At 49.5% G+C, this 56,606-nt stretch carries 58 protein-coding genes and 1 other RNA gene (2 of these 59 running past the window's edge); 42 read left to right on the top strand and 17 right to left on the bottom strand.

From position 1 onward, the window contains the following. Positions 1–583, top strand: partial view of a cobalamin biosynthesis protein gene (locus ACSHWX_RS03250; protein WP_435666751.1) — the 3' end only. 1,208 nt of this gene lie to the left of the window's left edge; 583 of the gene's 1,791 nt are visible here — the last part of the coding sequence; its start codon lies beyond the left edge, outside the window; its stop codon occupies positions 581–583. Next, positions 580–1,371 carry a precorrin-4 C(11)-methyltransferase gene (gene cobM / locus ACSHWX_RS03245; RefSeq protein WP_435666750.1) on the top strand — a complete coding sequence of 264 codons (792 nt, stop codon included), beginning with the start codon at positions 580–582 and terminating at the stop codon, positions 1,369–1,371. The genes ACSHWX_RS03250 and cobM overlap by 4 nt, the downstream gene beginning before the upstream one ends. On the opposite strand, the gene ACSHWX_RS03240 is transcribed toward cobM, so the two are convergent. After that, the gene (locus tag ACSHWX_RS03240; protein WP_435666749.1) at positions 1,350–2,090 is read right to left on the bottom strand and encodes a cobalt-precorrin-6A reductase; all 741 of its coding nucleotides are present in this window, start codon (positions 2,088–2,090) and stop codon (positions 1,350–1,352) included. The two genes, cobM and ACSHWX_RS03240, sit on opposite strands and share 22 nt — an antisense overlap. A gap of 21 nt (positions 2,091–2,111) precedes the next feature. Then, a complete protein-coding gene (locus tag ACSHWX_RS03235) occupies positions 2,112–3,203 on the bottom strand; it encodes a cobalt-precorrin-5B (C(1))-methyltransferase (RefSeq protein WP_435666748.1) in 1,092 nt (363 codons plus the stop codon). A gap of 134 nt (positions 3,204–3,337) precedes the next feature. Between ACSHWX_RS03235 and cobA the strand changes: the two genes are divergently transcribed. From cobA to cbiB, 4 genes are read left to right on the top strand one after another with little or no spacing between them, the layout of a single operon-like run. After that, positions 3,338–4,129, top strand: coding sequence for a uroporphyrinogen-III C-methyltransferase (cobA, locus tag ACSHWX_RS03230; protein ID WP_435666805.1), 792 nt, complete (start codon positions 3,338–3,340; stop codon positions 4,127–4,129). After that, a complete protein-coding gene (locus ACSHWX_RS03225) occupies positions 4,122–5,414 on the top strand; it encodes a cobyrinate a,c-diamide synthase (protein WP_435666747.1) in 1,293 nt (430 codons plus the stop codon). The genes cobA and ACSHWX_RS03225 overlap by 8 nt, the downstream gene beginning before the upstream one ends. 5 nt (positions 5,415–5,419) lie before the next feature. Beyond that, positions 5,420–6,892, top strand: coding sequence for a cobyric acid synthase (locus ACSHWX_RS03220; RefSeq protein ID WP_435666746.1), 1,473 nt, complete (start codon positions 5,420–5,422; stop codon positions 6,890–6,892). Continuing rightward, on the top strand, positions 6,893–7,852 hold the full coding sequence (cbiB, locus tag ACSHWX_RS03215; RefSeq protein ID WP_435666745.1) for an adenosylcobinamide-phosphate synthase CbiB: 960 nt from the start codon (positions 6,893–6,895) through the stop codon (positions 7,850–7,852). On the opposite strand, the gene cobU is transcribed toward cbiB, so the two are convergent. After that, entirely contained in the window at positions 7,849–8,367 is a 519-nt protein-coding gene (cobU, locus tag ACSHWX_RS03210) for a bifunctional adenosylcobinamide kinase/adenosylcobinamide-phosphate guanylyltransferase (RefSeq protein ID WP_435666744.1), read from the bottom strand. The genes cbiB and cobU overlap by 4 nt on opposite strands. Beyond that, positions 8,364–8,750, bottom strand: a complete 387-nt coding sequence (locus tag ACSHWX_RS03205; protein WP_435666743.1) for a DUF1636 family protein — start codon at positions 8,748–8,750, stop codon at positions 8,364–8,366. The genes cobU and ACSHWX_RS03205 overlap by 4 nt, the downstream gene beginning before the upstream one ends. Before the next feature lie 178 nt (positions 8,751–8,928). Here ACSHWX_RS03205 and ACSHWX_RS03200 point away from each other — a divergent pair, with 178 nt between their 5' ends. The 4 genes from ACSHWX_RS03200 to edd are packed head-to-tail and all read left to right on the top strand — an operon-like array spanning position 8,929 to position 13,866. After that, positions 8,929–9,819: a BadF/BadG/BcrA/BcrD ATPase family protein gene (locus ACSHWX_RS03200; protein WP_435666742.1), complete on the top strand. Its 891-nt coding sequence runs from the start codon at positions 8,929–8,931 to the stop codon at positions 9,817–9,819. A 10-nt stretch (positions 9,820–9,829) separates the two neighbouring features. After that, on the top strand, positions 9,830–11,323 hold the full coding sequence (gene zwf, locus ACSHWX_RS03195) for a glucose-6-phosphate dehydrogenase (RefSeq protein ID WP_435666741.1): 1,494 nt from the start codon (positions 9,830–9,832) through the stop codon (positions 11,321–11,323). Further along, entirely contained in the window at positions 11,304–12,008 is a 705-nt protein-coding gene (gene pgl / locus ACSHWX_RS03190) for a 6-phosphogluconolactonase (RefSeq protein ID WP_435666740.1), read from the top strand. The genes zwf and pgl overlap by 20 nt, the downstream gene beginning before the upstream one ends. A gap of 34 nt (positions 12,009–12,042) precedes the next feature. Continuing rightward, positions 12,043–13,866 (top strand): phosphogluconate dehydratase, encoded by a 1,824-nt coding sequence (gene edd / locus ACSHWX_RS03185; protein ID WP_435666739.1) that lies wholly within the window; start codon positions 12,043–12,045, stop codon positions 13,864–13,866. Positions 13,867–13,912: 46 nt separating this feature from the next. Here edd and ACSHWX_RS03180 read toward each other — a convergent pair whose 3' ends face one another. The 5 genes from ACSHWX_RS03180 to ACSHWX_RS03160 are packed head-to-tail and all read right to left on the bottom strand — an operon-like array spanning position 13,913 to position 18,917. Further along, a complete protein-coding gene (locus ACSHWX_RS03180) occupies positions 13,913–14,680 on the bottom strand; it encodes a class I SAM-dependent methyltransferase (protein WP_435666738.1) in 768 nt (255 codons plus the stop codon). Positions 14,681–14,686: 6 nt separating this feature from the next. Beyond that, positions 14,687–15,253 carry a chloramphenicol phosphotransferase CPT family protein gene (locus ACSHWX_RS03175; RefSeq protein ID WP_435666737.1) on the bottom strand — a complete coding sequence of 189 codons (567 nt, stop codon included), beginning with the start codon at positions 15,251–15,253 and terminating at the stop codon, positions 14,687–14,689. A gap of 20 nt (positions 15,254–15,273) precedes the next feature. After that, positions 15,274–16,743 carry a hypothetical protein gene (locus ACSHWX_RS03170; RefSeq protein WP_435666736.1) on the bottom strand — a complete coding sequence of 490 codons (1,470 nt, stop codon included), beginning with the start codon at positions 16,741–16,743 and terminating at the stop codon, positions 15,274–15,276. Further along, positions 16,737–17,675, bottom strand: a complete 939-nt coding sequence (locus ACSHWX_RS03165) for a DUF6384 family protein (protein ID WP_435666735.1) — start codon at positions 17,673–17,675, stop codon at positions 16,737–16,739. Before ACSHWX_RS03165 ends, ACSHWX_RS03170 begins: the two co-directional genes overlap by 7 nt. 57 nt (positions 17,676–17,732) lie before the next feature. Next, a complete protein-coding gene (locus ACSHWX_RS03160) occupies positions 17,733–18,917 on the bottom strand; it encodes a cell surface protein (RefSeq protein WP_435666734.1) in 1,185 nt (394 codons plus the stop codon). Between the two features lie 146 nt (positions 18,918–19,063). Between ACSHWX_RS03160 and ACSHWX_RS03155 the strand changes: the two genes are divergently transcribed. From ACSHWX_RS03155 to ACSHWX_RS03075, 17 genes are all read left to right on the top strand, one after another. Further along, positions 19,064–19,531, top strand: coding sequence for a CoxG family protein (locus tag ACSHWX_RS03155; RefSeq protein WP_435666733.1), 468 nt, complete (start codon positions 19,064–19,066; stop codon positions 19,529–19,531). 129 nt (positions 19,532–19,660) lie between these two features. Further along, positions 19,661–20,890 carry an ABC transporter substrate-binding protein gene (locus tag ACSHWX_RS03150; RefSeq protein WP_435666732.1) on the top strand — a complete coding sequence of 410 codons (1,230 nt, stop codon included), beginning with the start codon at positions 19,661–19,663 and terminating at the stop codon, positions 20,888–20,890. Positions 20,891–20,903: 13 nt separating this feature from the next. Further along, positions 20,904–22,613 (top strand): ABC transporter permease, encoded by a 1,710-nt coding sequence (locus ACSHWX_RS03145; protein ID WP_435666731.1) that lies wholly within the window; start codon positions 20,904–20,906, stop codon positions 22,611–22,613. A 6-nt stretch (positions 22,614–22,619) separates the two neighbouring features. After that, positions 22,620–23,261, top strand: a complete 642-nt coding sequence (locus tag ACSHWX_RS03140) for an ATP-binding cassette domain-containing protein (RefSeq protein ID WP_435666730.1) — start codon at positions 22,620–22,622, stop codon at positions 23,259–23,261. A gap of 240 nt (positions 23,262–23,501) precedes the next feature. Continuing rightward, positions 23,502–24,518, top strand: coding sequence for a BMP family lipoprotein (locus ACSHWX_RS03135; protein WP_435666729.1), 1,017 nt, complete (start codon positions 23,502–23,504; stop codon positions 24,516–24,518). Between the two features lie 26 nt (positions 24,519–24,544). Continuing rightward, on the top strand, positions 24,545–26,119 hold the full coding sequence (locus ACSHWX_RS03130; RefSeq protein WP_435666728.1) for an ABC transporter ATP-binding protein: 1,575 nt from the start codon (positions 24,545–24,547) through the stop codon (positions 26,117–26,119). 14 nt (positions 26,120–26,133) lie between these two features. Continuing rightward, positions 26,134–27,252 carry an ABC transporter permease gene (locus tag ACSHWX_RS03125; protein ID WP_435666727.1) on the top strand — a complete coding sequence of 373 codons (1,119 nt, stop codon included), beginning with the start codon at positions 26,134–26,136 and terminating at the stop codon, positions 27,250–27,252. Positions 27,253–27,254: 2 nt separating this feature from the next. Next, a complete protein-coding gene (locus ACSHWX_RS03120) occupies positions 27,255–28,223 on the top strand; it encodes an ABC transporter permease (RefSeq protein WP_435666726.1) in 969 nt (322 codons plus the stop codon). Further along, positions 28,224–28,634 (top strand): cytidine deaminase, encoded by a 411-nt coding sequence (locus tag ACSHWX_RS03115; protein WP_435666725.1) that lies wholly within the window; start codon positions 28,224–28,226, stop codon positions 28,632–28,634. Then, the gene (locus ACSHWX_RS03110) at positions 28,631–29,434 is read left to right on the top strand and encodes a purine-nucleoside phosphorylase (protein ID WP_435666724.1); all 804 of its coding nucleotides are present in this window, start codon (positions 28,631–28,633) and stop codon (positions 29,432–29,434) included. The genes ACSHWX_RS03115 and ACSHWX_RS03110 overlap by 4 nt, the downstream gene beginning before the upstream one ends. Continuing rightward, a complete protein-coding gene (gene deoC / locus ACSHWX_RS03105) occupies positions 29,431–30,420 on the top strand; it encodes a deoxyribose-phosphate aldolase (RefSeq protein WP_435666723.1) in 990 nt (329 codons plus the stop codon). Before ACSHWX_RS03110 ends, deoC begins: the two co-directional genes overlap by 4 nt. A 4-nt stretch (positions 30,421–30,424) precedes the next feature. Further along, complete coding sequence (locus ACSHWX_RS03100) at positions 30,425–32,794, top strand: aldehyde dehydrogenase family protein (protein ID WP_435666722.1); 2,370 nt, start codon at positions 30,425–30,427, stop codon at positions 32,792–32,794. Between the two features lie 15 nt (positions 32,795–32,809). After that, positions 32,810–33,100, top strand: coding sequence for a DUF6958 family protein (locus ACSHWX_RS03095; RefSeq protein WP_435666721.1), 291 nt, complete (start codon positions 32,810–32,812; stop codon positions 33,098–33,100). Positions 33,101–33,114: 14 nt separating this feature from the next. Next, a complete protein-coding gene (gene deoA, locus ACSHWX_RS03090; protein ID WP_435666720.1) occupies positions 33,115–34,431 on the top strand; it encodes a thymidine phosphorylase in 1,317 nt (438 codons plus the stop codon). 37 nt (positions 34,432–34,468) lie between these two features. Continuing rightward, a complete protein-coding gene (locus tag ACSHWX_RS03085; RefSeq protein WP_435666719.1) occupies positions 34,469–35,686 on the top strand; it encodes a phosphopentomutase in 1,218 nt (405 codons plus the stop codon). A 34-nt stretch (positions 35,687–35,720) separates the two neighbouring features. Beyond that, positions 35,721–36,350, top strand: a complete 630-nt coding sequence (gene upp / locus ACSHWX_RS03080; RefSeq protein ID WP_435666718.1) for a uracil phosphoribosyltransferase — start codon at positions 35,721–35,723, stop codon at positions 36,348–36,350. A gap of 14 nt (positions 36,351–36,364) precedes the next feature. Further along, on the top strand, positions 36,365–36,790 hold the full coding sequence (locus tag ACSHWX_RS03075) for a lipocalin-like domain-containing protein (RefSeq protein WP_435666717.1): 426 nt from the start codon (positions 36,365–36,367) through the stop codon (positions 36,788–36,790). On the opposite strand, the gene ACSHWX_RS03070 is transcribed toward ACSHWX_RS03075, so the two are convergent. The 4 genes from ACSHWX_RS03070 to ACSHWX_RS03055 form a co-directional block, all read right to left on the bottom strand. Beyond that, positions 36,779–37,405 (bottom strand): HAD family hydrolase, encoded by a 627-nt coding sequence (locus ACSHWX_RS03070; protein ID WP_435666716.1) that lies wholly within the window; start codon positions 37,403–37,405, stop codon positions 36,779–36,781. The two genes, ACSHWX_RS03075 and ACSHWX_RS03070, sit on opposite strands and share 12 nt — an antisense overlap. A gap of 44 nt (positions 37,406–37,449) precedes the next feature. Beyond that, positions 37,450–38,022 carry a TadE/TadG family type IV pilus assembly protein gene (locus ACSHWX_RS03065; RefSeq protein ID WP_435666715.1) on the bottom strand — a complete coding sequence of 191 codons (573 nt, stop codon included), beginning with the start codon at positions 38,020–38,022 and terminating at the stop codon, positions 37,450–37,452. After that, a complete protein-coding gene (locus ACSHWX_RS03060; RefSeq protein ID WP_435666714.1) occupies positions 38,019–38,510 on the bottom strand; it encodes a TadE/TadG family type IV pilus assembly protein in 492 nt (163 codons plus the stop codon). The genes ACSHWX_RS03065 and ACSHWX_RS03060 overlap by 4 nt, the downstream gene beginning before the upstream one ends. 142 nt (positions 38,511–38,652) lie before the next feature. Continuing rightward, positions 38,653–39,117: a pilus assembly protein N-terminal domain-containing protein gene (locus ACSHWX_RS03055; RefSeq protein ID WP_435666713.1), complete on the bottom strand. Its 465-nt coding sequence runs from the start codon at positions 39,115–39,117 to the stop codon at positions 38,653–38,655. Positions 39,118–39,441: 324 nt separating this feature from the next. On the opposite strand from ACSHWX_RS03055, the gene ACSHWX_RS03050 reads away from it, so the two are divergent. The 8 genes from ACSHWX_RS03050 to ACSHWX_RS03015 all read left to right on the top strand — a co-directional run bounded on the left by ACSHWX_RS03050 (position 39,442) and on the right by ACSHWX_RS03015 (position 47,573). Further along, complete coding sequence (locus tag ACSHWX_RS03050; protein ID WP_435666712.1) at positions 39,442–39,612, top strand: Flp family type IVb pilin; 171 nt, start codon at positions 39,442–39,444, stop codon at positions 39,610–39,612. A gap of 148 nt (positions 39,613–39,760) precedes the next feature. Next, positions 39,761–40,267 (top strand): A24 family peptidase, encoded by a 507-nt coding sequence (locus ACSHWX_RS03045; protein ID WP_435666711.1) that lies wholly within the window; start codon positions 39,761–39,763, stop codon positions 40,265–40,267. 156 nt (positions 40,268–40,423) lie between these two features. Next, positions 40,424–41,344 carry a Flp pilus assembly protein CpaB gene (cpaB, locus tag ACSHWX_RS03040; protein ID WP_435666710.1) on the top strand — a complete coding sequence of 307 codons (921 nt, stop codon included), beginning with the start codon at positions 40,424–40,426 and terminating at the stop codon, positions 41,342–41,344. Positions 41,345–41,355: 11 nt separating this feature from the next. Next, on the top strand, positions 41,356–42,783 hold the full coding sequence (locus ACSHWX_RS03035; protein WP_435666709.1) for a type II and III secretion system protein family protein: 1,428 nt from the start codon (positions 41,356–41,358) through the stop codon (positions 42,781–42,783). 30 nt (positions 42,784–42,813) lie between these two features. Further along, on the top strand, positions 42,814–44,073 hold the full coding sequence (locus tag ACSHWX_RS03030; RefSeq protein ID WP_435666708.1) for an AAA family ATPase: 1,260 nt from the start codon (positions 42,814–42,816) through the stop codon (positions 44,071–44,073). A 24-nt stretch (positions 44,074–44,097) separates the two neighbouring features. Beyond that, a complete protein-coding gene (locus ACSHWX_RS03025) occupies positions 44,098–45,597 on the top strand; it encodes a CpaF family protein (protein WP_435666707.1) in 1,500 nt (499 codons plus the stop codon). A 3-nt stretch (positions 45,598–45,600) separates the two neighbouring features. Beyond that, complete coding sequence (locus tag ACSHWX_RS03020) at positions 45,601–46,581, top strand: type II secretion system F family protein (protein WP_435666706.1); 981 nt, start codon at positions 45,601–45,603, stop codon at positions 46,579–46,581. A 26-nt stretch (positions 46,582–46,607) separates the two neighbouring features. Beyond that, positions 46,608–47,573, top strand: coding sequence for a type II secretion system F family protein (locus ACSHWX_RS03015; RefSeq protein WP_435666705.1), 966 nt, complete (start codon positions 46,608–46,610; stop codon positions 47,571–47,573). A 126-nt stretch (positions 47,574–47,699) separates the two neighbouring features. Here the strand turns inward: ACSHWX_RS03015 and ACSHWX_RS03010 are convergent, their stop codons facing one another. Next, the gene (locus tag ACSHWX_RS03010; protein WP_435666704.1) at positions 47,700–48,479 is read right to left on the bottom strand and encodes a tetratricopeptide repeat protein; all 780 of its coding nucleotides are present in this window, start codon (positions 48,477–48,479) and stop codon (positions 47,700–47,702) included. Between the two features lie 167 nt (positions 48,480–48,646). Between ACSHWX_RS03010 and ACSHWX_RS03005 the strand changes: the two genes are divergently transcribed. Further along, the gene (locus tag ACSHWX_RS03005) at positions 48,647–49,990 is read left to right on the top strand and encodes a leucyl aminopeptidase family protein (protein ID WP_435666703.1); all 1,344 of its coding nucleotides are present in this window, start codon (positions 48,647–48,649) and stop codon (positions 49,988–49,990) included. 24 nt (positions 49,991–50,014) lie between these two features. Here ACSHWX_RS03005 and ACSHWX_RS03000 read toward each other — a convergent pair whose 3' ends face one another. Beyond that, positions 50,015–50,959 (bottom strand): 2-hydroxyacid dehydrogenase, encoded by a 945-nt coding sequence (locus ACSHWX_RS03000; RefSeq protein WP_435666702.1) that lies wholly within the window; start codon positions 50,957–50,959, stop codon positions 50,015–50,017. 87 nt (positions 50,960–51,046) lie between these two features. Next, positions 51,047–51,598, bottom strand: coding sequence for a c-type cytochrome (locus ACSHWX_RS02995; protein ID WP_435666701.1), 552 nt, complete (start codon positions 51,596–51,598; stop codon positions 51,047–51,049). Positions 51,599–51,911: 313 nt separating this feature from the next. On the opposite strand from ACSHWX_RS02995, the gene ACSHWX_RS02990 reads away from it, so the two are divergent. The 6 genes from ACSHWX_RS02990 (at position 51,912) to ACSHWX_RS02965 (ending at position 56,128) form a co-directional block, all read left to right on the top strand. Next, positions 51,912–52,736 carry a prephenate dehydratase gene (locus ACSHWX_RS02990; RefSeq protein ID WP_435666700.1) on the top strand — a complete coding sequence of 275 codons (825 nt, stop codon included), beginning with the start codon at positions 51,912–51,914 and terminating at the stop codon, positions 52,734–52,736. Between the two features lie 95 nt (positions 52,737–52,831). After that, positions 52,832–52,929, top strand: an RNA gene (gene ffs / locus ACSHWX_RS02985) — signal recognition particle sRNA small type. Between the two features lie 47 nt (positions 52,930–52,976). Further along, entirely contained in the window at positions 52,977–54,764 is a 1,788-nt protein-coding gene (locus ACSHWX_RS02980) for a DNA polymerase III subunit gamma/tau (protein WP_435666699.1), read from the top strand. Next, complete coding sequence (locus tag ACSHWX_RS02975; protein ID WP_435666698.1) at positions 54,761–55,084, top strand: YbaB/EbfC family nucleoid-associated protein; 324 nt, start codon at positions 54,761–54,763, stop codon at positions 55,082–55,084. The genes ACSHWX_RS02980 and ACSHWX_RS02975 overlap by 4 nt, the downstream gene beginning before the upstream one ends. Positions 55,085–55,103: 19 nt before the next feature. Beyond that, positions 55,104–55,712, top strand: coding sequence for a recombination mediator RecR (recR, locus tag ACSHWX_RS02970; RefSeq protein ID WP_435666697.1), 609 nt, complete (start codon positions 55,104–55,106; stop codon positions 55,710–55,712). A 20-nt stretch (positions 55,713–55,732) separates the two neighbouring features. Continuing rightward, the gene (locus ACSHWX_RS02965) at positions 55,733–56,128 is read left to right on the top strand and encodes a nuclear transport factor 2 family protein (protein WP_435666696.1); all 396 of its coding nucleotides are present in this window, start codon (positions 55,733–55,735) and stop codon (positions 56,126–56,128) included. 13 nt (positions 56,129–56,141) lie between these two features. On the opposite strand, the gene ACSHWX_RS02960 is transcribed toward ACSHWX_RS02965, so the two are convergent. Continuing rightward, positions 56,142–56,606, bottom strand: the 3' portion of a protein-coding gene (locus ACSHWX_RS02960; RefSeq protein ID WP_435666695.1) for a LysE family translocator. It continues 144 nt past the right edge of the window; only the last 465 of its 609 coding nucleotides appear in the window; the start codon falls outside the window, past its right edge; it ends in the stop codon at positions 56,142–56,144.

The raw sequence follows: 56,606 nt of genomic DNA, 5'->3' as shown, positions 1-56,606 counted from the left end.
CAAACAGGTTTCACTGGTCTGTTCGGGCGACGCGAACATATTTGCCATGGGCGCGCTGATTTATGAACTGCTAGCAGCCACGGGTGACCGAGCGATTTCGGATGCGGCGAAACGGGTGACGATTGAAACCTGTCCAGGCATCTCTGCATTCCAAGCAGCGGCAGCGAAATCGGGTGCACTAATTGGCCATGATTTCTGTTGCATTTCATTGTCTGACCTGTTGACCCCACGCGAAGATATTATGAAACGATTGGATGCGGCTGCAGCTGGGGATTTTGTCACGGCGTTTTACAATCCACGTTCTATGCGCCGCACCGATTTGATTGAGATCGCTAAGGACAAATTCTTGGCTCATCGCCCTGCAAACACCCCAGTAGTGATTGCTTCAAACTTGGGACGCCCAGCGGAGAAAGTGCGCGTGGTGGAACTAAGGGCCTTCAATCCCGAAGAGATCGATATGCTCACCATCGTGATGTTCGGATCGTCTCAATCGAAAAGTTTTAAACGTGGTTCAGGCGAAAATGTCGCCTACACCCCGCGCGGCTATGCGAAGAAAGCCGCCAAATTGGAAGAAGCATCATGACTGTTTATTTTATAGGCGCGGGCCCCGGTGCCGCTGACCTCATCACAGTGCGTGGTCTTAGGTTGATCGAACGTTGCCAGACTTGCCTTTATGCAGGATCTCTAGTGCCTGCAGAAATTGTTGAAGCAGCACCTGATACTGCGTTGGTAAAAGACACCGCACCGATGAATTTGGGTGAGATTATCGATGATATGAAGGCCGCTCATGATCGGGGTGAAGATGTGTCGCGCGTTCATTCTGGCGACCCTTCGATTTACGGGGCTGTGGCCGAGCAAATGCGCAGGCTAGACGTTCTTGAAATTCCCTATGAGGTAGTGCCCGGCGTACCTGCTTTTGCGGGCGCAGCGGCGAAACTACAAACCGAATTAACACTGCCCGAAATTGCGCAAACCATCATTATCACGCGCACTTCCGGCAAAGCGTCTTCCATGCCAGAGCATGAAACGCTTGAAGTGCTCGGCCAATCACGCGCCACATTGGCAATCCATCTATCGATCCGAAATTTGAAATATGTCGAAGAAACGCTGACCCCATTTTACGGTGCTGACTGTCCTGTAGTGGTCGCTTATCGCGCAACTTGGCCAGATGAAAAATTCATCAAGACGTCACTTAAAGATATGCGAGCTGATGTTCGGGCAGAAAAGATCACGCGCACGGCGTTGATTTTTGTCGGTAAAGTTTTCGGCCAAAAAGAGTTTCGTGATAGCGAGCTTTATAGTGCTGATTTCGCCCATGTGTTGCGCAATAAAGGCAAAAAGAAAAAACGTCAGGCAATGGAAGCGGAATGATCGCCAAGATATTGCAGCGCGGCCTCAACCGAATAGACTTCAACCGCTTCGGGAAGCGCGGGGCGTTCAATCATGATCACGCTTGCGCCGACCATGCGCGCGGCTTCCAGCTTAGCAGCGGTTTGATCGCCCCCAGCATTTTTGGTCACCAAATGGGTGATTTCGTGGGTGCGCATAAACGCCAATTCATCCGACAGGCGAAATGGCGGGCGCTCCAAAATCACATTGACATGAGCCGGCAAAATCACTTCGGGATGCTCGATGGCGCGAATGAAAATCGTGCAGTCTGTGCGCAGAACGAACGGTTCGATATGCTGGCGTCCAACGGTCACCAAAACATGGGAACCTGCGCCCAGTCGATCAGCAGCAGCTTGAATATTGGGCACATGATGCCAATTGTCAGCGGCCCCGGCTTGCCAAGCTTCCCGCGTCAAACGCAGCATTGGCGCATTCAATTGCGCACACGCTTTTACGGCATTGGCCGACATTTGCGCGGCAAATGGGTGGGTGGCGTCCACGACCATTTCAAAACCGTTGCGCGAAATGTAATCTGCAAGACCGTCAACGCCGCCAAATCCGCCGGTGTGGATATGCCCATTTGGCAATCTGGGTTTGCGGGTGCGACCGGCCAAAGAGGTGGTGACCTGATGGCCTTGTCGAACCAACGCATCAGCCAAATCAATCGCTTCACCGGTGCCGCCAAAGATCAAAATTCTCATGCGCTTATCTCCCGTTTACGATTAATGTTGAGCGATTATAACGCCCTTTCGGTCAACCACCAAAACACTTGTTTTGATCGTGGTTCCGTTCAAGGTTTTTCGTACTTTATCATTCGCCAACTGTGCCACACGGTTAGCAATGTCAATTCCGTCATCCTGACACAGTTCCAAAACATGTTTCGCCGTTTGGGCTTTAGTGATTTGTGCGCCAAGATTTTCCGACGCACCCAGCAGTTTGGCTTCTTCTGCCAACCAGTTGAAATCAACTTGGGAGCGGCCTGAATGCAAATCCAAATTTCCCTGCGCCAGTTTTACGAGCTTTGCAAAACCGCCAGCAATGGTCAGGTTGGGCACTGGGTGTTTTTTGAGATATTTCAGCAAGCCGCCAACAAAATCACCCATATCCAAATAAGCCTCAATAGGCAGATTGAGATGCGCTTGCGCCGCTTTTTCGGACGTGTCTCCGGTGGAACCGACAACATGGGTAAGCCCGATGGCGTTGGCCACGTCGATACCACGGTGAATGGAGTGGATCCAGGCCGCGCAGGAATAGGGGATCACAATACCCGTGGTGCCCAAAATCGAAATACCGCCCAAAATGCCAAGACGTGGGTTCCACGTTTTTTGAGCCATTTCCTCGCCGGCGGGCACAGAAATCGTGATTTCAATATCCGGCGCAATGTCGAACCTTTTGCAGATTTCAGCGACATGTTCGCTCATCATTTTGCGGGGCACGGGATTAATCGCGGGCTCGCCCGGGGGCAATGGCAAACCCGGTTTGGTGAAAGTGCCAACACCAATTCCAGCTTTGAAAATGATGCCGGAACCTTTGGCCGCTCGGCGAACGGTCGAGATAATCATCGCGCCATGGGTAACGTCTGGGTCGTCGCCTGCATCTTTGACAATCCCGCATCGAGCGAAATCTTGATCCAACTCTTCAACGGCCAACGCAAAACTAGGTGTTTGACCACCGGGCAACGTGACAATCGCGAAGTGTGGGAATTCACCACTCAAAAGCGCTTCAAGGGCTGCGCTGGTTGCAGCGGTTGCACAGGCACCCGTCGTCCAGCCACGGCGCAATTGATCAGGTTGTTTTTCATGGTCAGCACTCATATCAATAATCTATATAGCGCCAAGCCCCTATTTAGCGATAGGTATTTAGCGCAAAGAAAGAACTTTCAATGAGCCTTTGGAACAGCATTAAAAATCTATTTGCCGCAGATGAGCCAAAAGGCCATTTTGCGCGCATGGATAATGCACAGTTCCCGCCATTTGAGCCGGGTTCCGTTTGGCTTGTTGGCGCTGGTCCGGGGGCTGCAGGCCTGATTTCCATGTTGGGATATTATGCGCTGGGCGAAGCAGATATCATTGTTTATGACGCTTTGGTGGGTAAAGAGCTGCTCAAATATGCAAACCCAAAGGCCCAATGCATTTATGCCGGTAAGCGCGGCGGCAAACCTTCGCCCAAGCAAAAAGACATTTCTTTGAGCCTGATCGATTGGGCAAAAGAGGGCAAAAAAGTTTTGCGTCTAAAGGGCGGCGACCCGTTTGTTTTCGGCCGTGGCGGTGAGGAAAGTGAAACCCTTGCTAAAGCCGGCGTTAAGTTCCGCATCGTGCCGGGTATTACTTCAGGCATAGGCGGGTTGGCATATGCGGGCATTCCTGTCACCCATCGTGACACCAATCAGGCGGTGATTTTCCTCACCGGTCACGATGAAACGGGGGCTGTGCCCCAAGCTGTGGATTGGAATGCGATTGCCACCGCAGCGCCAGTTATCGTTATGTTTATGGCGGTGAAACATCTTGGTTCAATTTCGCAAAAACTGGTGAGCGCGGGCCGCAAACCAAGCGATCCGCTAGCGATCCTTTCTAACACGACATTGCCTGAACAATCCGTGTTGACAACAACATTGGAAAAGGCTGGTGATCTAGTGGAGATGGGGAACGTTCCAACCCCTGCCATCGTGGTGGTTGGAGATGTGGTCAATTACCGGGAAATTTTGAACTGGTATCAGCCATCGGAGAACCGTCTTGGCTAACGGACTGATCATCGCGGCACCAAGTTCTGGTTCAGGCAAAACCCTCATCACAATGGGTCTACTAGGTGCATTAAAAAATCGCGGCGTATCGGTCGCATCTGCCAAAACTGGGCCCGATTATATTGATGCGTCATTTCATGGGCTGGCCACAGGTAAAACGGCGAAAAACCTAGACCCATGGGCGATGTCATCAAGCCAACTTCGCGCTCGCGCGGCAGAGGCTGCAACCGAATGTGATTTACTGCTGATCGAAGGGGTGATGGGCCTATTTGACGGCGCGGTAAGCGGCGACGGTTCAACCGCCGATCTCGCCGCAACACTAAACTTGCCTGTGATTTTGGTTGTTGATGTTGGATCAATGGCGCAATCAATCGCTGCACTTGTACATGGGTTTTCAACCCTACGCGCTGACATCGATGTTGCGGGGGTCATCTTAAATCGTGTTGCGAGTGAACGTCACGAGCAAATGCTAAAATCAGCATTGAAGCCGTTGGACATCACCTATCTTGGTGCGCTTGGCCGTGATGATGAACTCAGCATTCCATCGCGACATTTAGGCCTTACCCTGCCGCATGATTTTCATGCTGCCCAAGCTGTCGCTATTGCATCGATCGATCGGATTGAAAAGCAAATCGATCTTGATGCGTTGCAATCTTTGGCTAGGCCGATTGCAGCGTCTGATGCGATGCATCCACTCGTGCCGTTAGGGCAAAAAATAGCAATTGCGAAAGACGAAGCATTTGCCTTTATCTACCCGCATATTGTCAATGATTGGCGTGCCAATGGGGCTGAACTCACGTTCTTTTCTCCCCTAGCGGATGGCGGTCCAGCAAATGATGCAGACGCCGTTTTTCTACCGGGTGGGTATCCAGAATTACACGGTGAAAAATTGGCAAATGCCAGCAATTTTTCAACAATGATGGGGAATGCGGCGGGGCGTGGATGTTTGATTTATGGCGAATGCGGCGGCTATATGGTGTTGGGGCAAGCGCTGACCAGCAAGGCTGGCGATACGTTCAAAATGCTCGGGCTTTTGCCTCACAGCTCAGCGATTGACCGACCTCGACGCCAACTTGGTTATCGGCAGCTCACCCACAACAGTCCGCTGCCTTGGCCTAAAAATCTGCGTGGACACGAGTTTCATTATTCCTCCCAGTCGGGGGACGCAGCTAAGCATTTGTTTGATGCGACTGACGCCCAGGGTGAAAACCTAAAGACTATGGGTTGCGTTAGCCAGAACATTATGGGCTCTTACGCTCATATCATTGATCAAGCGGCGGAATAAAAACGATGACCAAAGCGCTGATGATTATGGGCACTGGGTCAGACGTTGGCAAAAGCCTCGTCACTGCAGGCCTTTGCCGCGCTTTCACCAATCGAGGGCTGACCGTTCGTCCGTTCAAGCCGCAAAATATGTCAAACAACGCTGCGGTGACGGCTGACGGTGGTGAAATCGGCCGGGCACAAGCCTTGCAAGCCCGAGCCTGTAGAACCGAGCCCGCAACTGCGATGAACCCGGTTTTGTTGAAACCAGAACAGGAAACCGGTGCGCAAGTGGTGGTGCGGGGCAAGCGGGTCGCGTCGATGACCGCTCGTGAGTATTTCAAAAAACGCAGCGAGTATTTGCCGCAAACTGTTGAAGCGTTTCGCGAATTGGAAGACCAAGCCGATCTAATTTTCGTTGAGGGCGCTGGCAGCGCTTCTGAGATCAACTTGCGTAGTTCCGATATCGCCAATTTTGGCTTCGCGCGGGCATTGAACCTGCCCGTGATGTTGGTTGGCGATATCCATCGGGGTGGGGTGATCGCATCTATTATTGGAACGTTAGAGGTTATCGACCCAGCTGACAAAGCCTTGTTGGTCGGGTCCCTGATCAATCGTTTTCATGGTGATCCTGGTCTGTTTGAAGATGGTAAGAGTTTCATCCAAACACGTTCCAAACTGCCATGTTGGGGCCCGTTACCGGATTATCCTGATGCGCGGCTGTTGCCACCCGAGGATGTTTTGGCGCTGGATCACCCGACTGACCTGGCGTCGGATGGCTTTAAAATTGTTGTGCCGCGCTTACCGCGAATCGCAAACTTTGACGATCTTGATCCGTTGCGGCAGGAACAGGGCGTGAGTGTTCACATCATCGAGCCGGGTAATCCGCTGCCAACAGATGCTGACCTGATTATCTTGCCCGGCTCAAAGTCGACAATATCTGATTTGGCGTTTTTGATTGACCAAGGTTGGGACATTGATATCAAAGCCCATGTGCGCCAAGGAAAATCAGTTTTGGGGATCTGTGGTGGATATCAAATGCTTGGTGAAACGCTATCTGACCCGAACGGGATTGAGGGCGCGCCAAGTAAGTTAAATGGTTTGGGCCTGTTGCGTGTAGAAACAGTGCTTTCAGAGCAAAAACAGTTGCGACTTGAAAAGGCGTCTTATGGTACATCTTCCGTTCCATTGACGGGCTATCATATGCATATGGGTGAAACGGTAGGCGATGACACCAAATCGCCTTTCGCCAATGTTGGTGACCAACCTGAAGGTGCGGTTTCAGCGGATGGCTTGGTGATGGGCACCTACCTGCACGGGCTATTTGGCGCGGATCAATTTAGGCGTGCATTTTTAAAAGAACTAGGTGCTAAATCAGCGCAAACGCTTGAATATGAGCGTCGAATTGACCAGATACTGGACGGGTTCGCGGCGCATCTTGAAAAGCATGTGGATTTGGATGCCATTGCCTACATCATGAGAAAAGCGACAGGAAAATAAATGTTGAGTGTGATTTTGGTTTTTGCAGCGACGCTGTTCGAGCGGTTCGTTGGTTATCCCCGTCCGTTGCTGAACGCTGTTGGCCATCCAGTAATGTGGATGGGTAAACTCATTGATATTTTGGAAAAACGCGGCAATGATCCACTTCTTTCGCAAGAACGACGCCGCCGCAACGGCTATGTGATGCTCGCCATTCTCATTGCCGTCACCCTTGTGATCACTGTTTTTATCTCGGCTTTATTGCCTTCTGGACCGCTTGGTTGGGCCGTTAAAATTTTCCTCGCCAGTACGCTTATTGCGCAAAAAGAACTTGGCCGTGCTGTTGGCGCAGTTGCAGAAGGTTTGCGCAGTTCGCTTTCTGAAGGGCGTGAGGCCGTTTCACACATTGTTGGGCGCGATGCGAAAGAACTTGGTGAAGATGGGGTCGCAAGAGGTGCAATTGAAAGCCTTGCGGAAAACACGTCGGACGGCATTATCGCGCCGATTTTCTATCTCTTCTTTTTTGGGTTGCCAGGGATCGCCGTTTACAAGGCGATCAACACCGCAGATTCAATGGTCGGCCATAAGAATGAGCGGTTCTCAGCGTTTGGTTTTGCCAGCGCTAAGCTTGATGATTTTGCAAATTTTCTTCCAGCCCGCCTAAGCGCCTTCTTGTTCGCAGCGACGGCAAGGTTTTCCAAACAGATGGATAGTGACGCAGCATGGCGCAGTGTCAAACGAGATGCAAAACATCATCGTTCGCCAAATGCAGGTTGGCCGGAGGCAGCGCTAGCGGGCGCTATTGGCGTGAAACTAGGTGGTGTACGCAATTACGACGGCGAAACGGTTGAACTGGCGACGATGGGTGAGGGCAAAGAAGTGCTTGAAGCCGATGACATCGACCGAGCGCTAAAACTTTACGGCCATATGCTGACCCTCACACTGGCACTATTATTGGGCCTAGCCATGATATTTGGCTAGCCTTTTAGGCGCTGGGGTATCCCGGCGGTTACGAAGGTCACCATTTCACAAATCTGGGCAAGTTTTTGATGGCTTGTGCCCGCATGATCGCGAAATTCGCGCGCCATTGCATTGTCGGGCACAATACCTTGGCCAACTTCGTTCGAAACCAAAACAACACGTAAATTGGCATTTGTTTCAAGCCAATGAACAAGCGCATCCACGCTTTCCCCGGGTTCCATTTCCGCCATCATTAAGTTTGTGATCCAAAGCGTTAGGCAATCCACCAACACCAGGTCGAGCTTTTTACGACGCGCCTCTTCTAAACTCGAAATTAGATTTATCGGCGCTTCAATGGTTTTGAATTTTGATGAACGGGATTTTTGGTGCGCGTTAATGCGCGCCCTCATTTCGTCATCCCACGCGCGCCCAGTGGCGATATAGGCAACCTTTTTGCCTTCATTCAAAACCAACTCTTCTGCAAAACGTGTCTTACCCGATTTCGCGCCGCCTAAAACAAGATGGTGACCGTTCATTGTTTATTGCCTTTATCATTTTTCGGAATGCGTGCGATGAAATGACCGCGCATCCCTTGAGGCCACTCGATAAACGGAACATTGCCGTCACTCGTTTTGGCATGGGCCGCGCACCAGTCTAAAACCGCATCGGCGTCACTATCCTCGGGCGCGAAATAACCTCCAAGATAGCCAGTACGCACTTTGTCTTCTAGCAAGATGGCGCATGAATGTTTGCAAGCCCATAAACATTCGTGCCCGACAATTTCCAAACGCTGTCCGCGTTCGTTTCGCTTTTGGATCAACTTGTCGCGCAAAATCTCACCGCCTGTTTCGCCGTTTTGATTAAATGCGCTTTCTTTGGAAAACTTGCAGGTGGTGCAAATGGTTAGTTTTTGGGTCAAATTCTACTCGGTGCGTTAGGCGGTGATAAGAGCGGCTGAAACTGCGTCGAAACGGGAAAAAACGCAAGAGGCTGACTTTTTGTTGCAAAAGGCGCGAATAATACTTTCGTCTAAGATGATTTGCCATTATGTATCGCACCATGTCTTCTCACCCGCGCACAATTTAGGAGAGCGCCAGGTGCTAAACCAAAAAAATGGGCAAAACTATTACCTCGGAATTGACGGCGGCGGCACAAATTGTCGCGCCAGACTTGCCAATGAAAACCTTGAAACAATTGCAGAAGCAAAAGGCGGTCCAGCCAACACCACCATTGGTGATGGCTCACAAGCCTATGGCTCTATAATTGAAGTTGGTCGAAAAGTGTTTGAGATTGCAGGGCTTGGCGAAGCCGAGATGGGCAAAACAATTGCCTGTTTGGGTCTTGCTGGTGCGCATTTAGAATCGTCACGGCGCGATTTTGCTGCCCGCACCTATCCCTTTGCCCAAACATTGGTACACAACGATGTTGAGACCGCACGCGAAGGCGCACATCTTGGCCACGACGGTGCCGTGCTTATTGTTGGCACTGGGTCTGCAGGTTTAGCCAAAGTGGATGGAAATCTTCACCCGGTCGGCGGATGGGGGTTTCACATTTCAGACATGGCTTCGGGCGCGATTTTGGGGCGAGCATTGGCGCGCCGCTCGATTGAGGCTCTGGACGGGTTGGTTTCAGGATCACCACTTACGGATGCGATCGCGAAAGAACTTGGCGGTGGTTGCGATGAGATTATGGCTTGGTCATTCAAAGCATGGCCAAAGGATTTCGCAAGTTTGGTGCCGTTATTCATGGAATTCTATGAAAAAGGCGATCCGATCGCGGATGAAATGATGGCGTTTGAGTTTGATCAAATCGACCAGTTTGCAAATTGGTTTAAAGCGCGTGGCGCGAAAAAGTTGGCTATAGTTGGCGGTTTTGGCGTGCGATTGCTGCCACTTCTTAAAGAACGCCATCCCAATTTCATTTTGGGCGCGAGAGCGGACGCACAGCACGGGGCGCTTTTGATGGCAAAAGCCGCCCAACAAAGCTAGGAGGCAAGATATGTCGAGCCGAATTATTCCAGTAAAGCCCTTTGACTATGTGGTGTTTGGTGCAACTGGTGATTTATCACAACGCAAACTCATTCCAGCTTTGTATCATCGGTTTATCGATGGCCAATTTGATGCCAATTCGCGCATTATTGGTGTTTCTCGGACCAAGATGTCAGATGACGAATTTCGGGCATTCGCTAAAGATGCAGTACATCAATTTGTGCAAAGCGATGCGGTCGATGAAGAACAGCTTGAAATTTTTACATCTTGCTTTTCTTACATTGCCAATGATGTCACCGACAAAAAAGGTTGGGCCAAACTAGATGCAGCGCTGCGAAACGATCCAGAAATTGTCCGCGCGTTCTATCTAGCCGTTGCGCCGTTCCTGTTCGAGCCAATTTGTGATTATTTGGCGACGCGAAATTACTGGACGCCAGATGCTCGGGTTGTATTGGAGAAACCGCTTGGTCGGGATTTAGAGTCTTCAATCGATATCAACGATACTGTCGCTAAGGTTTTCAGCGAAGAACAAGTTTATCGGATTGACCACTATTTGGGCAAAGAGACGGTGCAAAATCTTTTGGCATTGCGGTTTGCCAACACGCTTTTTGAGCCAATTTGGAACTCAACCCACATTGACCATGTTCAAATTACAGTTGCTGAGAGCGTTGGTTCTGGTGGACGTAGTTACTATGAAAAATCAGGTGCGCTGCGCGATATGGTGCAAAACCATATGCTGCAGCTTTTGTGCCTGGTGGCGATGGAGCCACCTGCTTCTGACGAAGCGAATGCACTACGTGATGAAAAGCTGAAGGTCTTACGTGCGCTTAAACCGATCACTGGCGACGCGGTTGATAAGATGACCGTGCGCGGCCAGTATCGGGGCGTTTCTTCGGAAGAAACCAAAGTGCCTGGGTATCTTGAAGAGCTGGGTGAAGATACAACGTCCAACACTGAAACTTTTGTCGCGATTAAAGCAGAAGTTGAAAACTGGCGTTGGAATGGCGTGCCGTTCTATATGCGCACCGGCAAACGCATGGCGACACGCGCCTCTGAAATTGTAATTCAGTTCCGCGAGATTCCACACTCGATGTTCTCGCGATCTGAAGGTGTGCCAAAAGCAAACCGCCTTGTATTGCGACTGCAACCAGATGAGGGCGTAAAAATGTTCCTCATGATTAAAGATCCCGGTCCCGGCGGCATGCGTTTACGCCAAGTGCCACTTAACTTAAGCTTTGCGGACACATTTGTGCAACGCACACCCGAAGCTTATGAGCGTTTGCTGATGGACGTGGTGCGTGGGAACCAAACATTGTTCATGCGCCGTGACGAACTGGAAGCCGCGTGGGCTTGGATCGATCCAATCCGTGAGGCATGGGACAATGATGTTTCACCATTGCACACATATACAGCCGGTACGTGGGGGCCCACCAGTTCAATTGCCCTTATTGAGCGTGATGGCCGCACATGGCACGAGGAAGCAGATGACCCCAAAGCCCTCTAAATCAGACTTTGCAAACAAAGACATATTGGCTGCCGCGCTAGCAAACGATGTTGCGGCAGCGCTTTCGTCTGCAATTGCAAAAAATGGCAAAGCAAGTCTTTTGGTTTCTGGTGGTTCTACGCCGAAATTGCTGTTTCAACATCTTGGCCGCACAGAACTTGATTGGTCGAAAGTGTTTGTGTCGCTTGTTGATGAACGTTGGGTTTCGCCAACTTCAGATCGATCAAACGCCAAATTGGTGGAACAAAACCTGTTGCAAGGCGCGGGCAAAACAGCGCATTTTGAGCCATTATTTGTTGAAGGCAAATCTGCGGATGATGGCATCCCCGAACTCAGCGCAAAATTTGCCGATATGGCGCAGCCCATCTCAGTTGTGATTTTGGGCATGGGGACCGATGGTCACACGGCGAGTTTCTTCCCCGGTGGTGACAATCTTGATGCAGCGATAGACATGAATTCAAGCGCGATGTTTTGTTCCATGCGCGCTGCGGGCGCTGGCGAAGAACGTATCACATTTACGCTACCGGCCTTGCTGAACACAGATTTTTTGGCGCTTCATATCGAAGGCGATGCAAAAGCTGACGTTTTTGAAAACGCCCTTGGCGACGGCGCGGTTGACGACATGCCCGTTAGAGCTGTCTTGCGCCAAAACCAAACACCCTTGAATGTTTATTGGTGCCCATAGAAGCGCACCGCAATCAAATAGATGGAGATGACCAATGAACGTGAATAGCCGGATCAAGGACGTCACCGACCGTATAATCAAACGTAGCGAAAAAACACGCCGCATTTATCTTGATCGCATGGATGCGCAAGTTAAACGTGGTGTTCACCGTTCGGCCCTTTCTTGTGGCAATCTCGCGCACGGCTTTGCCGCTTGCGCCCCAGAGGACAAAGAAAAGCTTTCAGACGGGATTACCCCAAACATTGGCATCATCACATCCTACAATGATATGTTGTCGGCCCATCAGCCCTACTATGACTATCCTGATGTGATTAAAGCGGCTGCCCGTGAAGCTGGCGCAACAGCACAAGTGGCTAGCGGTGTGCCGTCGATGTGTGACGGGGTGACCCAAGGCCAGCCGGGCATGGATCTGTCGCTGTTTTCACGCGATGTAATCGCCATGTCTGCGGCAATCGGTTTGAGCCACAACATGTTCGATGCGGCAATGTTTTTGGGTATTTGCGATAAGATCGTACCCGGATTGGTGATCGCGGCGCTTACATTTGGCCATATCCCAGCGGTGTTTGTCCCAGCAGGGCCAATGCCATCCGGCCTACCAAACGACGAAAAAGCGCGTATTCGCCAACTTTATGCTGAAGGTAAAATCGGTCGGGATGAGTTGCTTCAAGCTGAAAGCGATAGCTACCATTCGCCCGGCACTTGTACATTTTATGGCACCGCCAACACTAACCAAATGCTTATGGAAATAATGGGTCTGCACATTCCGGGTTCAAGCTTTGTCAACCCGGGCACGCCTTTGCGCGCAGCGCTAACCAAAGAAGCAACGCGACGGGCATTGGCGATCACGGCACTGGGCAACGAGTTTACACCTGTAGGGCAAGTGATCGACGAAAAAGCAATCGTGAACGGCATGATCGGCTTACACGCGACGGGCGGTTCGACCAACCACACTATCCATTTGATCGCCATGGCTGCAGCCGCTGGCATTCAAATTACGTGGGAAGACATGTCCGACCTTTCCGATTGTACACCATTGCTAGCGCGAGTTTATCCAAACGGTATGGCAGATGTAAACCATTTCCACGCTGCTGGTGGTATGGGCTTTATGATTGACCAATTGCTCAATGATGGCGCGTTGCACAATGACGTGAAAACCATCTGGGGTTCGAATTTGCATGTTTACGCACAAGAGCCAAAATTGGACGGCGAGAAAATCCGGTTTGAAGATGCACCAAAGACGTCTGGCAACGACAAAGTTCTAGCGCCAGCTTCAGCGCCATTTGTTGAAACTGGTGGTCTTAAATTGTTAAACGGGAACCTTGGCCAGTCGGTGATCAAGGTTTCTGCGGTAAAACCAGAACATCGAATTGTTGAAGCCCCCGCGCGCGTTTTTCATTCGCAGGATCAAATGCAAGAGGCCTTCAAAAAAGGTGAACTGGAAGGCGATATGGTCGCCGTGGTGCGCTTCTCTGGACCTAAAGCCATTGGGATGCCGGAATTGCACAAACTGACCCCACCGCTGGGGATTTTACAAGGTCGTGGCTATAAAGTTGCATTGGTGACCGACGGGCGCATGTCCGGCGCATCCGGCAAAATTCCAGCCGCAATTCACTTAACACCAGAAGCTGTAGACGGTGGCCCAATCGCTAGAATCAAAGATGGCGATATGCTTCGATTAGATGCAGAAGCTGGCACTTTGGAAGTATTAGTCGACGCTAAAGAATTTGATGCGCGACCATTGACGACGCAAGACCTTAGCGCTTCGCATCACGGGTTAGGGCGTGAATTGTTCTCCGGTATGCGCGCCATGGTCGGCTCGGCCGACAAAGGTGCTAGCGCGTTGGGCGAACTCGTTTAAAAAACGCCTTCATAAGAGATTGGGTTTGGGTGAGTTTGACTTAGTGTCAAATTTTCCCACACCAAAAACACTCGGTGACATAAGGGAACGAGATTTCTCGTTTCCTTTTTAGCGCAAGATGGCTGGTGATGAGCTCATCTATTTGCTTTCGAATTGATGCGCGCGTTTCTTTATCTTGCGCCGCAATAAAACTGACCGACATGAACCTGTTCATAATAACGTCTTCGGGATCGCCAACTTGCTCGTGGGCAAAACTGGCTTCCTGTAGCTCCCCAAAACCGTCGCATGGAAATACGGTTTTCCAATCGCCTTTATAATAACGTGGCGCATCGCCCTCATATGGCGTGACGATTTTTGTTAGTGCGGAGACCCAGTCGAGCTTTTCATTGCGAACATTCCAGACGAGCCCCAGCCGTCCATTTGGCTTTAAGACACGATGGAGCTCGGTCATTGTTTCGGGTGTAGAGAACCAATGGAATGACTGGGCGCAGATCACAAAATCAACAGACGCATCATCAAGTGGGATTTGTGTTGAAGTGCCTTCAAATGTTTTGACGTTGGGCAAAACCTTTGCGAGCTGCCCACGCATCTCGGCGACGGGTTCGACGGCAATCACATTGTCGCAAATCTCAACAAGCCGTTTTGTAAACTTGCCAGTGCCAGCCCCCAAATCAAGCACTGTGCTGTTCCGCTCGATGCCAAGTTCTTCGCGCAGCCAGTTTAGGATTTTGGGAGAATAGTCCGGTCGTCCACGTTGATACCTGTCTGCTGCTGACTGATATCCGGTCGCCGCGCTTTTGTGGACTTTTGTCATGGTAGTTTACCGTTTCATGGGGTCAAAAATTGACGGAACTTGGCGTTCACGCCACTTTTGCAACAATCGCTTTGCATTCTCATCGACACCTAAGTTTGTATCAATTTCAAGATGATAGGTGAGGCCCTCGTGAATGTTCTCAAAGTCCTTCGCAGCGCTGCCGATTTCACGGTTTCCCCGTGCCATTTCTCTTTTGCGAAGCTCGTCTAAGGGACAATGGATGCCCACGAAAAAGACATCAAATGGCTCGAATAGGACAGTTAACTCCTCAATCCATCCTTTTGTATCTAAGATATGTTCAAGGATTAAATTGTTGCCTGCTCGTGCATATGCCGCGAGCGAGTTGTGATAGCCGTTAAAGAAGTTCTTGCGCATCAACGACCAGTTAAAGTCGCCGTTTGCGATACGTTCACTTGGCAAAACGCCGGCGTCGCGCAGGTGATCAATTGAAATATGCCAAAATGGTTCTTCAATGATCGACTGCAGTTGGCGGGCAAGTGTTGATTTACCACTACTAGACGCCCCATGCAGAAAGATAATTTTGCCAAGTTTTTCGGCAGTAGGGAGTGTCATATTCAGTTACCAAATTTTCTTTAAAATTTGCCGCCAGTTTTAAAGTTTCCGTGCCGGCGGGTGCCTTTTGTGCCTTTGCGCGAAGAACCGCGTGGGCGCGAAAAGTCGCTGCTTGGCGTGCCGAATGAACCAAAGTCTAGATTTCCTTTGCTCCAAGGACCGGACTTAGATCGTCTAGATCTAGGCGTGCGGGCGCTGCTTGAACCACGTTGGGCGTCTTGCCATTGGCCCCAATAGCCCGAAGCCGTAATCGCGCCCTTTAGGAATTCACCCAACAAGTCTTCGACCAAATTGTCATCAAATTTCATGCGCGGGTCGTCAAAGTTTGATTTTTTGAACTCCCACTCAATATCTTCCAACTCACGACGGCGCGACGCAAGGGTCTTCAAGCGACCTTTTGATTCTCCGATGTCATTTTCTTGTTCGACAATTTCTTCGCGAACGGCATCGATCTTGCGCACGATTAAATCATCTTCTCTGGATGAAGTCTGTCGCGCCGCTGCGTAAAGCTCTGCCAGTGTTTCGCGCTGAAGTCCGTCGGTCAATGTCTCTACGGCTTCTTTGTATGCTCCATCACTGCCGTCTGATAGTTTGGACTGCTTGCGCGCAAGTTCGTCGCGTTCATCCTCAAGCCGTACCTGGGCTTCATCGATGGAAGAGATTTCCGCAGCCGCTTTTTCCGAGTTCAAACGATAGGTTTTGCCCCCAGCAGCATCAAAAGCTTTGTCTTCAAGCTTTTTAAGTTTTTGGTGTTCTGTATCCGCAGCCTCCAGAAGTCTTTCTGCGTGTTCACGCAAACGCATCGGGATTTCGTTGAGCATTGCAAAATTTGGTTTTACAGCATGATAGCGCACCATGTTGGCGATCATTTTGTCGAAAAACCGAACCAAATTGTTGGCGCTGTAAGAGCTCGTATTATAGCCCCTTTCCCACAAATACATGAAAAGCGGGTCTTCTCGATAGGGTAGGCCCTTTTCTTCTCTGTCGGCCTCTGCGGTTTCGGTTTTCTTTAAAGCATGCTCGGCAATATTTTTTGCTTCGTCAGATTTTGCCAACTGGACCTTATATTTTTCATCAGATTTTAGGCCGCGAAAAACCTCGCCGCTCAAATCATCAAGCTCAGCCTCGGCTTTCTTATAAACAGCTTGTGCGTCGTCGCGTTTGGCCGAAATATTTTTGATCTCATCATCAATGTCGTCCAAGCGTTGGCCAATATCATTGTTTTGGCTTTCATGCTTTTCAAGGATGGAGCGTGCTTGTTTCTCCGCGCGAGATAACTCGCCGGTAACTTCAGTTTTGCGAGCTGGGTCAAGGCGCAATTCAGCCAGCGCTATAAACTGCTCGGCTTCAACTTCACGCAAACGCCCAATGCGAGAGGACGCGTCAGCAGAAAGTCGCGACAATTGTTTTTCTTCGCGCCGAATTTCGTCCAAAGCGCGATCAAGTGAACGCAAGGCCTCAGGGCCGGAAACTTTTTTTCTTCTTACCATTGCGTTATCTCACCGCCTAAAACCGAGATGACATAGTCGACATCTGTATACCCAAACTGTTTAAGGCCCAAAATGTTGTTTTGAATGATGCCATCGTCAAGCTTGTCGTCGCGCACGCCGTTGAAAACGACCTCGCTCACCCGCACGCCCCATTGGTCAACCTCTTCGGTTTCCCCAGTTTCTTCATTTACAATATTTCGTGTTTGTACTGAGCCATCCGAGCCAATCGCCTCGACAACGATATAGTAATTGCGGACATCCTGATTGACTTCTGGATAGGTCCAAACGCCGGTATCAGCACCTTCTCGATTGACAATTTGCAATCTATATTCGGCTTGCAGCTGAGCTAGAGTGCTGGTCATGTCTTCGATGGCTTGTTCGGCGCGCGCTTTGTCTGAAGCAGCGGCGGCGGCTTTACCGCGCTCTAGAGTTTCTTGCGCGGAGATAACCGCACTTTCAACTTTTGAAACGGACTTGATTTGAGCCAGGAGCGCATCCATTTGGGCAGGAAGTTCGACCTGAACCTGCTCGATTTCCGCCGCAGATTGTCCCGCAACAAACGGTTTATAAACGAAATTATAGCCCGTAAAGACAATAATCACGGCAAGGGCAATGCTTAAAAAGTTCTTGCCCCAACGTCCGCGCGAAACATACAGGCGGGCCAGCCAATAACCCAATCCACCGGACGGTGGAGAATAGGCGAACCGCGCTTCATTGAGCGCGGCCACACCTTCTTGCAATATGCGATCTGGCACGTCGATGCCTTGCTGACGATAAACCTCACGCAGCCGTTCAGTGAGGGCGCTAGCACGATCTTCTTCGCTCAATTCACGAGCGACAAGTTTTTCGCTATGGCGTAGTGTGTCCACCACATCCATTGCCAACATCACCTCATCAAGCGGCGCTGCTTTATTTGCTTTGGTTTTATTCATTCAGCTCAACTCACCATGCGTTGGTAAAAACACGCCAGATGCTTTTTTCGGTTTTGATTAGCTTTTTTGCTCAAGCATAACTGTATTACCTTCGGCAGCCAGTTTCGCCAAGCGTTGCTTACCGTCTTCTACAGAATCGCGAATTTCGGCTGAATTTTTGGTCGCCTGTTCGCGCATTTCATTGATGATGGTACGTGACTTTTCTTGGAAATTAACAACACTATCCACAAGCTTTGTCACGGCATCAGCACGAATGGTTGGGCCGTAACCTGCCCGCAATGCTTCTTCTTGCACGGTGTCACCAATTTCCGCCAATGTCTCAAGGCTTTTAGACATGCCCTCTTTCATCGCATTCAACGTTTCAGTGCTTTCATGCAAACCAAATAGGCCAGTAAATGACGCGCTTAGGGCGGTCAAAACTGTTTCGTTGGTGGAGAAGAACGAGATAGATTGCTGATAAACACGCTCTTTAGCGTTTGTTGTTTGCATCAAACGCGCCATCACAACTTCTGATGTGTTGTAGGAAATGGTCAGGTTGTCAGAAAGATCTTTTGCAATTTGATAACGGCGTTCTTCGTTTTGCATTTCGCGCAAGCGCTCATCGCGGGCCATTTCGAGACGTGCCCGGTCAGCTGGGGTACCATCAGTAAAATCTTCGAGAACTTTGGTCGCTGCGGATAGTGCATTTTTGCATTCTTCAAGCTTTAACTCGGCTTTTTCAAATACTTCAAGCGCCATCACTTCGGATTGCTTCAACGCGCCACGGAAGTCCCGATAGGCTTCCAAAATAGTGTGCTCGCGGTCAATTTGGTCTTTGGTGTCAGCCGTCACTTCCAAAAAGATTTGGCGAATTTTGTCGAAGCGGGTTGGAATATCACCACGCGTGACTTTCATCCAAACGTTAGAGGCGCGCTCAAGCATATCAAGCTTGCCGTCTTCTAACTGATCAACCATGCCTTTGGCATCGTCGCGAATTGAATCAAATCCATTGGTGATGTCTTCATATCGTGCGCCAATGCTCATGGCTGCAATTTGAGTGCGAACGACTTCGTTGAAGATGCTGGCTTGGTTTAGCGTGCGACCAATCAGGATCACGCGAGTTTCATCCAACTCTGTGATTTGCTCTAGAAGAGCCGTGATTGGCGCTTCATCTGTATTTTCGGGCCACAAGCCCATTTCGCGAATTGCGCCCATTGCTTTATCCAAATATTGCAATGGTTTTTCTGCAAGTTCATTTGACATGATGTTACTTCCCAACAAGTTTGTGGCCTTACGCCTTGTAAAATTAATGCCCTCAAAGCTTTTTACAGCTAACAATTGACAGCTTGCAACCATGTTACCATGTGTTGGAGATATTGTGTCATAATGGCCAGAGGTAAAGGGCTTTCATGAAATTTGTTGGACATTACATCATTTCTGCACACAAACAGGAAGTTTGGGAGGCACTGAACGACACAGAAGTCCTCAAAGCGTGCATTCCAGGCTGTGATCGAATTGAATGGGTTGGCGAAGATGCTTTAGAGGCAACGATTAAAGTCAATCTGGGCCTGTTTAAGCCCAAACTTGTTGGGGATTTAATGCTGTCCAATATCAAGCCGGCGAAAAGCTACACGCTTTCGGGGCAGGGTCGTGGTGGCATATTGGGCTTGGCCAAAGGGTTTGCTGACATCGAACTTGACGATCATGAAGAGGGATCTACATTGAAGTTTTCCGCCTTTGGCGAAATGTCAGGTTCGGTTGAAAAAATAGGCTCAAAACTAGTGAGCGGCGCGGCCCAAGGGGTTATTGATCGTTTCTTTGAAAGATTTGCGGAACAATTTGGCGCAACCGCTGTGCCTTTTCATTCTGTCGAATAATAACGGTTTGGACCCAAACAAAGTTTCACCTTTTGCTCTCACATTGCTATAACGCCAAAGTGTGTTGCACTTGTTCGCACCCAAATGCTTTTGTGCAGCAAAACAGACAAACATTGTTGAGGGCTTATCTTGAAAACGCTTGTAAAAAATGTGGCTGCTTTGGGCATTGCCGCAACGTCATTGTTCATTGGGACAGGCTATGCGCAAGAGCTTGATCCGGCTGACTGGCAATCAGTTACCAAGGCTGCTGAGGGTCAAACAGTTTATTTCAACGCATGGGGCGGTGCGCCCAACATCAACGCGTATATCGCTTGGGTTGGTGATGAAGTTAAGTCCAAATATGGCGTGACCCTGAACCACGTAAAGTTAGATGACACTTCAAGCGCTGTGAACCGCGTGGTCACGGAAAAAGCCGCCGGACGCGATGAAGGTGGATCGGTCGATCTTATTTGGATCAACGGCGAGAACTTTGCTTCAATGAAGCGCCAAGGTCTGCTTGTTAGCGACAATTGGGCAGAAAAACTGCCAAACTACAAATATGTGGATGTGAAGGGTAAGCCAACACTGACTTACGATTTCACAGTGCCCGTGGATGGTCAGGAAAGCCCTTGGGGCATGGCACAGCTCACCTTTTATTACGACAGCGCCTGGATGGAAACACCGCCATCCAACTTGGAAGACTTGGCCATTTGGGTTGAAGCTAACCCGGGTCGTTTCACCTATGCCGCTCCACCAAACTTCATCGGTACGACATTCCTAAAGCAGGTGCTTTATGGCGTTGTTGCAGACCAATCTATCTTGCGAACACCAGCTGACGAAGCGGATTTTGACGCTGTAACAGCACCGCTCTGGGCGTATTTGGACCGGCTTAAACCAAATCTTTGGCGGTCTGGCGAAGTTTATGCGGCTGATACTACACAACTTAAGAACTTGCTCGCTGATGGCGAAATCGGCATTGCGATGACTTTTAATCCCGGCGAAGCTTCATCTGCGATCAAAGCAAGCGAATTGGCGGGAACGGTGCGTTCATTCGTTCTTGATTATGGATCAATGGGTAACTCGCACTTTGTGACCATTCCCTATAACGCCAACGCAAAAGCAGGCGCGATGGTTGTTGCTGATTTCCTTTTGTCTGCTGAGGCGCAAGCAAAAAAAGCGGACGAAAATGTTTGGGGTGATCCATCAGTGTTAGACATCAACGCACTACCAGTTGAAGGCAAAGCATTGTTTGATGCGCTTGAGCGTGGTCCCGCCACTTTGGCTGCAGATCAGTTTGGTGCAACTTTGCTTGAGCCAGATGCCACTTGGGCTGTGAAACTTGAAGAGGAATGGGCTAAAAGATACGTCCGTTCTAACTAGGGTTTAAACCCTAATGAATTTACGGAAAAGAAACTGGGGCGCGGACCCACTGGATTTTGCCCCAGTTTTGATGATTGTTGCTCTAATTGGACCTTTGATTGCCGGTTTGGTGGGCGTCTTTTTACCGGCCTTTGGATACTTTCCGTCATTAGGTGGCGAGCAATTTACGTTCACATATTTTCATGAAGTTACCCATAAGCCTGGATTTTGGGCTTCGGTGCTGATGTCCATATGGATCGGGCTCGCAACAACATTTTTATCTCTTGTAATTGTGGTCAGTTTTTTCGCCTCCCAATGGGGCAGTAGACTTTTTGCCAAGCTCACCCACTTTATTTCCCCCCTTATGTCAGTGCCACATGCGGCGGCGGCGTTCGGCTTTGCATTTCTGATTGCGCCTTCGGGATGGATCATACGGTTGCTGTCCCCTTGGGCGACAGGGTTTACGCATCATCCGCCAGATTGGCTGATTGTCAACGATCCAATGGGCAACGCTTTGCTCTTGGGCTTGGTGCTTAAAGAAATCCCGTTTTTGTTTTTGGTGGGGCTGTCCGCTTCCAGTCAAATTAATGTGGACCAACGCCTAAAAGTGGGACGTTCATTTGGCTATGGTCAAGTCTGGGCATGGTTTTCAACGGTGTTTCCAGCGTTCTACAAACAGATGCGTTTGCCGATCTATGCAGTTGTTGCCTTCTCGTCTTCCGTTGTTGATGTTGCTCTGATTTTAGGACCGAACTTCCCCGCAATGCTGCCCGTTCAATTGCTGCGCTGGATGAATGACCCGGAGCTTGAAACGCGGTTTATCGCGGCTGCGGGTGCGGTGTGGCAGCTAGCCGCAACCGTCACAGCGTTAGTGCTATGGCGCATCGGTGAAGCGCTGGTCACCTATGTTGGACGTCGTGCAATCATCAATGGGGATCGGCATAAATCAGACGGATGGTTCAAAGCTATATCAAGCGGGGCAATGGCTCTCACAGTTCTAATTTCAATGCTTGGACTGGTCATTTTGGCGATATGGTCTGTGGCAGGGTTTTGGCGGTTTCCAAATGCGTTGCCGTCGGCATTTACGATTTCCCGGTGGGTCGGAAATCTGCCAGCAATTCTAACGCCTGCCACTAACGCCATGGCCATTGGGGTAACATCTACCCTGATTTCCATCATACTAACCATTGCGTGTTTGGAAAATGAATATCGACGAGATGTCGTGTTTACGCCAACTGCCATGCGCATTCTCTATTTGCCTCTAATTGTGCCTCAAATTGCTTTCCTGTTCGGCATTTCGGTGCTGCTGGTACGGTTTGGGCTAGATGGTAGCTTTTGGCCTGTCGCGTTGGCACACACAGTGTTTGTATTGCCGTACGTGTTTTTGTCCCTAGCTGCCCCCTACAGAAATTTTGACTTGCGTTATCTGCGGGTCGCAGCCTCATTGGGATCAAGCGAGAATAAAGCATTGATCAGTGTGCGTTTGCCGATGTTGTTAAAACCGATATTGTTGGCGACGGCGCTTGGCATTGCGATATCGATTGCCCAATATCTGCCAACATTGTTGATTGGTGCAGGGCGTGTGCCCACCATCACGACCGAAGCAGTGGCGTTGGCTTCGGGTGGGGATCGGCGTATCATTGGCATTTATGCATTGGTTCAGACATTGCTGCCAGCCATTGGCTTTGTCGCAGCGGTTCTTGTTCCACGACTAGCATTCCCTAACAGGGCGTTTTTTAAGTAGATGACAATGAAGCAAATAGAGAAAAGCGCGCTTTGCCTTAAACAATTGGTTTTGTTTCAAAATAAACAAAAACTGTTTGAACTAAACCTTGATATTGCACCAGGCGAAGTGGTGACGATTATGGGCCCGTCCGGGTCAGGAAAGTCGACGCTTCTTAATCTTGTTTCGGGATTTCTGCCTCCAAGTTTTACGTTTACCGGTTCTGTGATGTTGGATAGTGCCGACATTACGCACGCCGACCCGGCGGACCGAAAAATTGGTTTGATGTTCCAAGACCCGCTTTTGTTTCCACATCTTAGCGTTGAGGAAAACTTGCTGTTCGGTTTGCCCGCCAAGGGCAGCAGGATGGAACGATGTGCCAAGGTAAACGCAGCGCTTGAGGCTGTGAATATGGCCGATCTTGGTCATCGTGACCCCATGACATTATCTGGTGGTCAACAATCGCGCATCGCACTTATTCGGGTGTTGCTTTCAGAACCCAAGGCATTGTTGTTGGACGAGCCTTTTTCGGCGCTTGATTCTGGATTGCGCGATAAAGTGCGTGAATTTGTTTTTTCCCAGGCAAAAGCGAAGAATTTACCCACACTTTTAGTTACCCATGACCAAGCAGACGCAGAAAAGTCCGGCGGGCAGATCATCACATTGTAAGGTTTTACCATGCGGTAAAGCACACTGGATTTGCTCGGTTTTGCCAACAAACTTGACCTTTTGGTCAAAAAATACTTGAATTTGTATTCATCTCTCGCTATCGATTGAGGGGTGCAAGTTCGCGTTTTTGCTTGCGGAGGAACTCATAAAGCGCTTGAATTAAAAACATCAAATGGCCGCATCGCAGTTATAATGACTAGCGGTGTTAAACCATATGACGACGTGACAAGGGAGATATTCATGACCGTCCATAAGAAAATTTCTGGTGGGGCGAAAGCCGTACTCGGCGTAGCAACATTTGCAGCTCTTATGACAGGTGCAGCGTTTGCTGACCCTGCACTTATCTATGATATTGCTGGCAAAAACGATAAGTCATTCAACGAAATGGCTTGGAATGGCGCGGAAGCGTACGTCAAAGCAACTGGCAAATCATATCAAGAACTAGAAATTCAAACTGATGCGCAGCGTGAGCAAGCGCTTCGTCGCTTCGCGCAACAGGGCTCAAGCCCAATTGTTGTACCAGGCTTTACATGGGCTGGTCCGCTAGAAGTCGTGGCAAAAGAGTTCCCTGAAACTCATTTCGCGATTATCGACAGTGTTGTTGATCTGCCAAACGTGCGTTCAATCTTGTTCAAAGAGCAAGAAGGCTCGTTCTTGGTTGGTGTTTTGGCTGCGATGCAGTCTGAATCAGGCACAATCGGCTACGTTACAGCGTTTGATTTTCCACTATTGCAAGCATTTGGTTGCGGCTACGTGCAAGGCGCGAAAGCGGCAAACCCTGACATCAATGTTCTTCAAAACTTCATTGGTACAGACTTTGGCGCATTTAACGACATCAACACCGCTGGTGAAGTTGGTCGTTCGCAGCTAGAGCGTGGCGCAGACGTTGTTTATGCCGCAGCAGGTGCTGCTGGCGAAGGCGCGTTGCAAGCTGCAGCGGATGCCGGCAAATACGGCATTGGGGTTGACAGCAACCAGAACTACTTGTTCCCTGGCCATATGTTGTCATCAATGGTGAAACGTGTGGACGTTGCCGTTCAAAATACATTCATGGACGAAATGAATGGTAATTGGACAGCGGGCATTCAAACTCTGGGTCTTGCAGAGGGTGGCGTGAGCGCCGCAGTTGATGAGTACAATGAGCCATTGCTTACAGCTGACATGAAAGCGGCTTTGGCTGACTACACAGCCAAAATCAATTCTGGCGAAATCGTTGTTCACGATTACCGTTCAGATAATTCTTGCCCAGTTTCATAATTTAGATTTGGGAACGGTAACTCGACATGGTTGAGAACCAAACACAATCCGCCCAGCAGCCTCATAAGGCTGCTGGGTCAGTTCCTGCAATTGACCTAAGAGGTGTTTCAAAATCCTTTGGGCCAGTGCAGGCCAATAAAGACATCAATTTGACGGTTAAGCGCAACTCAATCCACGGGATCGTGGGAGAGAATGGCGCGGGTAAATCCACACTGATGTCGATCCTTTATGGCTTTTATACAGCCGACGCTGGTGACATTTTTGTCCATGGTGAAAAGGTGAAAATCAAAGATTCAAGCCATGCGCTCGATTTGGGCATTGGCATGGTTCACCAGCATTTTATGCTGGTTGAGAATTTCACTGTTCTTGAGAATGTAATCTTGGGTGTAGAAGGGTCTAACCTTTTAGCGCCCAGCAAAGCCGCGGCGCGCAAAGAATTGGCGCGACTGGCTAAAGATTATGGCTTGGAAGTCGACCCCGACGCGATTGTCGAGGATCTTTCTGTTGGCCAAGAGCAGCGCGTTGAAATTTTAAAGGCGCTTTATCGAGGTGCTGACGTGCTCATTCTAGATGAGCCGACAGGCGTTTTAACGCCGACAGAAGCTGATCAATTGTTCCGCATTTTAGAGCAGCTTCGTGACGAGGGTAAAACCATCATCCTGATCACGCATAAATTGCGCGAGATCATGGCGATCACAGATACAGTTTCTGTTATGCGTCGCGGGACCATGGTGGGCACCGTAGAGACCAAAAACACTTCGCCGGACAAGCTGGCGGAAATGATGGTTGGTCGTCGCGTGTTGCTGCAAGTTGAAAAAACTCAAAGCAAGCCAACAGATAAAGTGCTGGAAGTCGATGGGCTCTCGGTCACTGATGATATCGGTGTGCCCCGGGTTAAAAATGTTTCGTTTGACGTTCGGGCAGGTGAAATCGTTGGTATCGCGGGTGTCGCTGGCAACGGTCAATCACAGCTATTGGAAGCCATTTCCGGCATGTATGCGCCTTTGTTGGGTGAAGTACGCATTAACGGCAAACCAATTGTGTTTGACGGTGATGGCGTGGCGGACGAAGTGCGACGCATGGGATTGGCGCATGTACCCGAAGATCGTCATAAAATGGGACTTGTTACGCAATTTGAAGAATGGGAAAATTCCCTTCTGGGGTACGAAGATGCGGACAAATATGGCCCGGGCCCAATGTTGTCATTGGATGCAGCGCGTGCTGAAGCGAAAATGCGCATTGAGAAATTTGATATTCGTCCACAAAACCCTAGATTGAAAACCGCAAATTTTTCTGGCGGCAATCAGCAAAAAATTGTTTTAGCGCGGGAAATGGACCGTGACCTGGATATTCTGCTGATCGGGCAGCCCACGCGTGGCGTCGATATCGGGGCAATTGAGTTTATCCACAAGCAAATCATTGCTCTTAGAGACCAAGGCAATGCCGTGCTGCTCGTATCTGTCGAGTTGGACGAAATTCGCGCACTTTCTGACAGAGTTCTCGTCATGTTTGACGGTGAAGTTGTGACAGAGCTGCCGCCAACAGCCAGCGAAAAAGAATTTGGATTGGCAATGGCCGGGCTAGACCCAGCCGAACAATAAGTCGGGGAGTAGCAATGAGCGCAAGACAACCATTGCCGAGTTGGGCGTTAAACGTCCTGATGCCAGCCATGAACGTGCTGTTGGCGCTATTTGTTGGTGGCCTCGCGGTCGCCATTATCGGGGAAAATCCAATTGAAGCCATGAAAGTGCTCGCCTATGGGGCATTCGGTTATGGCACCGGGTTGGGGTTCACCTTGCATTTCGCCACAAGCTTTGTGTTTACAGGTCTTGCGGTTGCGGTGGCGTTCCACGCAGGCCTGTTCAATATTGGCGGCGAGGGCCAAGCCTATGTTGCGGGTCTCGGCGCTATCGTGATGGCGCTTTGGCTGGACCAAACACATTGGACGTTGGTGTTGCTCGGTTCAACCGTTGCCGCCATGGCCCTTGGTGCTGTTTGGGCGGCAATTCCGGGTTATCTGCAAGCGAAACGCGGCAGCCATATCGTTATCACAACGATCATGTTCAACTTCATCGCCTCCGCGTTGATGAGCTATATGCTCGCCCAAGTGATCACGAACCCCGGCGCCAACGCTGAAACACGTACAATCGCTGAAACTGGCCGATTGCCGCTTTTGTCTGAGTATTTTGAGTTTTTCAAATACTCGCCAGTGAACATCACTTTTGTGTTCGGCATTTTAGCGCTGATCTTTGTTTATGTGCTGATCTGGCGCACAAAACTCGGCTATAAAATTCGCACATTGGGAGCGAACCCAGACGCTGCGCGCTATGCTGGCATTTCTGCGGTGACGATCATTCTCATCGCCATGGCAATTGCTGGCGCCCTCGCAGGCCTAATGGCGGTCAATGAAGCTGTTGGCGTGCAAAAACGTTTGGTTGTCGGCTATGTCCAAGGCTTCGGGTTTGTAGGTATCGCGGTGGCATTTATGGGACGCGCGCACCCAATCGGGATCGCGTTTGCCGCATTGTTGTTCGGCGCACTTTATCAAGGCGGGCAGGAATTGGCCTTCGTTATGCCAGCTGTACCAAGTGACTTGGTGGTGGTTATCCAAGCGCTGGTTATATTGTTCTCAGGTGCAATGGATGAAATGTTCAAGCCAATGCTTGAACGCGTATTTGATGCTTTTCGATCGCCCTCGGGGCAAGAAGACCAACCTGACAAGAAGGAGGCGTAAAGATGGGCTTTAATGATATCATCCTCATCCTCGATTCTAGTGTGCGGTTGGCTGTGCCAATTTTGCTCGCGTGTCTTGCTGGACTGTATTCAGAACGTTCCGGTATCGTTGATATCGGCCTTGAAGGAAAAATGCTGGGTGCTGCATTCGCCGCTGCGGCTGTGGCTGCGCTTTCCGGCAATGTTTGGCTGGGTATGCTCGCCGCGATTTTTGTTTCGGTCTGCATGTCGATGATCCACGCGATTGCGTCAATCAATTTGCGCGGAAATCAGGTTATCTCAGGTGTTGCGCTGAATTTCTTAGCAGCGGGGCTTACGGTGTTTGTCGGCCATTCAATTTTCAGACGGGGTGGAAGCACACCGAACTTGCCCAAAGAAGCGCGGATTGGCCCGATTGAATTGCCGTTCGCTCAAGAAATTGGCCAAGTGCCGTTTATCGGCCCCATCTATGAGCAGTTGATTTCTGGCCATTCAATCATCGTCTATTTCGCATTTGCAGCTGTGCCGATCACCGCATGGATTTTGTTCCGCACTCGTTTTGGCCTTCGTCTTCGCGCTGTGGGTGAGAACCCTACGGCTTTGGACACGGCAGGCATTTCAGTTTTTGCATTGCGCTATCAAGCGTTGGTGATCACAGGTGTTTTGTGCGGCATTGCGGGGGCATATTTGTCAACATCGCAAGGCGCGAGCTTTAGTGAAAACATGACTGCGGGCAGGGGCTTTATTGCGCTGGCGGCATTGATATTTGCCAAGTGGAAGCCTTGGAATGCACTTTGGACGTGCTTGTTGTTTGGTGTGCTCAGTGCTGCTCAAATTCGTCTGCAAGGCGTGGAGTTCCCGCTGATCGGCGAAGTGCCCGTACAGTTTATTCAAGCGGCTCCATATGTCTTAACCGTCGTGTTGCTTGCTGGGTTTATCGGCCGCGCGGTGCCACCAAAAGCCGTTGGCCTGCCTTACGTCAAGGAGAGATAGATGGATGCGGTAACGCAAGCCCTTTACGATGCGGCCCAAAAGGTACGCAAGCATGCACATGTGCCCTATTCTCAGTTCCCAGTTGGCGCTGCAATTCTTGCGGATGACGGAAATGTCTATGCGGGATGCAACATTGAAAATGCTGCGTACCCACAGGGAAACTGCGCGGAGGCGTCTGCGATCTCTGCCATGATTGGCGCGGGTGGTAGAAAAATCCACCGCATCTTTGTGATTGGCAAGGGCGTTGACCCGGTAACCCCATGTGGCGGGTGCCGCCAACGTATTCGTGAATTCGCGACGCCTGACACGGTTATTATTTGCACAGGCGAAGACGGCGATGCGAAAAGCTATACTATGGATGAAATTCTGCCAGATAGCTTTGGCCCTGAAAGTCTTGAGGCCGTTAAATGAGTGTAGCTGAAGCAAATGCGGAAATAATACATGATCACGCTGGGAATGAACCTATTGACATAGCGCTAGTGCTCGGCTCCGGCTTGTCCGGTGTTGGTGACCTTTTAAGCGACCGCGTTGAAATCCGATATGACGAGTTCGTTGGCTTCCCCACTGGCGGTGTTTCAGGACACGGCAAGTTGCTGCTCGTTGGTCTGCTGAACGGCAAACGTATCGCTATTCTAACGGGGCGCGCGCATTTTTATGAAGAAGGCCACGCCGATGTTATGCGTGTGCCGCTTGAAACGATGAAAGCGGTTGGCGTTAAAACGCTGATGTTGACCAATTCTGCCGGGTCGCTTGAACAAGATATTCCACCGGGCGAATTGATGATGATTTCAGATCACATCAACTATAACGGCACGAACCCGCTCATTGGCGAGCCAACAGACGACCGGTTTGTCAATATGGTCAACACCTACGATCCCCAAATTCGCAAACAGGCGCAAGCCATTGCTGACGAATTGTGGATCACTCTGAAAGAAGGCGTTTATGCTTGGTATTCTGGGCCCACTTTTGAAACGCCTGCCGAAATTCGCATGATCAAAGGATTTGGGGCAAACGCCGTGGGAATGTCCACCGTGCCAGAAGCGATTTTAGGGCGATTTTTGGGGATGCGCATTTGGGCATGTTCATCGGTCACCAATATGGGCGCAGGGCTTTCTGACGAAAACATCTCGCACCATCACACCAAAGAAATGGCGCTCAAGGGCGCAAAAAAACTCGAGCAATTGCTTGAGAGATTGGTTGGGGAGTTATGACCCTTAAAGCAGTAGAATTTGACGCACACAACCACAACCATAAACGCAATCCCGGCTTTGATCTGGATTTAGGATGGTTGCGACAAGTGCGCATGAACCGTTCCGCATTGGAACGCCGCGCGGCAACAATTGGCACCCGTCGCTCGGTCAAAAAACAATGGCAAGCCGCATGGCTTTTGCGAGCCATCACCCTGATCGATTTAACAACGTTAAACGGGGATGATAGTGCAGGACGAGTTGAGCGTTTATGTGCAAAAGCACGTCAGCCCGTGCGTCCAGAAATTCTTGAGGCATTGGGCGCAAAAGACATAAAAGTTAATCCCGGTGCGGTTTGTGTTTATCACAATTTTGTTTCAACAGCGGTTGAAGCGCTAAAGGGCACCGACATTCCTGTTGCGGCTGTTTCCACGGGTTTTCCTGCAGGGCTTACGCCGTTTGATTTGCGGGTAAAAGAAGTTGAAGCGTCCGTTGCCGCGGGGGCGAAAGAAATCGACGTGGTGATCGAACGTCACCATGTGCTGAACGGAGATTGGCAAGCGCTCTACGACCAGATGAAAGCGTTCCGCGAGGCATGTGGCGAAGCGCATCTGAAAACCATTTTGGGCACGGGGGAACTCGCGACCCAAACCAATGTCGCAAAAGCGTCGCTAGTGTGCATGTTGGCAGGCGCCGATTTCATCAAAACCTCGACGGGCAAAGAAAAGGTCAATGCTGACCTGCAAACCTCGTTGACTATGATCCGCATGATCAGATGGTTCCATGAGGAAACCGGCATCGAAATTGGCTACAAACCCGCTGGTGGCATTTCAAAGGCAAAAGACGCACTGACCTATATGGCCTTGATGAAAGAAGAACTGGGCAACGTTTGGTTGCAACCGCACCTGTTCCGCTTTGGCGCTTCCAGCCTTTTGACCGACATTGAAAGACAACTCGAACACAACGCGACCGGTCGCTACGCAGCTGACTATCGCCAACCGATGGTTTAGGACGATGAACATTCCTGAGATTTTTAAGAACCTAGAATACGGTCCTGCCCCTGAGGGTGACGAACAAGCAGTTGCTTGGCTGGATAGCCATGGCCGCAAATTCGGTAGCTTCATCGACGGCGATTTTGCAAAGCCAGGCAAGGTATTTGCGACGACCAATCCTGCCAATGGCAAGGAACTGGCAAAAATTACGCAAAGCACCAAAGCCGATCTTGATCGCGCTGTAAAAGCTGCGCGTAAAGCAACTGGTCCTTGGCAGGCATTGTCCGGGTTTGAACGGGCCAAATATCTTTACGCGATTGCCCGCCAAATCCAAAAACATGCGCGTTTATTCGCTGTGTTAGAAACATTGGATAATGGCAAACCGATCAGGGAAAGCCGGGATTTAGATATCCCCCTTGTTGCCCGTCATTTCTATCACCACGCAGGCTGGGCGCAGCATATCGAGCGCGAATTTCCCGACCATCAACCCTATGGTGTTTGTGGGCAGGTAATCCCTTGGAACTTCCCGCTTTTAATGATGTCGTGGAAAATCGCGCCTGCTTTGGCAGCTGGTAACACGGTTGTTCTAAAACCAGCTGAACTTACGTCGCTTACCGCTTTGTTGTTTGCTGAAATTTGTCGCGAAATCAATCTACCAGCTGGCGTCGTCAACATTGTCACCGGCAATGGCGAAGTTGGCGCTGCGATTATGGACCATGACGATATCGACAAGGTGGCATTTACGGGCTCAACAGGTGTCGGCAAAGCCATCCGCAAAGCAACTGCGGGCTCTGGCAAAGGCATTTCTTTGGAACTCGGCGGCAAGTCGCCGTTTATCGTGTTTGAAGATGCTGATCTTGATAGCGCGGTAGAAGGACTGGTCGATGCTATTTGGTTCAACCAGGGTCAAGTATGCTGCGCCGGATCGCGACTTCTCATTCAAGAGAGTATTGAAGAGCGTTTCATCAAAAAGCTAAAAGCGCGCATGGCTAAATTGCGGGTCGGCGATCCGTTGGATAAAGCCATTGATATTGGCGCCCTTATCGCGCCAATTCAAGTCGAGCGCGTCACCGAACTGATGAAAAAAGGCGAGGAAGAAGGCGCGATCAAATATCAGCCAGATGGCGATTTGCCAACAGGTGGTTGCTATATGAAGCCGACCTTGTTCACTAACGTCAGCCCCGCAAATATCATTGCCAACGAAGAGGTTTTTGGGCCCGTGTTGGTGGCAATTAGCTTTCGCACACCAGATGAAGCCGTGGCTTTGGCCAACAATTCTCGTTATGGATTGGCGGCAAGCGTTTGGAGTGAAAACATCAACCTAGCGCTTGATATCGCGCCACGCGTAAAAGCGGGAATTGTGTGGGTCAATTCAACCAACCAGTTTGATGCTGCATGTGGCTTTGGCGGTTATAAAGAAAGTGGTTTCGGTCGTGAGGGCGGCAAAGAAGGCATGGGTGCCTATTTGCGCCCGACTTGGGAAACCAAACTCAAACCATTGCCCGCAACACCAAAACCTGTAGCGCCAAAACTGTTTGAAACAGATGGTGTGGATCGCACCGCAAAGCTATATGTTGGCGGCAAACAATCGCGGCCAGATGGCGGATATGCACGACCGATCACTGGGCCTGATGGCAAATTGATTGCCGAAGCTGGTGAAGGCAACCGCAAGGATATTCGCAATGCTGTAGAGGCGGCGCGCGGTGCTTTAGGTTGGGGCAACAAAACCGCACATCTTCGCGCGCAAATTCTCTATTATATGGGCGAAAACCTTGATTATCGCAAAGTCGAGTTTGCTGATCGCCTTCGAGGAATGACTGGGGCGACGGCAAGCACCGCGAGCAAGGAAGTTGACCTTTCGATTGAACGCCTGTTTGCCTTTGCCGGGTGGGCCGATAAGTATGATGGAGCGGTACATAACCCGCCTGTGCGTTCTATGGCAGTTGCTATGGTTGAGCCAGTCGGTGTGATTGGCATCACTGCGCCAGACGAAGCGCCATTGCTAGGGGCAGTTTCATTGTTGGCCCCGGCGATTGCCATGGGCAACACCACAGTGTTGGTTCCGTCGGAACACGCACCATTGGCCATGACAGACTTCTACCAGATTTTGGAAACATCTGATTTGCCGGGTGGTGTCATCAACATCGTAACCGGCGAAAAAGACAGTCTGACCAAAACTCTTGTTGAGCATGACGGTGTGGATGCCCAATTCTACGTGGGCGACGAAGCTGGCGGAAAGCGGGTTGAAGAACTTTCGATCCACAACCTCAAGCAGACATGGACCAATAAGGGCAAGCAAATCGATTGGACCAATAAGCAAATTTGTGACGGTCCTTATTTCTTGCAGCGCACCACGCAAATTAAGAACGTTTGGGTGCCTTACGGGGCTTAAAACAAGGACGGGCGAATGACAGATAAAGTTCACGTTGAAAATATCAATTCGCCGGGCAAAACTACGCGCGTAGATGCAAGCAAATATAATGCCATGCATGAAGCGATGATGCAGGTTTTGCCAAGCGAGGCTCCTGGCATGAAGGTCGCAGATGTAATTGCTGCGGCCAAACAACATTTGCCAGATGATCTTTTCCCCGGCGGCAAAACCGCTGGGTGGTGGGTGAAATGTGTGCAGCTTGATCTTGAAGCAAAAAAAGTTATTGCCCGCGCCGATAAACCGCCGGTCCGGCTCTATAAAATCTAACGAAAGCGTCCAAAATGGTATTTTTGCCGCAAGAAGTGATTGCCAAGAAACGCGATGGCGAAGTTCTGAGCAAGGACGAGATTGCCCAGTTTATTTCCGGCATGACAAAGGGCAGCGTAAGGCCAGAGCAAGCAGCAGCTTTTGCAATGGCGGTCTATTTCCAGAATATGGAATTAGATGAGCGCATCGCGTTGACAGAAGCAATGCGCGATAGCGGTGAAGTGCTTGATTGGTCTGATTTTGATGGCGCAATTTTGGACAAACACTCAACCGGCGGTGTTGGCGACAATGTTTCCCTAATGCTCGCGCCGATTTGGGCCGCACTTGGGGCTTATGTCCCAATGATCTCCGGACGCGGTCTTGGGCACACTGGCGGCACGCTTGATAAATTTGACGCCATACCCGGATATACAACCAGCCCGGACAATGCGTTGTTTCGCAAAGTGGTTCGTGAAGCGGGCTGCGCCATTATTGGCCAAACTGCAGATTTAGCACCTGCCGACAAAATGCTTTATGGCATCCGTGATGTAACGGCGACGGTGGACAATGTATCTCTGATCACTTCCTCAATCCTATCCAAGAAACTGGCCGCAGGGCTAGATGCGCTGGTGCTTGACGTCAAAGTGGGTACGGGTGCCTTTATGCGAACAGCTCAGGACGCGGATGTATTGGCAAAGAGCCTTGTGCATGTCGCAAACGGCGCGGGGGTAAAAACGTCGGCGCTGATTACCGATATGAATGAGCCGCTGGCCAGTGCCGCTGGCAATGCTTTGGAGGTAAAAAACGCCGTAGAGTTTTTGACAGGCGCTCATCAAGATATGCGTCTGCTTGATGTTACAATTGAGCTGGCTGCATTGGGACTTGGTCTGTCGGGCATTGAAAGTGATATGGATATCGCCCGTAACAAATGCCGAGCTGTGTTAGACAATGGCGCAGCAGCGGAGCACTTTGGCAAAATGGTATCGTTGTTGGGTGGGCCTAAAGACTTTGTTCAGAACTACAATCAGCATTTACCCACTGCCCCGATCATTCGAGATGTGTTGGCGGAAAAACCAGGAACCGTGAGCCGCATAGATGCACGCGGCGTTGGCATGGCCGTCATTGTTCTTGGTGGCGGTCGTACAACACCAACCGATGCGCTTGATTACAGTGTTGGATTTGACCAAATCGCACCAATTGGGGCAACTTTAAATAGCAAAACGCCGATAGCGCGTATTCACGCGGCCGACGAAAACAGTGCGTCTGAGGCTGCAATGCGGTTGCGGAAAGCATATCAGCTTGATGGCGAACGCAACGAAAGTGAACTGTTTCACGGCCTAATTACCGCCTGACCGGCCTGATATTCAGCATTTTAACAGGGAGGCAAACATGCCCCGCGTCATTTTATGTGTTCTTGATAGTTTTGGAATTGGTGGCGCACCTGACGCCGCAGAGTTTGGGGATGAAGGCTCCAATACGTTGGGACACATTGCTCAAGCATGTGCGAGCGGAGATGGCGACAAACAAGGTTTGCGTGACGGCCCACTGGTTGTTCCAAACATGGACATGTTGGGACTTGGTGCTGCGGCAAAAGCGGCAAGCGGAGAATTGCCAAAAGGTCTTGATGGCGAACATAAGGCTGGTGTTTGGGCGAATGCTAGCGAAGTTTCAAAAGGCAAGGACACGCCTTCTGGCCATTGGGAAATTGCTGGCGTTCCAGTTGTCTTTGATTGGGGATATTTCCCAGAAACTGTGCCAACATTCCCTCAAGAACTGACACAAGAATTCATAAAACGCGCCAACTTGCCTGGCATATTGGGCGACAAACATGCGTCGGGAACGGTTATTATCGCTGAGCTGGGCGAAGAAAGCATCAAGTCGGGCAAGCCCATTTGCTACACGAGTGCCGACAGCGTGTTCCAGATCGCCGCTCACGAAAAACATTTTGGCCTTGATCGGCTCTACGAGATTTGCGAGATCGCCTACGAACTGGTGAAGCCCTACAATATCGGACGAGTCATCGCTCGTCCGTTCGTTGGTGAAACCAGTTCGGACTTTGAGCGGACGGGCAACCGCAAAGACTTGTCCGTCTTACCGCCCGAACCCACATTGTTGGACCGCGCGAAAGAGAATGGTCGCCAAGTGTTTGCGGTGGGTAAAATCTCAGACATTTATGCAGGGCAAGGTGTGACCCACAAAATCAAAGCCAATGGCAATATGGCACTGTTTGACGCAACACTTGAAGCCATGGAAATGGCACGCGATGGGGATCTAATTTTTACAAACTTTGTAGATTTTGACATGCATTTCGGCCATCGGCGCGATGTTCCTGGATATGCAGCTGCACTTGAACAATTTGACCAGCGTTTGCCCGAAATAATTGCGAAGATGAACAATAATGATTTGTTGGTGCTAACGGCCGATCATGGTTGCGATCCGACTTGGCGGGGAAATGACCATACCCGCGAGCAGGTGCCTGTTTTAATGTTTTCCCCAAATTTGACCAAAGGATCCGCAGGTGCGAGATCGACATTTGCGGATATCGGTGAAACAGTGGCCAAGTGGCTGCAATTGCCATCTGGACCACATGGGCGCGCGTTTCTCTGATCGCGCCATTTAAGAATAAGGCTAGGGGTAAGACATGAGTAATGTAACAGTTGTTGATCATCCGTTGATACAGCACAAACTTACAATTATGCGGAACAAGGATACGTCGACAGCTAGCTTCCGCCGCTTGCTTCGCGAAATCGCGCATTTGCTTTGCTATGAAATTACCCGCGATCTTGAAGTCGAACAAATCGACATCGAAACCCCTATTCAGCCGATGAAATCGCCTAAGCTAAAGGGCAAGAAACTCGTTTTCGCTTCGATTTTGCGCGCCGGTAATGGATTGCTCGAAGGCATGTTGGACCTTGTTCCAGCAGCACGGGTGGCCCATATCGGCCTATATCGCGACCCTGAAAGCCTTGAAGCGATTGAATATTATTTCAAAGCGCCTTCAGATGTTGCTGATCGGTTGGTTGTTGTGGTTGATCCAATGCTCGCAACTGCCAATTCCGCTGTGACGGCTGTCGATCGGATCAAGCGCCGTGGCGCAGATAATCTTAGATTTTTATGCTTGCTCGCGGCGCCCGAAGGTATCAAGCGTTTTCAGGAAGCACATCCTGACGTGCCGATTTACACCGCTGCAATTGACGAAAAGCTCAACGAAAAGGGCTATATTGTCCCTGGTCTTGGGGATGCGGGCGACCGTATGTATGGCACGCGCTAACAAGGAATGCGATTGTGAACATTGATGAATTGGTGGGTGAGTGGACTTTGATTTCAGCTGAAATCACAAAGAATGGTGAGACCACCTCCATTCTGGACCCCAATCGCAGCTATATCAAAATGTTCACGCGCAACCGGTTTGCCTTTTTCTCTCGATTGCCAAATAGAGAAAATTTTTCAAACAATGCTACCGATGCTGAATTAATGCTCGGCGCGAAGTCGTTTGATGCGGGCACTGGACGGTTTGATCTAAATGGCCAAGATTATATCGAACATCTCGATTTTTGCTCTCATCCCAATTATGAGGGCCAATCGATTGCATTCAAACTCACCTATGTTGATGAAGTTTTGACACAAGAGGGGATTTATCCCCTCAAGCGTTTAGGTTTTGCAGATGCCGACGGGTATCTGGTTGAGACCTACAAGAAGCTAGCCAGCTAATCCTTTTAGCGGCAACCCCAACGTGATCAGCTCTTCTCGCAATTGGCTTGGGGACTTAAAGTGAATTGCCTTCATGCCAACATAACGCGCGGCGGCGATGTTGGGATAGCTATCGTCAATGAACACACATTGATCAGCGCTAAGGCTGTACCGGTCTAAAAAGCGATGGTAAATGCGGTAATCAGGTTTGACCAACCGCTCATTGCCCGAAACAACAATACCGTCAAATTTTTGTAAAAACGCATACTTTTCCAAGCATTCGTGGAACTTTTCACGCGAGAAGTTTGTTATGGCAAAGGTCGGGATTTCGGCGCCGATCAATTCATTATGAATGTCGATCGTTCCGTCGTAAAGACCTGTCAGCATTTCGTGCCATCTTATGTTGAATGCAGTTATTTGATGAAAATATTGCGGAAACTTATTGGCTTTCTCTTCAACGCCTTCTTTGTAGCTCTTACCGGCATCAAACTCTAAGTTCCAAAGTCCATCACAGATATTGTCGTAAAACCATTGCGCGTCTTCTTCGGTATCGAAAAGCTTGCGGAATAAATACATTGGGTTCCAGTCAAGGAACACACCGCCAAGGTCAAAGACCGGGATGAGATGGTCCGTCATAATTCAAATTCCAATGTTCGGTTGGTGCAGAAGGGCCAATGCGACTAGTTCAAGCTTATGCCCGCATCAAAACGCGGTCGATAATAATATGTTTTGCTCAGGGTAAATCCCGATTGAAAAACATACTCAATAATTGGACGCCATTCAGTTGTGGCCTCGCCGATGATCAAGTGTTTTTCTTTTGATTGGACAGCCATATGGGGGGGCAATGCCACTGTGGCGCCTTGTGCATGCGCCGTCCCTCCATTGTAGCCACGGCTCCATTCAACCGTAGCAACCCCTTTATCATCGACGTCAACGCTGGTTACAACTTGTTTTAAATCGGCTGATGGATAGGGAGCCATGGTAAATTCTGCGGCTTCAAAATAATCGTCGACAGTGTTTCTGTTGATTACACCATCCGCGCGGGCAACCAGATCACCCACGGAACCGGCAACAACCGCAAGCCGTCGATCCATAATGATCAACCGGCTTGATTCAGCGATGCCAATATAAGTGAATAACAAGACAGGCAAAATCAACGCAAATTCAACCGCTGCTACTGCCCTGTCGTTTTTGCGAAATCCATTAAGCAGGAAAGCGAAGGACAAAACTATGCGGACAACTAAAGTGATCATGGGAATGGCTCATTCATGAAAACGCGAGCAGATGAAAGAACTACGGAATTTCCATATTTTGCAAATCCAAAATCAAGGCCCAAAAATGTGTCCCATTTATAATAGGCCTCGACGAGCATTACTTTGCTTGGTTTACCAGCTTGGAAACTCTCTGGTAAAATCCAGTTTCCATCACTGTCGACAGGCGGGCTCGTATCTGCGACGGAAAACGAAGCAATGTGCCGCACACGCAGTTTAATCAACGGGCAATCAATTAAACCAAATGTATGGTCACAAATTCTGTCTTTGAATGTTTCTGGTGAATAGTTTGATGCGGCTGCGTCGCCAATCATGATCAGGCGCGATGCGTCGTCAACCGCACTGTCAAATACTTGACTAATCAGCAAATATATACCGGTCTCTAAAATGATACCAATAAGCGAGAAGAATGGTAGCGCGAGTAGGGCAAATTCAATCGCAGTGACGCCATCATCCTTTTGCGGGAACATTTTCGCTTTGCGAAAAAGTAAATTTTTGAATGATCGTAATCGCATCAATTTTATACCAAACAGGAAAATGTCAGGCTGCATTATCAATCAAAAAGCTTACAATAGAATTGATGAAAATGCTCAAAGCCAAATCTTGGCGCATTTATCTATTTTCTGCGCCGACTTTTGCTGCACTGGCATGTGATTGTGCCACGTCTTCTACAAAGTCAGGATGGTCACCACCAAGGGCCATTGGCTGGCAATTTGGTGCGCACGACATAGACGTTTTTAACATCCCTTGAAATACAGTCACTAAGTTTTTGCTATCCGCTCCCACATGAACGATTAAATCGGCAATAGGGTTACCCACTGAATCAAGAGCAATCAAATTGGTGCTGCCATAACCCTTGCCCGTAAGAACTAGAGTACGAGGATCTTGGATTACTGCGTCTGCAATAACAGGATTGCCAATCACAACCGTTGATGCGGCTGAAGGTAAGCGTAAAATCCGCGCCATGTTCATCATCACGTTTACTTCGCTCTGTGAATCTGATGCAAACGTAGAACTGGACATAAACAGTCCGATAACGATCGTGAAGACTGCCGCGGCTGCTTTTGCTAATGTCATGATTTACCCTGCTTTACTAAAAACTCACCCTAAAGATGCCTAATAATGGTGAACAAATAGCAAATAAGAGTGATGTCATCAGGTTTTGGCTGTTCCAATAGAGAAATAATAAGCTCTTGAGGTCTTCTCAGTGGGGCGAGTGATTTGTTAACTATATACTGTAAGAGTTTGCTAAGTATAAGTAAAATCAAATGGTTGGGAGCAAGTGCAACCCGCCATATTAACTCAATCTCAAGAAACCGCACCTAATGTTGCCCGTGAGTTCGGTGGTGAGGATCGAACAATATTTTTGTCACATTGTGACATCGAGCAAGGAGCAATAAAATGAACTTGGTGAAAAAGTTTCTAAATGACGAGTCTGGTGCGACAGCTATCGAATATGGTTTGATCGCGGCGCTTATTTCAGTAGTTATCATTGGTGCAGTAACTGCGTTGGGTGGTCAGCTTTCCACTGTGTTTAAAAGCGTCGAGACTGCTTTGAAACCAGCGACTTAATTCTGAAAGTCGCAGCTTGGCGACGCTTAAAGCAAGATTTTTAAGAGGGGCAATTTGCCCCTCTTTTTTTTATCCAGTTTACGTGGGCCTAACTATTGTCGGTTAATTTGTGCGACAAATCGGTTTTCCGTAGATCCAGGATATTTGAATGTTTTACTCAGCGTTAGCAATTATATTCCCGTTTATAATGGCTGTTGCGGCAGCGTATGATTTGCTGACCATGCGTATTCCAAACTGGGTTTCATTAGCGTTGGTTGCAGTTTTCGTAATTTGCGGTTTCGTCGTCGGGTTGCCTTTGCAAGAGATTGGTATCCATTTCTTGGTTGGCATTGCAGTTCTCATCGTGGCATTCTTATTGTTTATCCCTGGATGGATTGGCGGCGGCGACGCGAAGTTTGCAGCGGCTATCGGCTTATGGATGGGGACCGCAAACATATTCGAGTTCTTGTTGTACTCGGCATTCTTTGGCGGAATATTGACGTTAGTATTGTTGCTATTTAGGTGGAAGGTGCCAGTTTCTGTTTTGCCCAAAGCAGAATGGATACTTCGCTTACACGACAAATCCGTCGGTGCGCCATACGGAATTGCTTTAGCTGCAGGTGCGATGATCGTCTATGCAGAGTCAGCAATTTACATCGGCTTGATGTTGCCATAATCTGAGTTTGTTTGAGACTTTCCTACGATTCAGTTTTCATTAACATTAATTACAAAGGCTCAGTTAACCAAACTTTGACCCTTTGAAACGATACTCCGTTAAAAGTGATGTGTGATTTTGTGCGCATCATTATGTTTCAACCGGGGTATGAGTGTAATGAAACCGGCGCGTATTTTACTATTGGCCGTAGCTTTGTGTGCAGGCGGACTGGCCGCATTTTTTGCATTAAACAGCAGACCTTCAGGTTCCGATTCGGAGCAAGTGGCTGAACCGGTCGTCGAACGAACACGGGTTCTCATAGCAACCCGGACAATCGGCATTGGTGAGCGATTGTCCTCCGATATGCTTGGCTGGCAGTCTTGGCCCGAGGACGGTATCCGCTCTGAGTTTGTTACAGATAGAGCCTTGCCTGACGCGATTAGTCAGCTAGATGGTGTTGTTGCGCGTTTTGAAATATTCGTCGGTGAGCCAGTTCGCGAAGCCAAGTTGGTGCGAGCCGATCAAGGATATTTGTCAGCTGTTATTGGCAAGGGCATGCGCGGCGTATCGATCACCGTGTCCGCCGAATCTGGTGCAGGTGGTTTTATTGTTCCCAATGACCGCGTGGACGTAATTGTTACGCAACCATCAGAATTTGGTGAAGTGTCACAAACGGTGTTGACCAATGCGCGTGTGTTGGCGATCGGCCAACGGATCGGCGAAAAGGGTGAGACTGGTGAAAATACTGACCAAGATGTCGTATTTGACGAAGACACCATTGCCACGCTGGAGTTAACCCCCGCCCAGTCAGAAATCATCGTAAATGCGTTAAAAGTTGGGGAACTGTCTTTGACGCTGCGTTCAATCGTTGATTTTGCAGATGGGCCCGCGACCGATGCGCTCAGTAACAATTCAACAATACAGTTTATCCGAGCAGGTCGCTCAACTTCAGCGCGCACGAGTGTGCCGCCAGCCGCGGATTTGGGTGTCGTATCCAACACGCCGCAACCGATATTTAGCCAACGTCAAAATGACGCTACCAGAAATAATGCTGGAGCGCGTAATGACGGCGGCCAAACACCACCAGTATTGCAATAGGAGTAGATGTGATGACAAAATTTGTTTCTGTTGCAAAGCCGCAATTTGAATTGGGTGCAATTGTTCGTTTGACCATGTTGATGATCATTCTATTTGGTGTCGTCATCGCGATGACACCACAAGCTCAGGCAGCCGCAGGCCAGCTAAGGATATCGCGCGGCCAAATCGGCAAAGAACATCGTATTGAACTTGGTAAAAACAAGTCGTTGGTCATCGAGTTGCCAGCAGATGTTAAAGAGATGGTGGTCTCTAACCCGGGCGTGGTGAACGGCGTTATGCGGTCAAAACGCCGCGCGATTATACAAAGTACCGAGCTTGGCGAAGCGAATGTTCTGTTTTTGAATGCACATGGCGCGCCCATCGCTGTAATCGACGTGACCGTGCGCCAGTCAAGTAAGGGACTGGAAGCTTCCATCCGTCGTTTGGTACCCAATAGCTCTATTTCAGTAGAAAACTTCAACGGAAAACTCGTACTGTCGGGCATGGCACAAAGCGCGGACGACGTTAATCGAGCTGTATCAATTGCGGGTCAGTTTACAGAAAAACCTGAAGACGTAGCGAGCGTCATTAACGTTCGCGGCGCACAACAAGTCATGCTCAAAGTTACTGTCGCTGAAGTGCAGCGTGAAACCGTCAAGCAACTTGGTATCAACCTAAGCGGCAGTCTTAAAGTTGGCGGGCTTACAACCTCTCTAGTAACTGCCAATAGCCTGGGTGGCGTTTCGGGTGTATCCGCCCCAAATACCCTGAAATCTGGATTTTCGTTGGGCAATCTTTCTGTTGATGCAACCATCAGAGCGCTGGAGCGACGTGGTGCCCTTCGAACGCTAGCGGAGCCAACGCTTACGGCCATATCTGGCGCAGAAGCGGAATTTCTTGCCGGTGGCGAGTTCCCAATTCCCGTGGGTTATAAAGACGGTGAGATCACATATGAGTTCAAGAAATTTGGTGTTGAGTTAAAATTCACGCCAGTTGTGCACTCTGGTGGTTTGATCTCCATGCAAGTGGAAACTTCTGTTTCCGAGTTGAATGCTGAGGGCGGCTATGTTGCCGGTAATGTCACCATTCCAGCAACCAAAGAACGCAGGGCCAAAACATCGGTTAAATTGGCCTCTGGTTCAACTTTGGCAATCGCTGGGTTGATTGAAGAAAAACATCGTCAGCGGTTTAACGAAGTACCAGGTTTGGGCAAAATACCAATTTTGGGCACATTGTTCCGGTCGCGCGATTTTATCCGCTCAGAAACGGAATTGCTGATCTTGGTCACTCCTTATTTGGCCGAGGCAGGGATGAAACATGACTTCGATTTGCCAACAGATAGGATCGAATTTTCCGATGATGCGTCTGCGTATTTCCTGGGCCATATGGAAAAAATGTACGGTGTTGGCAACAAAGAAAATGGCGATTTGCAGGGCTCTGTTGGCTTTGTACTTGATTGAGCGTACGCGGATTGAATTTGGAGTATTAAGATGAGTGACCACAATGATGATCCCAGCGCGCAAGAGAGCGCACCAATAGTTGGTGCGCGTTTGGTGCCCCATATTACCATTCAAGCATTTTGCGAGAACGCAAAAACCGCTCAAATGGTTGAGCAAGCTGTTGGCGATCGTCGAATGAATAAGGTGGCGCTGACAACCCACAATGGCGGCATAAACGCGGCGATCGAAATTTACCGCGTCAACCCAACACCGAACTTGGTCATCTTAGAATCTTCGCTTCAGGCAGACGAGTTGTTGACCGCGTTAGAAAATCTAGCTGGCGTTTGCGACGCGTCGACCAAAGTCATAGTGGTTGGGCACGCCAACGATGTTGAGCTATATAGAAAACTTATTCGGTTTGGCGTTTCAGAATATCTGGTGATGCCGATCGCGAGTGTCGCTCTGGTTGACACGATTTCCGAGCAATTCGCTTCTGATGCAGCCGAGCCGATTGGGCGCACAATTGCCTTTATGTCGACCAAAGGTGGCGCGGGATCCTCAACAATTGCCCACAATACAGGATGGGCAATCTCCCAAGCCGTACGGCGCGATGTGTTGATCCTTGATATGGACTTGCCGTTTGGCACCGCGGGCCTGAATTACAACCAAGAACCGCCTCATGGTTTAGCCGACGCTGTATTTTCCGCTGACGCCATTGATGATGTTGTTATTGATCGGTTGATGTCTAAATGCGCCAACCACGTAAATTTGTTGACCGCGCCGGGAACACTTGATCGCGACTATGACTTTGAAGAGCGTTCATTTGAACAAATTATAGAAATTTGTCAGAAAAATATTCCGATTGTGGTGTTAGATTTACCGCATACATGGAATGCTTGGGTGCGGCATACATTGTCGACAGTTGATGAAATTGTTGTGGTTGCGGAGCCAGATCTTGCAAATCTGAGAAACGCAAAGACCATGTTGGATAAACTAAAAGACCTGCGCCAAGGCGAGTCTGAACCGCTATTGGTGTTGAACAAGGTGGGAGTGCCAAAGCGTCCTGAGATCGCAACCAATGAATTTGGTGCTTCGATTGACGCTGAATGTTTTGCGCAAATTTCGTTTGAGCCTGCCCTATTCGGGTCGGCTGCAAATAATGGTCAAATGATAGCTGAGATTAGCTCATCACATAAAATCAATGATGTTTTTAATAAATTGGCGATGAAAACCACCGGTCGCGATGAACAGGCGAGCACTGACCGAGGCGGTGTTTTGCCTGGGTTATTGAAAAAACTAAAACTCGCGTAAGTTCGACTTTGAGTTAGGGTAATTATGTTTGGTAAACGCACAAGTTTTGGCGGTAATACAAATGGCGCAGCACCAAAGGCAGCGCCAGTAGCGAAGCCTGAACTTTCTGCAGAGCGTGCAGCTCCGCCAAAACAGCAAAAACCGGTTGTGGCTGGCCATACTGCACAAAAATCTGTTCCAAAAGCCGAACCCGTAATCGACGTGGACGGTGACGTTAAAAAACGTGGGGCAGATTCGGAATATTTTAGAACCAAATCGTCGGTGTTTAACGCACTGATCGATTCTATCGATTTGAGCCAACTGGCGACAATGGAAATTGAGTCAGCGCGTGAAGAAATTCGCGATATTGTTTCAGAAATCATCGCGCTAAAATCCATTGTTATGTCTATTTCTGAGCAGGAAGATTTGCTTGAAGACATTTGCAATGATGTGTTGGGCTATGGTCCGCTTGAACCATTATTGGCCAGAGATGATATCGCCGATATTATGGTCAATGGTGCGGTTCGCACTTACATCGAGGTGGACGGTAAGGTCCGTCTGACCAACGTGCAGTTCCGTGACAATGCGCACTTGATGAATGTTTGCCAAAGAATTGTGAGCCAAGTCGGACGGCGCGTTGATGAATCAAGCCCGATTTGCGATGCGCGCTTACCCGATGGTTCCCGTGTGAACGTAATTGCGCCACCATTGGCTATTGATGGGGCTTCGCTCACCATCCGGAAATTTAAGAAGGACAAGCTGACCCTAGACCAGCTTACAAAGTTTGGTTCGGTCTCACCCGATGGTGCAGAAATTTTGCAAATTTTGGGCAAGGTTCGGGCAAATATTCTGATTTCTGGTGGTACGGGTTCAGGTAAAACGACATTGCTAAACTGTCTAACGGCTTTTATTGAGCCCGATGAACGCATCATTACTTGCGAAGATAGTGCCGAGCTACAACTTCAACAGCCTCATGTTGTGCGTCTTGAGACGCGCCCACCTAACCTTGAAGGCGAAGGCGAAATCACGATGCGTGATCTCGTAAAGAACTGCTTGCGGATGCGCCCCGAGCGAATCATCGTGGGTGAGGTTCGTGGGCCTGAAGCATTTGATCTATTGCAAGCAATGAACACAGGTCACGACGGCTCAATGGGAACGCTACACGCTAACTCACCTCGTGAAGCTCTTTCACGACTTGAATCGATGATCACAATGGGCGGTTACGCTCTCCCATCGCGCACCATCAGGGAAATGATCGTTTCATCCATCGATGTTGTTGTTCAGGCTGCCCGATTGCGTGACGGCTCTCGGCGTATCACCCATGTGTCCGAAATCATGGGCATGGAGGGTGACGTCATCGTAACCCAAGACATCTTCCTTTACGATATTGTAGGCGAGGACGCGAACGGTGACCTAATTGGTCGACACAGGTCAACTGGTATTACCAAGCCAAAATTTGCAGAACGCGCACGCTATTATGGTGAAGAACTGAATTTGATTGAAGCGCTTGAAAGAGCAAATGTTGAAAAAGCGGGGGCCGCATAAATTATGTCACCACTCGTACTTATTTTGCTGTCCGTTCTAGCCGTTGGTGCTGTTGGCTTAGCATTTGCACCCGGCATGTCTGGCGGTGGACGCGCAGACAAACGCATTAAAGCCTTATCAGCCGGAGAACGTGCTGGGGGCCGAAAGCGTCGTGATGATCCAAAAAAGAAACTGTCTGAACGGCGAAAGTCCCTTCAAGACATTTTGGATGAACAAAGTGATACAAATAAAAAAAACAAACGAGTCTCGCTTAAGAAAAAGCTAGCTCATGCGGGCATGCGGGTTTCGGTGGGCGCGTTTTGGCGCAACGCTGTTATTTTTGGCAGTCTTGTTTTTATCGTCGCATGGGCAACTGGTGTACCCCTTTTGTTTGCCCTGGTTTTTGGTGCCGCTGGCACATACGTCGTTCCAATGTGGTATGTGGGTCGCCGTACCAGAAAGTATCAGGCCAAGTTTTTGGATGAGTTTCCTAACGCGGTTGAAGCCATTGTTCGGGGTATCCAATCTGGTATGCCATTGAATGAATCCATGCGCGTGGTTGCCAGCGAAGCCAAAGAGCCGGTGAAGACAGAATTCACGCGCCTTGTTGAGCAGCAGGCTGTCGGCAAGAATATGGCTGAAGCAGTACCCATTTTGTTTGAACGTTTGCCAATCGCCGAAGTAAACTTCTTCGTCGTCGTGATTACCGTGCAGCAGCAGTCGGGCGGCAACCTATCTGAAGCGTTGGGTAACCTTGCGGTTGTTTTGCGCAACCGTAAAAAAATGAAAGCGAAAGTGAAGGCTGTATCCTCAGAAGCGAAAGCATCTGCAGGAATTATTGGCGCGCTTCCATTTGTTGTGACGATCATGGTTTCGTTGGTGACGCCGACTTATATGGTGCCGATGTTCACAACCCCCACTGGTAATTTGATGTTAGGAATCGCGGCGTTCATGATGGCATTTGGCGTGTTCGTAATGAGCAAAATGATTCAGTTTGACTATTAAAACCAACCTTTGAAGCGAACTTTTAGATGAATATTGTCGGCACAGTTACCAACCCAGACTTTCTCGTCGCAGTGCTTGCTGCTATATCTGCTGCGGCGATTGTTTTTACGTTCGGTATGCAGTTTAGCGACAAGAAAGATGTGAAACATCGCATCAAAAAAGTCGCGATTGAACGCGAACGGCTAAGGGTAGATGAAATTTCTAGGCTGCGTGGCGAAGATAAAAACGCCCGTAAGAAAAAAGAGTCATCCGAAACCGTCAACAAAATCGTGGATCGGTTTGATCTCAAAAAAGCATTTGCGGACGAGCAGACCACAAAAAAGCTCGCACGCGCTGGATATCGGGGCCCAACTGCCGTAACAACATTTGTCTTCCTGCGGTTTGTCGTCCCGCTTGGAACTACTGTTTTAGCCCTTTTTTACTTCATGTTCGCGTTCAACAAGGGCGGCCCGCTTTATTTGTCAATTACCTACGCGATCGGTGTGGGTATTGTTTCGTCTTACTTGCCTGTGGTAATGCTTAAAAACCAAACCACCAAACGCCAACAATCCATCCGCAGCTCTTGGTCTGATTGTTTGGACTTGCTGCTTTTGTGCGTGGAAAGCGGCATGTCGATTGAGCACGCCTTTAACAGAGTTGCCAAGGAAATCGCGGTCCAAAGTCCGGAACTGGGCGAGGAACTGACTTTGACCACCGCTGAACTGTCGTTCTTGGATCGTCGCTCACGGGCTTACGAAAACATGTCAGATCGCACGGGACTGGACGAAGTGAAATCCGTTATGACGGCGCTTATTCAGTCAGACAAATATGGTACGTCTGTGGGCAGTTCGTTGCGGGTAATGGCCGAAGAGGGCCGAGAAATGCGCATGATGGCGGCTGAGGCAAAAGCCGCAGCGTTGCCGCCCAAATTGACCGTTCCACTTATTCTCTTCTTCCTGCCGGTCTTGTTTATCATGGTCATGACGCCAGCACTTATGTCCGCATTCAACTAACCAAAAAATCTCAGCCCGTTGGATGGCACACACAAAGTGTTTGTGCTCGCCATAAAGTTGGCACCAATAAGCGCCGGAATTTCTTGAAATCAATTGGAATGGATTAAAATCTTGACCAATGAGGGGCTATTTTTTGCCCTTGATAAGGTCCCACTTGTTCTGTTGGGTCAGAAGTGCGCGGATATAGGCCATATTGCTTTCTACAGCCGCAGGTTCAAGCTCTTGGGCGTAAATGCCACGCGCCTCGTCAAACCGACCTTGAAGACCAATAACAAGCGCTAGATTTTGCCTGACCTTACCGGTCGCGCCGGGCAGGGTGGTGGCTCTTTTAAGATTGCGCTCTGCTTTGTCCAAATCGCCAGTCATCGCATAGGATAGGCCCATATTGGCGTAAAGCGATGCTTCATTGGGCGCTACGACCAAGGCTTGACCGTAAAGTGAGCGGGCTTGCGCATTCTTGCCCATCTGATCAAGAATAGCGCCTTTAACACTCAGTACATTCCAGTGCGGCGACTCGACTTGAATTGTTGCGTCAATAATGTTGAGCGCTTGCCCGAACTGCCCGTTTGACGCCAATGCCTTTGCATAAGCTAAGGCAATATCCCTGTCCTTTGGATTGTTCAGTCTTGCTTTTTCAAGCACAGATACCGCTTGCCCGGCCTGTCCTGCGGAACGCAAAGCGGCTGCATAATAAACAGTGATGCGCGTATCGCGTGGGTTTTTTTGGTATTTTTGACCCAAATCCTGAACGGCGCCAAGTTTTTGCGCCTGCGTCATCCCAGAAAAATCGGGTGTGCGAATTGTGTTTCCACCACCGCGGCTGGCAGCACATGCGTTTAAGGCAACTGCCGCAACACCAGCAAGGGCCAATATCCGTAATTTTTTAAGGTGAGATGAGCGAAGCATTTGCGTGAACTTTTCTCCAACTAAACACAAGCCACAACAAAAAGGCTCCTAAATTCAATAAATCATTAACCCTAACAGGGCGTTAAAGAGACTTTGGTTGAACCATTTGCAAATCGTTGAATTCAGCGCTAACCCTGTAAGTAACATCATAGATAAGACGGGAAATTATGACCAAATCCATCACATGTGTGTGGCAAGGTGATCAGAGCCAACTTGCAGCATTAAACGATACGCAAATGGCTTGGCTCAAGGCGAACGATTTCGAAGGTAAAGCGGGTAGCTTGCTCGCGGTGCCTTCGGCAAACGGCAATATTGATCAATATGTGTTTGGTATGGGCGAAAAAGGCAAATCGCATCCCATGGTTACCGGACTTGCTGCCAGTAAGCTTCAAAATGGCGAATTTGATCTGCACGGCGAATTTGAAAACCCAGAAATCGCGGCACTTGGATTTCGGCTTGGCGCCTATCAATTTAACCAGTTCAAAAAAAGCGACAATTCTGTCTCACTCGGCAAGCTATCTGGCGCTAATGGCGCTGAAGTTTCGATCATGGCAGAAGCGGCAGAAATTGCGCGGGATTTAATCAATCGCCCCCCCAATGACCTTGGACCGGATAATTACGAGAAATATATCCGTGAGTTCGCCAAAAAACACGGCGCAGAAGTGCGCTCAATTGTTGGCGAAGATTTGCTGGATCAAAACTTTCCGATGATCCACGCCGTTGGTCGCGCATCGGCACAAGCGCCACGTTTGCTTGATTTTACCTGGGGGCATGAAGATGCGCCAAAGGTCACTTTAGTGGGCAAAGGCGTGATTTTTGACAGCGGTGGTTTGGACATCAAGCCAGCCTCCAACATGCTTTTGATGAAAAAGGATATGGGCGGCTCTGCCAATATTTTGGGTTTGGCCCATTCCATCATGAGCGCAAAACTTCCGGTGCGCTTGCGTGTGCTTATTCCCGTAGTTGAAAACGCTATTTCAGGCTCCGCTTTCCGCCCGGGTGACATCTTGCCGTCACGTAATGGCATGAGCGTTGAAATTGGCAATACAGATGCCGAAGGGCGCTTGGTTCTGGCAGATGCTCTTAGCTTAGCGGATGAAGAAAGCCCTGAAATCATTATTGATATGGCAACGCTGACCGGCGCGGCGCGGGTTGCTGTTGGTACAGAATTAGCGGCTTTGTTTTCGACAGATGATGAATTTGCAAATGAACTGATGGCACAAGGTGTTCCTTCGTCCGACCCAATGTGGCAAATGCCATTGTGGGACAATTACGATGAGATGTTGGCCTCACCCATAGCTGATGTGAACCACATGTCTTTTGGCGGGTACGCTGGTGCCATCACAGCGGCTTTGTTTTTGAGAAGGTTTGTTAAAAATGCCAAAAGCTGGAGCCATATCGATATGATGGCTTGGGCAGACAAACCACGTCCCGGCCGTCCATTGGGTGGCACGGAACAGGGACAACGCGCAGCCTACTTGGCGCTTAAAAAGCGTTACCCTAAAACCTAAAGATTAGGCAAATTGTTGCGCGGCTTAATAGCCGCGCGACACATCTACAATATGTTTGAGTTCACCAGTTTCTTCGTACCGAGCGATTTGCGACGTGACCAACTTAATGCCCGCATCTAGGCCGGAAATGGCAGCGATGTGAGGGGTGATGTAACAATTGTCCAACACCCACAATGCACTGGCTTGAGGCAAGGGCTCAGTTTTGAACACGTCAAGGCTGGCAGCACCTAGCGTGCCGTCTTGAAGAGCCACTGCGATATCTTCTTCATTCTGGTGGCCGCCGCGCGCCGCGTTAACGATTGCGGGTCCACCCGGCAAATGGCCGCGTCGTAATTTCTTGAAATTCTCCATGCATAAAATGTCTTGGGTTTGTGGCGTAAACGGCAACAAGCACACCAAGATATCTGTGCGGTTGAGAAAAGCATCAAATTGATCAGCGCCGGAAAACTCTTCGATAGTCTCAATGTTTTTTGGACTACGCGACCAACCAGCGACATTATATCCCAAATGGCTCAATTTCTGTGCAGCGTCGTTGCCCAATTGGCCAAGTCCCATAATGCCCACATTGATGGTTGATGCGCGTTCAGGATAATATTGATCCCATGTTTTGCTCTTTTGCTCTCGCATATAGCGGGTCATTTGACGGTGATGCATACCTACATTGGTCACAACATAGTCGGTCATACATTGGGTGAGTTCGTCATCAACAAACCGAACGATCGGCACGCCTTTAGGAAGCCTGGGGTGTTTGACAATACCATCAACGCCAGCACCCAGTGAAAAGATCACTTCAAGGTTTTCAAGCCCATCAAATGCATCGTTTTCAGGTTTCCAAACATAGATGTACTTAATCTCTTTCGGGTCAAAATCATCTGCGCGGGTCACAATTTTATGGTTGGGCAGTGCAGCCTGAAAGGCGCTGGCCCACTCTTGTTCGCTTACATCAGTCAAATGCATCAAAAGGGTCATCAAAATACTCCAAAAAAATAAAGGCCGCACCAGTTTATGGCACGGCCTTTTTCAATCGTCTAACCGCATAATGCGGAAATCGTTCGCTTACTCTGTTGGCAATGCAACAGGAGATGCAGACAATGTTTGCAAGTATGCGAGCAAGTCTGCGCGATCAGTTTCTTTTTTCAAACCCGCAAAGCTCATCTTTGTGCCAGGTGCGTAGTCTTTTGGTTTGGTTAGGAATGCATCAAGGTCTTCGTAAGTCCAAGTGCGGCCTTCGGCTTTATAGCCGACAAGTACGTCGGAATATCCAAATCCATCGACACCAGCAACCGAACGCCCGATCACATCATAAAGTGCAGGGCCAACTTTGTTCGCGCCGCCAGCTTCAGATGTATGACAAGCTGAGCATTTCTTAAATACTTTACCGCCTTTTTCAACGTCAGCGCTTGCAAGCAATACAGCCAATGAAACTGCTTCAACTTGTATTTCTTCGCCGCTGTCGACTTGCCCCTCGCTAGCTGCTTCCAGTGTATAACCACCGCCAGCGCCTGCTTCTGTGTGATAAGCAGCTTCTGCCAAGAAACCAACGCCCATGATGAACAAAAAAGTGCCCAGAATTGCACCGAAAATTTTCTGCAGGTCAATCGAATTCATTTTATGCCTTCTCCACGCCATCGCCCCAATTCCGACGGCAAATTTGCATCGCTTGAATACCACTATCCAAACCAAACTGATTCCCGCAAGTGATTTGCGAAACCATCTATTCGCGCGCGGACCTTATATAGTAGGGCCGCACCGCGCAACTCCCTACATGCAATCTGCGACATTTCCGCATAATGGCAACCATTTATGAACGTCGCAACATATGATGAACGTGCTATCTATGATTGAGCTTAGCGCATTGACTCTTAACCAACGCTTGTTGATATTGCGCAACGAAATTCATAAATAGATCAAGGTTTACATCATGTTAAAAGTGGCATTCCAAGGCGAAAAAGGTGCATTCGGGCACGCGGCGGTCAATGCCGTTTTTCCGAACGACGAAGCTTTGCCATGCGTGACCTTTGAAAACACAATTGCTGCTGTGCAAAATGGTGACGCAGATTATGCCATGGTGCCAGTTGAAAACTCGCTGTATGGCCGCATCACAGATATCCACCATATTTTGCCCGAAAGCGGCCTCAAGATCATTGGTGAGCACTATCATCGGGTGAATATGTGCTTGCTTGGTATCAAGGGCACTGCATTGGATGAGGTTGAAGAGGTGCAGAGCTTGTCGGTCGCTCTTGGACAATGCCGAAAATTTATTCGTGATCACAATTTAAACGCCATCAATGCTGTGGACACCGCTGGGTCCGCCCGCGAAGTTGCAGAACACAACGATAAACGCCGCGCCGCTATCGCATCAAAACTTGCTGGTGAAATCTACGGTCTTGATCTGTTGGCAGAAGACATTGAGGACGAAGATCATAATACCACTCGCTTTTTGGTTATGTCGCGTGAGATGGCGGATGTTGAAGCAAACACACCCGACATAAAAACAACCTTTGTTTTCCGTGTGCGCAACGTGCCTGCCGCGCTCTATAAAGCGATGGGCGGCTTTGCCACTAACGGCGTCAACATGACCAAGCTTGAAAGCTACATGGTTGATGGAAACTTCACGGCAACTCAGTTTTACGCAGATATTGAAGGCCACCCCGACGATCTAAGCGTTCGATTTGCCATGGAAGAGTTGGAGTTTTTCACCGACTACATCAATATATTGGGCGTTTACCCTTCCAAGAAAAGCTAAGATGATGAGGGCAATGTGCAGGGCTCACGGGTTGTAAATACCAAAACGCAATCCAGCTCTTGCAATCTAGGTGAAGATAACCGATATAGTCGCGTTGGGAGGTTGGTGCGGACGAACCGCTCGCCAACTGGGTCAGGTCCGGAAGGAAGCAGCCCTAACGAGTTTGGAACGGGTCGTTGCCAGCCTCCTACCATTTGCTTTGCGCAAAACATTAGGACATCGCCTTAGAATCGGTGTCAAATGGCGCTCGTATTTCTCACTCAAATGGCGGATCAAAAATTGGCGGATAAACAAGAATCTTATTTGGTACTTGCCCGCAAATACCGCCCAGAGAGTTTTTCCACATTCATTGGCCAAGAGGCCATGGTGCAAACGCTCAAAAATGCATTTTCTTCAAATCGCATTGCCCACGCCTTCATGCTTACGGGCGTACGCGGTGTTGGTAAAACCACCACGGCGCGCATTTTGGCGCGCGCGCTAAATTTTGAAGATGATAGCGGCGCACATCCTTCCCTAGACTTAGACGTTGAAGGCAAGCATTGTCGCGCGATCATTGAAAGCCGCCATGTGGATATCATCGAAATGGATGCCGCATCGCACACCGGCATTGATGATATTCGCGAAATTATTGAGAGCGTACGCTACGGACCTGTTTCAGCACCCTATAAAGTATTCATCATCGATGAAGTTCACATGCTTTCCAAAGCTGCTTTCAACGGCCTACTGAAAACGCTTGAAGAGCCGCCCCCGTATGTGAAGTTCATTTTTGCGACCACCGAAATTCGCAAAGTGCCGATCACTATCCTTTCCCGTTGTCAGCGTTTTGATTTAAGACGTGTCGGCCCAGAAACCTTGGCTGAATATCTTGGCGGCATATTGGAAAAAGAGGGCATCACCTTCGAGCCTGATGCCTTGCAACTTGTCATCCGTGCGGGTGAGGGGTCTGTGCGGGATAATTTGTCTTTGCTCGACCAAGCGATTGCCCACTCTGGTGGCGATATAAAAGCCGAAACCGTTCGCCAGATGCTCGGGCTTGCAGATCGGGCATTGACCCTTGATTTGTTTGAGACCTTGATGAAGGGCGATGCAGCCGGAGCCTTAGAGCAGTTGCGCCACCAATATGATGCAGGGGCAGATGCAGCAACAATCATTACGGACCTTGCCGCCACTACCCATCTCGTGACGCGCCTAAAAGTTGTGCCCGGAGCCGACAAAGATCCGGTTTTAACCCCGGACGAAAAGGTCCGTGGCAAAGAAATGGCAGGCAAACTCAATATCCGCGTTCTGTCGCGCACATGGCAAATTTTGAATAAAGGCATTGGGGAAATCAACAATGCCCATGACGCGATACAGGCCGCCGAGATGGTATTGATCCGTCTGGCCTATGCTGCGGACTTGCCATCACCTGATGAGTTGATCAAAAAACTGGAAAATCTTCCTGCGGGCGCAAGTACAACGCCAGTGCCAACACAAAACAGTGCTCCACCAACCCGTCCCACTGGCGGTGGTGGCGGCGGAGCCATGAAGGCTGCCGGTGGCGGACAACTGCAAGCGGTCAGTGTTAATCACGCGCCGATGTCGTCCAACTCGCCTGAGCCGACCATGAAGCTGGATAGCTTTGAAGCAATTGTTGCATTGAGCGGTGAGCGACGCGAGCTCATTCTAAAGCACGCCTTGGAAGCCCATGTTAGCCCAGTCTCAATCGCCGACGGACGTATTGAAATTGCATTGACGCCGGATGCCGATGCGAGTGTTGCTCAGCATTTGTCGCAAAAACTGAAGGAATGGACCAACCAGCCTTGGATGGTCACCATTTCAAAACAGCCAGCGACGAATACAATCCGCCAGCAAAAAGACCGCGAGGCAGAAGATCAACGCGAAAAGGCGATGCAGGATCCTTCGGTCAAAGCAATATTGGAAGCATTTCCAGGCGCACGGTTGGTCAACGAAAAATCACTTACAGACAATGAGCCTCCAGCCGAGCAATGGTTGGAAAACAGTCTAGAAGATGAAGGAACAGATCTATGAAAGACATGATGGGCATGATGAAAAAAGCTCAGGAAATGCAAGCCAAGATGGGCGAGATGCAGGCTGAGTTAGAAGCCACAGAAGTGCAAGGTTCCGCTGGTGCTGGCATGGTTGTGGTGACATTGACCGGCAAAGGCGATATGCGCGGTGTAAAAATCGATCCATCTTTGCTCAAGGTTGAAGAAGCCGAGATTTTGGAAGATTTGCTGATTGCCGCCCACGCGGATGCGCGCAAAAAAGCTGAAGAAATCAGCCAGTCAAAAATGCAAGAAATGACGGCCGGCCTGCCAATTCCTCCAGGCATGAAATTGCCGTTCTAAGAACGGGTGCGATTTTTAAATGAACAACCAAAACGGCGGCCCCGAAATTGAGCAACTCATTCAGCTTTTGGCAAGATTGCCAGGGTTGGGGCCACGTTCTGCGCGCCGTGCTGTGCTGCACTTAATCAAGAAAAAAGACACGCTGATGGTGCCGCTCGCCTCCGCGCTTGATCGCGCAGTCGACACCGTTGTGACCTGCGCGCAATGCGGTAACGTTGATACAAAATCTCCCTGCAATATTTGCACCGACCCCCGTCGCTTGGCGACAGGCATGCTGATCGTCGTTGAAGATGTCGCTGATCTTTGGGCGTTGGAGCGCGCTGGCACCGTCAAATCGCTTTATCACGTGCTTGGGGGAACGCTTTCGCCCCTTGATGGCGTTGGCCCAGAAGACTTGAATATTGCCCCACTTGTCGACCGGGTGGGTAAAGGCGATGTGCGAGAAGTGGTCCTCGCGGTAAACGCCACGGTCGATGGCCAAACCACCGCCCACTATGTGACCGACCGTCTAGAAGGCTTTGACATCAAAATCACACGTCTCGCCCACGGCGTGCCAGTGGGCGGTGAGCTTGACTACTTGGACGAAGGCACACTCACTCAAGCGCTCAGCGCTAGAACAGATTTCTAAGCGAATATGTTGGAGGGAAAATGGCGCACAACACAGACTTGGTTAGTTCATATCTCGATACACTTAATCAGCTAAAAACAGGTGATGAATTGGCCAAGTTCTTTCACCCGGATGTTCAACAAACCGAATACCCCAATAAGATCACACCAGAACGAGTTGATCGGGATTTGTCAAAAATTCTTGAAGGGGCAGAACGCGGCGCGCAGATTTTGAGCGCGCAAAATTTCACTATCAATAATATTATTGCAACCGATAAAAATGTTGTTGCCGAGCTAACCTGGACAGGAACAATGGCTATTCCTTTGGGTTCGCTGGGCGTTGGCGACGATATGGTTGCTCACATTGCCTGCATTTTTGAGTTTAAAGATGGCTTAATTTTTCGCCAGCGCAATTACGATTGTTTTGAGGCATTTTGAATTGGGACAAACCCTAAATCCAATTCGTCACGAAAAGCCAAACTGCAACAACTCCAAGCATGCCGCCAAACAACCAGTTCATCCGTTGAAAGTTTTGCCGTGAGCGGAACCCTTTTGCCAACCTGTCGCTGACCAAAATCCAAACGATGAAGGCAAAGAGGTTGTGAACGGTGAAGAAGCTCGAAATCATCAAGTTCGCCAACATTGGATTTTCAGGCAGTAGTTTTGCCGTTGGAAATTGTGTGAACAGTAGGGCAATGATCACATAGGCTTTCGGGTTGAACGCCAACAACAAAAAACCATCCATAAAACTTGGCACATTCTGCACGTCCGGCGCATCCGAGATTTTTGATGTGGCGAGTTTGAAAGCCAAATACAGGACGTAAATGGCACCAACTGAGGCGAGGAATTTAGTGAAACCCGCATTGTTGGACGTGCCGATTTCAAATCCCAATCCCACCAAAAACGTGATGACCAT

This window comes from Maritalea sp., from assembly GCF_051251695.1.
Lineage (GTDB): Bacteria > Pseudomonadota > Alphaproteobacteria > Rhizobiales > Devosiaceae > Maritalea.
Note: the sequence above shows the minus strand (reverse complement) of the source record. Positions and strands in the feature narration are given on the sequence as shown.

Excerpts from the sequence above, each read along its gene's own strand:
- cobM (WP_435666750.1), top strand. The coding sequence starts at position 580 with ATGACTGTTTATTTTATAGGCGCGGGCCCCGGTGCCGCTGACCTCATC.
- ACSHWX_RS03240 (WP_435666749.1), bottom strand. The coding sequence starts at position 2,090 with ATGAGAATTTTGATCTTTGGCGGCACCGGTGAAGCGATTGATTTGGCT.
- ACSHWX_RS03235 (WP_435666748.1), bottom strand. The coding sequence starts at position 3,203 with ATGAGTGCTGACCATGAAAAACAACCTGATCAATTGCGCCGTGGCTGG.
- cobA (WP_435666805.1), top strand. The coding sequence starts at position 3,338 with ATGGATAATGCACAGTTCCCGCCATTTGAGCCGGGTTCCGTTTGGCTT.
- ACSHWX_RS03220 (WP_435666746.1), top strand. The coding sequence starts at position 5,420 with ATGACCAAAGCGCTGATGATTATGGGCACTGGGTCAGACGTTGGCAAA.
- cbiB (WP_435666745.1), top strand. The coding sequence starts at position 6,893 with ATGTTGAGTGTGATTTTGGTTTTTGCAGCGACGCTGTTCGAGCGGTTC.
- cobU (WP_435666744.1), bottom strand. The coding sequence starts at position 8,367 with ATGAACGGTCACCATCTTGTTTTAGGCGGCGCGAAATCGGGTAAGACA.
- zwf (WP_435666741.1), top strand. The coding sequence starts at position 9,830 with ATGTCGAGCCGAATTATTCCAGTAAAGCCCTTTGACTATGTGGTGTTT.
- pgl (WP_435666740.1), top strand. The coding sequence starts at position 11,304 with ATGACCCCAAAGCCCTCTAAATCAGACTTTGCAAACAAAGACATATTG.
- edd (WP_435666739.1), top strand. The coding sequence starts at position 12,043 with ATGAACGTGAATAGCCGGATCAAGGACGTCACCGACCGTATAATCAAA.
- ACSHWX_RS03180 (WP_435666738.1), bottom strand. The coding sequence starts at position 14,680 with ATGACAAAAGTCCACAAAAGCGCGGCGACCGGATATCAGTCAGCAGCA.
- ACSHWX_RS03175 (WP_435666737.1), bottom strand. The coding sequence starts at position 15,253 with ATGACACTCCCTACTGCCGAAAAACTTGGCAAAATTATCTTTCTGCAT.
- ACSHWX_RS03170 (WP_435666736.1), bottom strand. The coding sequence starts at position 16,743 with ATGGTAAGAAGAAAAAAAGTTTCCGGCCCTGAGGCCTTGCGTTCACTT.
- ACSHWX_RS03165 (WP_435666735.1), bottom strand. The coding sequence starts at position 17,675 with ATGAATAAAACCAAAGCAAATAAAGCAGCGCCGCTTGATGAGGTGATG.
- ACSHWX_RS03160 (WP_435666734.1), bottom strand. The coding sequence starts at position 18,917 with ATGTCAAATGAACTTGCAGAAAAACCATTGCAATATTTGGATAAAGCA.
- ACSHWX_RS03155 (WP_435666733.1), top strand. The coding sequence starts at position 19,064 with ATGAAATTTGTTGGACATTACATCATTTCTGCACACAAACAGGAAGTT.
- ACSHWX_RS03145 (WP_435666731.1), top strand. The coding sequence starts at position 20,904 with ATGAATTTACGGAAAAGAAACTGGGGCGCGGACCCACTGGATTTTGCC.
- ACSHWX_RS03140 (WP_435666730.1), top strand. The coding sequence starts at position 22,620 with ATGAAGCAAATAGAGAAAAGCGCGCTTTGCCTTAAACAATTGGTTTTG.
- ACSHWX_RS03135 (WP_435666729.1), top strand. The coding sequence starts at position 23,502 with ATGACCGTCCATAAGAAAATTTCTGGTGGGGCGAAAGCCGTACTCGGC.
- ACSHWX_RS03130 (WP_435666728.1), top strand. The coding sequence starts at position 24,545 with ATGGTTGAGAACCAAACACAATCCGCCCAGCAGCCTCATAAGGCTGCT.
- ACSHWX_RS03125 (WP_435666727.1), top strand. The coding sequence starts at position 26,134 with ATGAGCGCAAGACAACCATTGCCGAGTTGGGCGTTAAACGTCCTGATG.
- ACSHWX_RS03120 (WP_435666726.1), top strand. The coding sequence starts at position 27,255 with ATGGGCTTTAATGATATCATCCTCATCCTCGATTCTAGTGTGCGGTTG.
- ACSHWX_RS03115 (WP_435666725.1), top strand. The coding sequence starts at position 28,224 with ATGGATGCGGTAACGCAAGCCCTTTACGATGCGGCCCAAAAGGTACGC.
- ACSHWX_RS03110 (WP_435666724.1), top strand. The coding sequence starts at position 28,631 with ATGAGTGTAGCTGAAGCAAATGCGGAAATAATACATGATCACGCTGGG.
- deoC (WP_435666723.1), top strand. The coding sequence starts at position 29,431 with ATGACCCTTAAAGCAGTAGAATTTGACGCACACAACCACAACCATAAA.
- ACSHWX_RS03100 (WP_435666722.1), top strand. The coding sequence starts at position 30,425 with ATGAACATTCCTGAGATTTTTAAGAACCTAGAATACGGTCCTGCCCCT.
- ACSHWX_RS03095 (WP_435666721.1), top strand. The coding sequence starts at position 32,810 with ATGACAGATAAAGTTCACGTTGAAAATATCAATTCGCCGGGCAAAACT.
- deoA (WP_435666720.1), top strand. The coding sequence starts at position 33,115 with ATGGTATTTTTGCCGCAAGAAGTGATTGCCAAGAAACGCGATGGCGAA.
- ACSHWX_RS03085 (WP_435666719.1), top strand. The coding sequence starts at position 34,469 with ATGCCCCGCGTCATTTTATGTGTTCTTGATAGTTTTGGAATTGGTGGC.
- upp (WP_435666718.1), top strand. The coding sequence starts at position 35,721 with ATGAGTAATGTAACAGTTGTTGATCATCCGTTGATACAGCACAAACTT.
- ACSHWX_RS03070 (WP_435666716.1), bottom strand. The coding sequence starts at position 37,405 with ATGACGGACCATCTCATCCCGGTCTTTGACCTTGGCGGTGTGTTCCTT.
- ACSHWX_RS03065 (WP_435666715.1), bottom strand. The coding sequence starts at position 38,022 with ATGATCACTTTAGTTGTCCGCATAGTTTTGTCCTTCGCTTTCCTGCTT.
- ACSHWX_RS03060 (WP_435666714.1), bottom strand. The coding sequence starts at position 38,510 with ATGTTCCCGCAAAAGGATGATGGCGTCACTGCGATTGAATTTGCCCTA.
- ACSHWX_RS03055 (WP_435666713.1), bottom strand. The coding sequence starts at position 39,117 with ATGACATTAGCAAAAGCAGCCGCGGCAGTCTTCACGATCGTTATCGGA.
- ACSHWX_RS03050 (WP_435666712.1), top strand. The coding sequence starts at position 39,442 with ATGAACTTGGTGAAAAAGTTTCTAAATGACGAGTCTGGTGCGACAGCT.
- ACSHWX_RS03045 (WP_435666711.1), top strand. The coding sequence starts at position 39,761 with ATGTTTTACTCAGCGTTAGCAATTATATTCCCGTTTATAATGGCTGTT.
- cpaB (WP_435666710.1), top strand. The coding sequence starts at position 40,424 with ATGAAACCGGCGCGTATTTTACTATTGGCCGTAGCTTTGTGTGCAGGC.
- ACSHWX_RS03035 (WP_435666709.1), top strand. The coding sequence starts at position 41,356 with ATGACAAAATTTGTTTCTGTTGCAAAGCCGCAATTTGAATTGGGTGCA.
- ACSHWX_RS03030 (WP_435666708.1), top strand. The coding sequence starts at position 42,814 with ATGAGTGACCACAATGATGATCCCAGCGCGCAAGAGAGCGCACCAATA.
- ACSHWX_RS03025 (WP_435666707.1), top strand. The coding sequence starts at position 44,098 with ATGTTTGGTAAACGCACAAGTTTTGGCGGTAATACAAATGGCGCAGCA.
- ACSHWX_RS03020 (WP_435666706.1), top strand. The coding sequence starts at position 45,601 with ATGTCACCACTCGTACTTATTTTGCTGTCCGTTCTAGCCGTTGGTGCT.
- ACSHWX_RS03015 (WP_435666705.1), top strand. The coding sequence starts at position 46,608 with ATGAATATTGTCGGCACAGTTACCAACCCAGACTTTCTCGTCGCAGTG.
- ACSHWX_RS03010 (WP_435666704.1), bottom strand. The coding sequence starts at position 48,479 with ATGCTTCGCTCATCTCACCTTAAAAAATTACGGATATTGGCCCTTGCT.
- ACSHWX_RS03005 (WP_435666703.1), top strand. The coding sequence starts at position 48,647 with ATGACCAAATCCATCACATGTGTGTGGCAAGGTGATCAGAGCCAACTT.
- ACSHWX_RS03000 (WP_435666702.1), bottom strand. The coding sequence starts at position 50,959 with ATGACCCTTTTGATGCATTTGACTGATGTAAGCGAACAAGAGTGGGCC.
- ACSHWX_RS02995 (WP_435666701.1), bottom strand. The coding sequence starts at position 51,598 with ATGAATTCGATTGACCTGCAGAAAATTTTCGGTGCAATTCTGGGCACT.
- ACSHWX_RS02990 (WP_435666700.1), top strand. The coding sequence starts at position 51,912 with ATGTTAAAAGTGGCATTCCAAGGCGAAAAAGGTGCATTCGGGCACGCG.
- ACSHWX_RS02980 (WP_435666699.1), top strand. The coding sequence starts at position 52,977 with ATGGCGCTCGTATTTCTCACTCAAATGGCGGATCAAAAATTGGCGGAT.
- ACSHWX_RS02975 (WP_435666698.1), top strand. The coding sequence starts at position 54,761 with ATGAAAGACATGATGGGCATGATGAAAAAAGCTCAGGAAATGCAAGCC.
- recR (WP_435666697.1), top strand. The coding sequence starts at position 55,104 with ATGAACAACCAAAACGGCGGCCCCGAAATTGAGCAACTCATTCAGCTT.
- ACSHWX_RS02965 (WP_435666696.1), top strand. The coding sequence starts at position 55,733 with ATGGCGCACAACACAGACTTGGTTAGTTCATATCTCGATACACTTAAT.